The following is a 57,066-nucleotide window of genomic DNA, read 5'->3' as shown; positions in this document are numbered from 1 at the left end:
CGGATCATGACGCCAGCCAGGGTGCCGGTAAACGTTTTGCTCACGGAGCCCAGCTCAAACAGCGTGTTTTCCGTGACCCGGCGGCGTGATTCGAGATCGGCCACGCCGAAGTTCACAAACTGCGCCCGGCCTTTGTAAAGCACCGCCACCGACATGCCGGGGATCTCCTGCTGCTCCATCAGCGGTTCGATCGCGGCTTTAACCAGAGAAGTAACCTGCTGTGAAGAGAGATCGGCGGCGACACAGCTGGCAGAAAGAGAGAATAACGCGAGATAAAACAAAGACTTTTTCATTGGCAACTAAGGGATTCTTCACTGAATTAAATTATTTACACTGGTCGGCACAGGCCTGCACGCACATCTGAGCCTGAGAACTGCAGCCACCGTTGTCCCGGGTGTTGCAGTGCGATTGTTCTGTGTAGCAGTTGGTCTGACAGGCGGAGACATCGCAGCGGGCAGCGACGGGCGTCAGCTGTGCCAGGGGCGCGCGGGCCGGAAAAAGCGGTGCGGGCTGAGCGAAGGCGCTGCTGCCCAGTAATCCGGACAGCAGCAGGCTGATGATCATTTTCATAAGAGTTCTCCAGAGGGACGCTGCACTAAGTATGGCCAGTCTGGCGCGCCCCGTCAGAGAAATCTAATCAAATTGAGACTACAGGGGGATGTTGAGTGACATTAATCACGCCACGGCTGTAGATATCGTTGAGCCGGGCAATGTAACGCTGGGTGTCATGCTGATCTTTGATGCGCAGAATCGCCGCCTCACCTTTCTCCTGCAGCATCTCAGGACGGTCGATAATGGCGAGCAGTATCGATTTCAGCCCCTCCACCAGCGACTGGCGTAGCTGCGTTTTCTGCTCTGGCGAGGTAATACTGTATTCACGGTCAGCGTTAAGCGGACTCGCAATCACCCAGCCTGCGCTGGCAGGATTAATCTCTGGCAACGCGCGCACGTTGCTGGTGATCACCGGGCAGCCGTTAGCCTGCATCTCCAGTACCGAGAAACCGTACGTCTCCTGCCAGGTTGGTAGCAGTCCGGCATCGCTCTGGCGGAACAGCTGCATCAGGGCGCCGTTATCCATCTGTGAATGATGCGTGAAGCAGCGATAGCGTTTGATGCGATTCTCAATGCCACTATAGAAGGTCTCATCATCCTGGAACTGGCGGTGCGCCACGTTACGACGCTTGGCGAGATCGCCAATCAGCTGCACATCCAGCTGGGACTCTTCCAGTTTGCGCTCTTCAATCAGCTCACTGATCGCCAGCACGACTTCAGCCCCGCCTTTGCGGTAGAACTCGTTACCGGCAAAGGTCAGTTTCAGAATACCGGGCTGACGCGGCGCTTTCTGCTGGACAAACAGCTTCTGCGGCGGATGCAGCACCAGGGTTTTACGGCGGATTTGCTGGGCAATATCCGGCCTGAACAGTTTCATCTGAATGTTCAGGGTGGCATCTGAGATGGCAATCAACCCCAGGCAGTTATCTTTTAACAGATAAGGAATGAGGCGTTTCAGCTCGGGGTTGTCCTGCTTGGCGACGCCCGCCACCGGCAGCACACGCGGCAGCTCCGTTTCAAACGACGCGACCCACTTCTGATGGGTTATCGCCACTTCATTGAACAGATGCAGGATGTCAGCCCGCGATGCCCCTGAAAAAGGCACAGGCTGAAAGACAAAGGTTTTATTTTTTTTGAGCAATCGGGTTCGTAACGGATTAATAAAGTAGAACAGATTGCTCTTTTTCAGATTGATATATTCGTTATCCGGATTAACTAAGATATTACGCTGCTCCGGATACTGGTTATTCGTGATTCCAATTTTCATGTTCGCCTTCCAGAGTCCTTGTGTCCGGAGTGATCTATATCACGTGATCGTGACTGGCGGGTCTGAGCAATATCCTAAAAGCCCGTAATGACGCGGCCTGAACGCTTTTGCTAATGATTGCACACGGTGCTAAAACAGACACAATTGTGTCTGGTTATGAATTTGCATTTTTTATTAACAGGTGTGTTTAACTGTGTCAGGCTAACCCCTTATTGAATATGACGATTATTTTCCGGGAAATATTCGCGCCAGTTGTTATGTAAATGTTTAATTAATTGTCAGGAATATTAGCGAAGCGGATGAGGATTTTAGTTAATAACTTTTAAAGTAATAAGAATGACCATGCTGAAAAGTGCCCGGCGCGTTCCACTGGCTGATGATTAACACAGACACAGACGGGCGATAATGAAATAAATGATGCAGTACGGTTATAGCCGCACCCTTTTTGCACGCCCGTTTGCCACAATTCAGTGCAACTGATTAAGAGGAAGGCGGGAGTCAGGTGCCCCCCATTATACATTAAGCCTATGATTTACATTGTTATTTATATGAAACTCTCTACCACCATCTCTCTGGTACAAAAGTTGCAGGAAGTGACGTATGCAGACAGGAGAGCATTATGAAAGCAATCGTGATTGGTGGCGGTATAGGCGGCATGAGTAGTGCCATTGCGCTGGAGAAATCCGGAATTGACGTTGAGGTCTTTGAAGCCGTAAAGGAGATGAAGCCCGTCGGCGCGGCGATTTCCATCTGGCCAAACGGTGTTAAATGCCTGAATGCGCTGGGCATGAAAACCGCGCTGCGTGAGCTGGGCGGGAACATGGCCTATATGGCCTATCACGATGGCACCACCGGCGCACCCCTGACCCGCTTCAGTATGGCGCCGCTGGTGCAGCAGGTTGGCGAATATCCCTGTCCGGTGGCGCGGGCAGAACTGCAGGCGATGCTGATTGATACCTTCGGGCGTGAACGGGTGCAGTTTGGTAAGCGGGTGATCCAGGTCGAGCAGACCGGCAGTGGCGTGATTGCCACCTTTTCCGACAACACTCAGGCCACCGGCGATTTCCTGATTGCCGCCGATGGCACCCATTCGGTGATCCGAGAGTATGTGCTGGAGCAGAAGCTGGAACGACGTTACGCCGGTTACGTTAACTGGAATGGCCTGGTCACCATTGATGAGAAGATTGCGCCCGCCGATCAGTGGACCACCTTTGTCGGTGACGGCAAGCGGGTGTCGCTGATGCCGGTCAGCGGCAATCGATTCTACTTCTTCTTTGATGTGCCGCTGCCGAAGGGACTGCCGCAGGATCGCAGCACGGTGAAAGCGGACTTAACCGGCTATTTTCAGGGCTGGGCGGAGCCGGTACAGCAGCTGATCGCGGCAATCAATCCTGACACCACCAATCGGGTTGAGATCCACGACATTGAACCTTTCAGCCGCTTTGTTAAAGGACGTGTGGCCCTGCTGGGCGATGCCGCCCACAGCACCACGCCCGATATCGGCCAGGGCGGCTGCGCGGCGATGGAAGATGCCGTGGTACTGGCCTCGACGCTGGCTTCTCATTCACTGGGTATTGAAGATGCACTGCTGCGCTATCAGGCGCGACGGGTTGAACGGGTAAAAGATCTGGTGCTGAAAGCGCGCAAACGCTGTGACGTCACGCATGCGCGCGATCCGGCGATCACGGCAGAATGGTATGACTCTCTGAAAAGCGAAACCGGTGAACGGGTGCTGGCCGGAATGTGCGAAACCATTGAAGGTGGCCCGCTGGGTTAACACGAATAAAACCGGGCTGTCAGCGCGACCAGCGCGTGACAGCCCGTTCTGCTATGACTCCGCCAGACCACGATTTTTCAGCATGGGCTCCAGCTGCGGAGGCCCGCCCCGCCAGCTTTCATACAGTGTTTTGAGATCGCTGCTGTTCCCCCGGGACAGAATTTTCTGTCGGAAGAGGTCGCCGTTCTCGCGCGTCAGTCCGCCATGTTCCGCAAACCACTGATAGCCATCGTCGGCGAGCATCTGCGTCCAGATATAGGCATAATAACCTGCTGCATAGCCACCGCCCCAGATGTGCTGGAAATAGCTGGAGCGATAGCGCGGCGGCACCGCCGTCAGCGCCAGATTATCGCTCTGTAACGCCTGCTGCTCAAATCCCTCCACGCTTTGCGGCGCGGAATCACGGTTAAGGCTGTGCCAGTGCAGATCCAGCAGCGCGGCAGCCAGCAGCTCGCTCATCTCGTAGCCTTTGTTGAACGTGGCGGCCCGGACGATCTTTTCATGCAGCTCAGCGGGCATCAGCGCCTGAGTCTGATAGTGGCGAGCGTAGTTGCGGAACACCGCTGGCTCACTGGCCCAGTGCTCGTTGATCTGCGAAGGAAACTCGACGAAATCGCGCGGGGTTTCCGTCCCCGACAGGCTCGGATAGCGCTGGCTGGCAAACAGACCGTGCAGCGTGTGACCGAACTCGTGAAACATCGTGATGACGTCGTCCCAGCTCAGCAGCGCCGGTTCACCGGCTGGCGGTTTGGTGTAGTTACAGACGTTGTAGATCACCGGTTTGCTGTCGAGCAGCGTGGACTGGTTGACGAAGTTGCTCATCCAGGCGCCGCCGCCTTTGCTGTCGCGCTTAAAGAAGTCGGTGTAAAACAGCGCCAGCGGGGTCTCATCGGCGTCAAAAATCTCATAGACCTGGACGTCGGGATGGTAAACCGGCAGATCCTGTCGCGGCGTGAAACGGATGCCATAGAGCTGCGTCGCCGCCCAGAACACGCCATTCTGCAGCACCGAATTCAGTTCGAAGTAGGGCTTAATCTGGCTCTCATCCAGATCGTAACGGGCACGCCGCACCTGTTCGGCATAAAAACGCCAGTCCCAGGCCTGCAGGGTAAAATCGCCCTGCTGCTGATCGATGGTCTGCTGGATAGCCGCCGCTTCACGCTCCGCACGACCGCGCGCGGCAGGCACGATGTTATGCATAAACGCCAGCGCCGCCTTAGGCGTTTTGGCCATCTGATCCTGTAACTTCCACTCGGCATAGCTGGCAAATCCCAGCAGCCGCGCCTGCTCCGCCCTGACCTGCGCCAGACGTAATACCAGCTCGCGGGTGTCGTTCTCATCGCCTTTTTCAGTGCGCGTGACGCCCGCCTTAAACAGCGCTTCACGGGTTGCGCGATCGGCCAGGCTCTGTAGTGCGGGTTGCTGGGTGGTGTTTTGCAGCACCAGCAGCCAGCGCTTTTCCAGTCCGCGTGCCTGCGCTTCCGCCTGCGCCACCGCCAGATCGGCCGGTGAGAGTCCCGCCAGCTTCTGCAGATCATCGACGACCAGCCCGCCCGCTTTAGTGGCGGCCAGCAATTTGTTGGTGAAGCGGGTACCGAGGCGGGCCGCTTCCTGATTCAGTGTCTTGAGCTGCTGTTTCTGCGCTTCCGGCAGATTAGCCCCCGCCAGTTGAAAGCGCTGCCAGATCACCTCAACCAGCCGTTTTGATTCAGCATCCAGTTTAGCGCGCTGCAGATAGACCGCATCGAGCCGCGAAAACAGCGGGCGGTTAAGCATGATGTCATCGTTGAGCGCGGTGAGCTGAGGCGCAATATCCTCATCCACCTGCTGCAGATACGGGCTGGTATGCGCCGAGGTCATGGCACTGAACACCAGATTCACCCGGTTGAGCAGCTGTCCGCTCCTCTCCAGCGCCTCATAAGTGTTGAAAAAGCTGGGCGCGTCGCTGTTCAGTGCGATCGCCTCGATCTCCTGACGCTTCTCCTCAATGCCCGCCTGCAGCGCGGGCAGGAAATCCTGCTCCTCAATCTGGTCAAAAGGAGGAGTCTGGTAAGGCAGTGTGCTGACGCTAAAGAAGGGATTCTGACGGGCGTTCATGGTTCGCTCCTGGTGGGCATCGCAAAGTCTTATCCTGACAGGTTGCCGCGAAAGCGACAACTCAGGCGACGTGCTGCTGATAAACGCTGATGATTTCACCGGCAATCGCCACCGCAATCTCGGCGGGCAGCTTGCCTTTGACGTCCGGCAGGCCAATCGGACAGCGCAGGCGCGCCAGCGGTTCGTTCGCCACACCCTTGCCCGCCAGCCTGTAGCGGAAACGCTGGTTTTTCGTTTCAGAACCGATCACCCCGGCATAGCGGAAATCGCCGCGCTTCAGCACCGCCTCGCACAGTTCAAAGTCGAGGGGATGATGATGGGTCATGATGATGAAGTAGCTGCCTGCGGGTGCCTCTGCTACGCAGTCGAGCGGATCGTCCGGCTGAAGCGTCACCACGCCAGCCGGAACGTGGCTGAACTGCGCCGGGCGACTGTCGATCCAGTTTATGTGACAGGGTAACGTTGACAGCAGGTTGACCAGGGCCTGTCCCACATGGCCTGCGCCAAAAAGGTAGATCTCCGGCTGCGCCTGCAGCAGCGGCTCAAACAGCAGCGTAGTTTTGCCGCCACAGCACTGTCCGAGCCGCGCGCCAAGGCTGAAATCCTCGGTGTGTGGCGCAGTCGCCCCACTCTGCAACATCGCCCTGGCCTGGGCGATGCACTCAAACTCCAGATGACCGCCACCGATGGTGAGATAACTCTCCTGCTGCGTCACCACCATTTTGCTGCCACTGTCGCGCGGCACCGAACCGTGCTCACTGAGCACGGTGATTAATACGCAGCTCTGACGTTTTTCACGCAACTGATGCAGCACGCCAATCCAGTCATGATAAATCATCAACCCCTCCCGCCAGGCGCTGCACGCCCCAGAAGATGCGCTCCGGTGTGGCGGGCGCGTCCAGCAGTGGGTGCTGCCGGTAATCGGAGACGCTGGCGACCGCATCCTGCAGGGCACACCAGGCGGCGATGCCCAGCATAAACGGCGGTTCACCTACGGCCTTGGAGTGGAACACCGTGTCTTTAGGGTTTTTGCGGTTCTCCAGCAGCGTGACCCGCAGGTCCGCCGGAACGTCGCTGATGGCAGGAATTTTGTAGCTCGCCGGGCCATCGGTCAGCAGCTGGCCTTTATCACTCCACACCAGCTCTTCGCAGGTGAGCCAGCCGACGCCCTGAACAAAGCCACCTTCAACCTGGCCGATGTCGATGGCCGGATTCAGCGACGCCCCGACGTCATGCAGAATGTCGGTGCGCAGCAGGCGGGATTCGCCGGTCAGAGTATCAATCACCACTTCACAGCAGGCTGCACCGTAAGCGTAGTAGTAGAACGGCGTCCCGCGACCCGCGACCCGGTCGTAATGAATCCCCGGCACGCGGTAGTAGCCGGTGGCGGAGAGCGGCACCTGATTCAGCCACGCCAGCTTCGCCACCTCGGCGAAGGTGTAATGTTTATCTCCGGCGCGCACTACCCCGTTGCGGAAGCTCACCGCCGACGCGTCGCACTGGTGTAGCTCGCAGAGCATGGCGGTCATGCGGTCGCGCAGGATCTCTGCACCATTCTGCGCCGCTTTGCCATTGAGGTCAGCTCCGCTGGAGGCCGCGGTTGGCGAGGTGTTGGGCACTTTGCCGGTGTCGGTGGCGGTGATCTGAATTTTATCGATCTCAATCTGCAGCACTTCGGCGACAATCTGTATCACCTTGGTGTTCAGGCCCTGGCCCATCTCGGTGCCGCCGTGGTTAAGCTGCACCGTGCCGTCGGTGTAGATCAGAATCAGCGCCCCCGCCTGATTGAGAAAGCTGGAGGTAAAGGAGATGCCGAATTTCACCGGCGTCAGCGCCAGACCGCGTTTCAGCAGCGGACTGCGGGCATTAAACGCCTTAATCTCCGCGCGGCGAGCCTGATAGTCGCTGCTCTGCTCCAGCTGTTCGGTAATCTCATCCAGCAGATTATCCTCTACCTGCTGGTGGTAATGGGTGATGTTGCGATCCTGCTTGCCATAGTAGTTACGCTTGCGCAGCGCCAGCGGATCCAGCCCGCGCTCACGGGCGATATGATCCATGATCTGTTCAATCGCCACCATACCCTGCGGCCCGCCAAAACCCCGATAGGCGGTGTTCGAGGCGGTGTTCGTGCGGCAGCGATAGCCGGTTACCCGTGCATCCCCGAGGTAATAGGCGTTATCGGCGTGGAACATGGCACGATCGACAATCGATCCGCTAAGATCCAGCGAATAACCACAGTTTCCGGCCAGATCGATTTTGATGCCGCACAGACGCCCATCCTCTTCAACGCCCGCTTCGTAGCGCACAAAGAACGGATGGCGTTTACCGGTGACACGCATATCGTCGCGGCGTGAAAGCCGCATCTTCGCCGCCCGGCCGGTCTGGCGCGCCACGATGGCGCAGAGACAGGCGACACCGGCCGCCTGCGTCTCTTTACCCCCAAATCCACCGCCCATCCGGCGCATATCTATCGTCACCTGATTCAGGCTGATGCCCATCACTTCCGCCACCAGTTTCTGCACTTCGGTAGGGTTCTGGGTTGAGGAGAAGACCTGCAACTGCTGATCTTCACCGGGAATAACCATTGCCGTCTGGGTTTCCAGATAGAAATGCTCCTGGCCGCCAATGTGAAACGCCCCACTGACCCGATGCGGCGCACGCGCCAGGGCCGCTTCCACATCACCGCGCTGGTGAATGTGAGGTTCCTGCACAAAGCTGCCCTGAGCCAGCGCCTGTTCCACATCCAGCAGCGGTTCCAGCACCTCATATTCAATTACCGCAGCGGCCGCGCCAAGGCGGGCAGCCTCGGGGGAATCCGCCGCCACCGCGATCACGATCTGTCCCAGATACTCCACTTTGTCATGGGCCAGCAGCGGGTCGCCCGGCTCCAGCGGCCCGACATCATTGATGCCCGGCACATCCTGCCAGGTCAGGACGCTGACGACGCCGGGAATGGCATAACAGGGCTGCACATCAATATGCAGGATGCGCGCATGAGCATACTCACTCAGGCGCGGACAGAGATGCAGCAGACCCGGCAGCTCTGGCTTGTCATCGATAAAACGCGCCTCGCCAGAGACATGTTTTTCCGCGCTTTCATGGCGGTTACTGCGACCAACGCCGCTCTGTAAATCAGCGGCATACTGCGCCTTAATGACCTCTTCGTTGAGTTCAGGACGGTTATGAGACATAGCGGGCCACCTCGATACAGGTTATTTCGCCGTTGTGGCGATGCCAGTAGCGGCGCAGCAGGTTGCGTGCGACCTGCAGACGATAGTCACTGCTGGCGCGGAAATCGGAGAGCGGCTGGAAATCCTCTGCCAGCGCCGCGGCTGCGCGTGACACTGTCACGGCATTCAGCGGCTGACCGATGAATGCCTGTTCACAGTGACGGGCACGCTGCGGTGTTGCCGCCATGCCGCCAAAGGCGATGCTGGCACTGCTGACTACGCCCTGTTCAATCTGCAGATTAAAAGCGGCGAACACGGCGGAGATATCATCGTCCAGCCGTTTGGACACTTTCCAGGCCACAAAATCAGGTGACACCGTCACTTTATCGATGCGAATGGCGCGAATAAACTCCCCTGTTTCGAGCCGGGTCTGGCGATAGCCGGTAAAGAACTGATCCAGCGGCAGACTGCGCTGCTGCTCACCGCGCTGTAACAACAGGCTGGCGTTTAAGGCCAGCAGCGCCGGCGAGGCGTCGCCAATGGGGGAAGCGTTACCGATGTTGCCGCCTAATGTGCCCTGCAGACGAATTTGCAGCGAGGCAAAGCGTTGCAGCATCTCGCTGACGCCGGGAATGCGGCTGGCAAGAAATTCGCTGACCTGCTGCAGCGAAGCCCCTGCGCCCAGCAGGTAGTGATCATCAAATTCGCTGCAGACTTTGAGCGCGGCAACCTGCTCCAGCGCAATCAGCAACGGTATTCTTTTATGCTGCTGGGTAATCTGCAGGCTGAGATCGGTGCCACCGGCAATCAGCCTCGCCTCGGGATGTGCCAGATAGATCGCCGCCAGCTGAGCCGGGGTTTTGGGCAGGAAGCAACGGCGGCCCTCCCCCCCTAATTCCTGCATCTCCGGGGTTGCCAGCGCCTCAAGCCGCTGCACGGTTGCGGCGGCACCTTGATCGAACTGGTCTGTCACCGGCTGCGAGCAGAGCTGTTCGGCGGCGGCCATAATCGGCCGGTAACCGGTACAGCGGCAGAGGTTGCCCGCCAGCGCAGTTTCCGCCTGATGGCGATCCCAGCCCGAAGCGGTTTTTTGCAGGCTGAACAGCGACATCACAAAGCCCGGCGTGCAGAATCCGCATTGCGAACCGTGGCAGTCGACCATCGCCTGCTGCGCCGGATGCAGTGCGCGGCCGTGACGCAGATCCTCAACCGTAATCAGCTGCTTGCCCTGTAACGCGGAGACCAGCGTCAGGCAGCTGTTGACCGTTTCATACTGCATTGTTCCCCCGACGGCTTTGCCCAGAGTCACGCTGCAGGCGCCACAGTCGCCAGATGCACAGCCCTCTTTGGTGCCAGGGCGTTGCTGACGGGTGCGCAGGTAGTTGAGTACCGTGAGGTTGGGGTCGAGCGCGTCCTCGCTGACCAGCTGGTTATTTAACAGAAACTGGATCATGCGGCTTGCTCCTGTGCGTCGCGCTGCCAGACCGGACGACCGGCTACCCAGGTCTGGGCAATATTGCGGTCGTCTCCGAGCGTCATTAATACAAACAGTTTTTCCCAGATATCTTTGCTGTTGCCGATGCGCAGTTGCTGCAGGGCAGAAACCGCCGGGTCCAGCACCACAAAGTCCGCTTCTTTACCGATGTTGAAATTTCCGATGACGTGGTCGAGATCCAGCGCGCGCGCCCCGCCCAGCGTGGCGTGATAAAAGGCTTCGGCCGCGCTGAGCCGGTAGTGCTGCAGCTGGCCCACCTTGTAGGCTTCGCCCAGGGTCTGCAGCATATTAAAGGTGGTGCCCGCCCCGACATCGGTGCCGATCCCCACTTTCACCCCCTGCTGCCAGCTGCGTTTCAGGTTGAACAGGCCGCTGCCGAGAAACAGGTTTGAGGTGGGACAGAAAGCAATGGATGAATCGGTATCGTGCAGACACTGCCATTCGTTCTCTTCCAGATGCAGACAGTGAGCAAAGACGCTGCGGCGGCCGGTCAGCTGGTGATGATGATAAACATCCAGATAGCCTTCACGCTCCGGGAACAGTTCTTTGACCCAGGCAACCTCCTGCGGGTTTTCGCTGAGATGGGTATGCAGCCAGGTATCCGGGAACTCCTGACGCAACTGCTGCACTTTTTCCAGCAGCTGTGGGGATGAGGTCGGCGCAAAGCGCGGCGTCAGGGCATAGCTCAGGCGTCCACGCTGGTGCCAGCGCTCAATCAGCGCCCGGGTCTGCTGGTAGCTCTGTTCAGGGGTTTCGGTCAGGTTGTCGGGCGCATTGCGATCCATCATCACTTTCCCGGCAATCAGCCGCATGTTCAGCGCTTCGGCGGCGCTGAACAGCGCCTCCACCGATTGCGGATGAACGGTACCAAACACCAGCGCGCTGGTGGTGCCGTTGGAAAGCAGCTGATGCAGGAAGAAGGCGGACATCCGCGCAGCATGATCGGGACAGTGATACTGCGCTTCAACCGGGAAGGTGTAGTGATTCAGCCACTCCAGCAGCTGTTCGCCAAATGCGCCAATCATCTCTGTCTGCGGATAGTGAATGTGGGTATCGACAAAGCCCGGCACGATCAGTCTGCCGCGCAGGTCGATGACCGGATGCCCCGCCAGCATCGCCTCGCTATTCTCCCAGCTATCCAGCCCCACTACGCATCCATCACGCAGCAGCAGCACCGCATCCTCAAGATAGCGGGCCTGGCCAGCCAGGTCGTCGGGACGATCCACCACGCCGGTAAAGTCAAAGAAGCTGGCGCGTATCGCCGTGTCGGTTGCTGAAAGCATGGGTAGTCCTTTCTGAAAGCGCGATGTTATATCTGCAGATGATTATCTGAATAATCCTGTGCAACCTGCGTGCCAGAATTGAAATAGAATAAATTCTTTAAATATCAGTTAAATAAGCTAAAAAAGTGAATTTGCGCAACAAATAAGGACTGATATTTCGTAGCAACCGTTTGCGGAACGGATGCAAACGGTTGCTACGCAATATTGCGCGCCCTGAACATTTTGAATATGGCGGGTTACCCGCAAACCTGCCCTTTAACGGTGCAATCTGCCCTGAAAAGGCGCAGCTGGCTACCCGTTAAAATCCGTTTACAGGTCAGGCAGTTTTTCCACGCGCAGAAGCGGAAATGAAATGCTATGGTGAAGCCATCGACTCTGAAAATGGCATAAGGAACAGTGAGATGATTATTTTTGTCACCGGTGCGACCGCCGGTTTTGGTCAAAGCATCACCCGTCGCTTTATTGAGAATGGTCATAAAGTGATTGCCACTGGACGACGGGCTGAACGTTTAAAAGCGCTGAAGGAAGAACTGGGCGAGAATATTTATACGGTACAGCTCGATGTGCGTAACCGTGCCGCCATCGAAGAGGCGGTGGCGCAGTTACCGGCGGAATGGCGCAATATCGACGTGCTGGTCAACAACGCCGGTCTGGCGCTGGGCGTCGAACCGGCGCACAAAGCCAACGTCGAAGACTGGGAAAACATGATCGACACCAACACCAAAGGCCTGGTCTATATGACCCGCGCCCTGCTGCCACAGATGGTGGAGCGTGATGTCGGTCATATCATTAATATCGGATCGATTGCCGGCAGCTGGCCCTATGCCGGCGGCAACGTCTACGGCGCCACCAAAGCCTTTGTGCGCCAGTTCAGCCTGAATCTGCGAACCGATTTACACGGCACCGCGCTGCGCGTGACCGACATTGAACCGGGTCTGGTCGGCGGCACAGAGTTTTCCAACGTGCGCTTTAAGGGCGATGATGACAAGGCGGGTCAGGTCTACGAAGGGGCTACCGCCTTAACGCCGGAAGATGTGACAGAAGCCGTATACTGGGTGGCCACACTGCCTAAACATGTCAACATCAATAGCCTTGAGATGATGCCGGTCAGCCAGACGCTGGCGGGGCTGAAAGTGCATAAACCTTAACTCCCTGCAGCGCCAGCCCTCACGGCTGGCGTTACCCGCGTCCCCAGCCCATCACGATAATCAGCATGCCGCTGAATGCGATCAGAGCCCCGCTCCAGTCCCACACACTTAGCTTCACGCCATCCACCACCCGCAACCAGAGCAGCGCGGTAAGCACATAGACGCCACCGTAGGCGGCATAAACCCGTCCGCTGGCCGCGGGATGCAGCGTCAGCAGCCAGACAAACAGCGCCAGACTTGCTGCCGCAGGGAGTAGCAACCAGGCTGACCCGCCTTTTTTCAGCCATAACCACGGCAGAAAGCAGCCGGTAATCTCCGCCAGCGCGGTAATAAAAAACAGCAAGGCGGTTTTAATCAGCATCCTTACCTCTCCTTAACGTAAACAAACGACTCACTGCTGGTGAGCAAAGAAACGGCGATGATATACTAAGAGCCAGGCCCATCAGGCTGTTTTATTTGTCCGTCTGAACCTGGGCAGTGCTCATCCTCCTCACGTACACCCTGTACGCGCCGGTTGTCATGCGCTGCCTGTGTCCAGACTGTCTGCCTCAATGACCCCTGATGAGCCAGGCTCTAAGCATGCCCGCTGCAACCGCTGTCGTGTATGGCGATGTTTGCGTTAACTAAAGGATAGTGTGATGAAAAAAATGATCCCTGCCGTGCTGATGGTTCTCCTCTCCACTGCGGCATTCACTGCCACTGCGAATACTAATCGTCTGATTATCGAAGATGGCAGTTCCGCGCTGAGCAATGAAGCGGCGCGCCAGGATAAAGAGCAATGGAATGACACGCGCATGCTGCGCAACAAAGTGAACACCCGCGTCGAAAAAGAGTTTGATAAAACCGATCGTGCGTTTGATACCCGCGACAAGTGCGAGCAGAGCCTCAATCTCAACGCCTACTGGGAGCCCAACACCCTGCGTTGTCTGGATCGCCGTTCCGGTCGCCCGGTAGCGCCGTAAATTTGAGCTATAGTAATGACGACGACTAACATAAGGAAGACGTGATGAAGCTACAGAGGGTTTTGTTAAGCGCGGCGTTATTTGCTCTGCCGCTAATGGCGCAGGCATCCTGTGAATCGGTAAAAACCGAAATCAGCCAGAAAATTATTCAGAACGGTGTGCCTGAGTCGGGTTTTAGTCTCGACATCGTCGCCAACGATCAGGTTGATCAGGCGGGTGGCCAGGTCGTCGGACATTGTGAGAACGACACACAAAAAATTGTTTATAAGCGCTCAGGCAGTGACAACGAAGCCAGCGTACCTGCCAGTGCCGGCAGTTCGCAGGACTCATCTGCCCAGTAGTTCTGTTCAAATCAGGGCGACATCCTGTCGCCCTGCCTGTTAGTCCGCCTGTTCCGGCCGCTGACGCGGCATCATCCATGCCACACCCACCGCAAACAACGCAATCACCAGTGCCACCACGAACACCCAGTGCAGTGAGACGGCAATCGACCCTACCATCTGCTGCAGGGTTTCCGGCTGTAACTGCTGACGACTGGGTTCGGACATAATCTTCTGCACCGGATCCTCGACCTGCGGCAAACGCCACTGCAGATTGAGATTCAGCACCGCGCCCATTATCGCCGTCCCTACCGCCGACCCGATCATCCGGCTGAACATAATTGAAGCGGTACAGATGCCGCGAATCTGGTAATCCGCCTGGTTTTGTACTGAAACCAGGAACGTGGTGCTGGTCATCCCCATGCCGGTACCGATCAGAAACGCCGTAAAGCCCGCCTGATAGAGTGAGCTTGCGGGCTGTAAAAACAGCAGCAAGGCACTGCCGGTCACCAGCAACAGCGCCCCAAGCTGGGCGGTGAAGCGGTAGGAGGTGTGCAGCATCAGTCTGCCGCTGAGGGTGCTGGCCAGCGGCCAGCCAATCGACATCATCGCCAGCACACTGCCCGCCTGTAACGGTGAACCGCCGCTGATCCCCTGAATCCAGGTGGGCAGAAAAGCGCTGATGCCCATCATGGCCGCCCCGATGATGAGGTTGCCCGCATTACCCGCCACGATAAGCCGGCTGCGCCAGATTATCAGCGGAAACAGCGGTGCCGCTGAATGCAGCTCGTGGCGTCTGAGCTGCCAGCCAGCGAACAGTGAGAAGAGCAGAAACGGCACCAGCCAGATGCCCAGCTGTTCCGCCTGCAACAGCGCAATCAGCAATGCCGTCACGCAGAGCATCAGCCAGCCGCTGCCCGCCAGGTTCAGCGGCTGCGACTTCTCCTCCTTCTGGTGCGACGGTAGCCAGCGCCACAGCATCAGCATGCTGATCAGGCCGATGGGCAGATTGACCCAGAAAATCACCGACCAGCTAAAGTGCTGTACCAGCCACGCGCCGGTCAGCGGCCCCACTATCGCCGCTACACCCCAGACGCTGGAGAGCCAGCCCTGCACGCTGGCGCGTTCGCGCGGCGAATAGATATCCGCCACGATGGTGGAGCTGAGCGGCATGATCGCCCCCGCTCCCAGGCCCTGAAACGCCCGGAACAGGATCAGCCAGGTCATGGTATGGGCAAAGCCACACAGCACCGACCCCACCAGGAAAATCGACGTGCCGACAAAAAACATCGTTTTGCGACCCACCATATCCGCCAGCCGCCCATAGAGCGGCACGCTGACCGCCTGGGTCAGCAGATAGATCGAGAAGACCCAGCCAAACTGCGAAAAACCGCCGAGATCAGCAATGATGGTGGGCATCGCGGTGGCCACAATAGTGACTTCAATGGCCGCCATAAACATCGCCAGCATGCAGGCGATCAAGATCCAGTGGCGATGTCCGGTCCGGATTTGTGCGCTTTCAGTCATAGGGTTCCTTTTTTAATCTGCAAGGCTAGCTGAAAAACAGACAATGCAGTTTCCCGCGCGTGCGCATTTTCTGCGCCCTCTGTGACAGTGTCACCAGAAGTCGATGAAAATTTTTTATTGTCGCATTAGCCCAGCGGCTACGCGGCTTTAACACCATTTTAACCTGTTTCTATCTCTCTGATTTGTGGCTTAAAAGCTGGCTTGTGCAATAAAGGGCTGCTATAGCATTACACCATCTTATTCAGTATTCACTGAAAAAGAGTGGGTAAACAGTCATTTTATCTACATTTTATCGCAGTTTCGGTATTGGGCGCGGCGGCATTTTTTGCCGTACCTGTCGGGCTGTTTATGGTTGTTATAACAATTGAGATCGTAATCAGGGAGATTCTCCTATGCAAAATGCTTCACTGGCCCGACGCGCCGGTCTGGCACTGCTTGCAGTGGTCGCGGTGATCGCGGTGCTGATCTGGGGCCTTGGCTGGGATCAGCTGGTCGCACGTAAAGTCGATCTGCTTTATCTCGGGCAACAACACCTCTTCTTGGTCTTCTGGTCAATGCTGTTCGCTTTGCTGGTCGGTATCCCCAGCGGCATCCTGCTAAGTCGCCCGTTTGCACGTCGCTGGGCAGAGTACGTGATGCAGATTTTCAATGTCGGTAACACCCTGCCACCACTGGCGGTACTGGCTCTGGCGATGGTTATTATCGGGATTGGCGACCGTCCGGCGCTGATTGCGCTGTTTCTGGCTTCGCTGCTGCCTATCGTCCGCAACACCTTCTCTGGTCTGAGCGCAGTTCCCCCGTCGCTGATTGAGGCGGCCAACGGCATCGGCATGACCAAATGGCAGCGTCTGCGTCAGGTAGAGCTGCCGAATGCCTTGCCGGTCATCCTCTCTGGCGTGCGCATCGCCACCGCCATCAATGTCGGCACCGCCCCACTGGCGTTCCTGATTGGCGCCAGCAGCTTTGGCGAGCTGATCTTCCCGGGCATCTATCTGAATGACTTTCCGACGCTGATACTCGGCGCCGTCGCCACTGCACTGGTGGCACTGGTACTGGATATGATGCTGGCCGCGCTGGGCCGCTTTCTGAGTCCGCACGCTGCGGCCTGACCACAAGGAGCTTTGCAATGCTAACGCGTTGGATTAAGAAAAGCGTTGTCGCGCTGACCGCGACACTGCTGTTAAGCCAGACGGCACAGGCTGCTGCACCGCTGGTGATGGCGACCAAAAGTTTTACCGAGCAGCATATCCTGTCAGCAATGACGGTGCTCTGGCTGCAGAAGAAAGGCTTCGAGGTGGTGCCTAAACGCAATATCGCCACCACCATTGGCCGTAATGCGCTGCTGAATAAGCAGATTGATATGGTCTGGGAATATACCGGCACCTCGCTGATCATCTTTAACCATATCAACCAGCCGATGTCTTCACAGCAGGCGTATGAGACGGTGAAAAAGCTGGATGCGAGACTGGGGCTGGTCTGGCTTAACCCGGCACCAATGAACAACACCTATGCCTTTGCCATGACCCGTGAACGGGCCGAAAAAGAGGGCATCAGCACCATGTCGCAGCTGGTTGCGAAGATTGAACAGGTGCGTAAAACCGACCCGGAGCATAACTGGCGACTGGGTCTGGACCTGGAGTTCTCGGGTCGTTCAGACGGCATGAAGCCGCTGCAGAAAACCTACAACCTGACGCTGGATCGCCCGCAGATCCGCCAGATGGACCCGGGCCTCGTCTATAACGCGATACGCGACGGATTCGTGGATGCCGGTCTGATCTATACCACCGATGGCCGGGTTAAGGGCTTCAACATGAAAGTACTGGAGGATGATAAGCACTTCTTCCCAAGCTACAACGTGACGCCGGTTGTGCGTCAGGATGTGCTGGCGAGTCATCCGGGGCTGGATACCGCGCTTAATCAGCTTTCTGCGCAGATCACCGATGAGGCGATAACGGAGCTGAACAAGCGGGTCGATATCGATCATCAGTCACCGGAAACCGTGGCGCGTGATTTCCTTAAATCCAAAAACATGCTGTAAGGAGGCACTGTGGATACCCTTCACTACATCATGGATAACTGGAGCACCCTGCTCACCCTGAGCTGGCAGCACAGCTGGCTGGTGCTGGTCGCGGTCGGACTGGCAATTGTGATTGGCGTGCCGCTTGGCATTCTGATCGTGCGTGTAAGATGGCTGGCAACGCCGATTCTCGGTATCGCCACCGTAGTGCTGACTATTCCCACCATTGCGCTGTTTGGTCTGATGATCCCGCTGTTTTCACTCATCGGTCAGGGCATTGGCGCGCTGCCGGCGATTACCGCCGTGTTCCTCTACTCGCTGCTGCCGATTGTGCGCAACACCCACACCGCGCTGGAGAATCTGCCGGACGGTCTGCGTGAAGCGGGCCGTGGTATCGGCATGACTTTCTGGCAGCGCCTGCGCTGGGTTGAAATCCCGATGGCGCTGCCGGTGATATTCGGTGGCATCCGTACCGCCGTGGTAATGAACGTTGGCGTCATGGCGATTGCCGCCGTGATTGGCGCGGGCGGTCTGGGCCAGCTGCTGCTGGATGGTATCAGCGGCAGTGATATTCGTATGTTAATTGCCGGGGCATTGATGATCTGTCTGCTGGCTATTTTTCTTGACTGGCTGCTGCACCGTTTGCAGCAGGCGCTGACTCCAAAGGGGATTCGATAATGATTACGCTGGAAAACCTGACGAAAACCTTTACCCAGAAAAACGGCACGACCAATAAAGCCGTCGATAACGTCAGCCTGCACGTGCCAGCCGGTGAGATGTGCGTGCTGCTGGGACCCTCGGGCTGCGGGAAAACCACCACGCTGAAGATGATTAACCGCCTGATTCCCGCCACCAGTGGCCGGATCCTGATTAATGGCGAAGATACCAGTACGCAGGACACCACCACCCTGCGTCGCAACATTGGCTATGTTATCCAGCAGATTGGTCTGTTCCCCAACATGACCATCGAAGAGAACATTACCGTCGTGCCACGCATGCTGGGCTGGAACAAAAAGCAGTGCCACGAGCGGGCTACCGAGCTGATGAGCATGGTTGCGCTGGATCCCACCAAATTCCTGCATCGCTATCCGCGTGAGATGTCAGGCGGTCAGCAGCAGCGTATCGGGGTGATTCGTGCCCTGGCGGCGGATCCACCGGTGCTGCTGATGGATGAGCCGTTTGGCGCCGTTGACCCGATTAACCGCGAAGTGATCCAGAACGAGTTTCTCGACATGCAGCGTCAGCTGAAAAAAACCGTGATGCTGGTGAGCCACGATATTGACGAGGCACTGAAGCTCGGCGATCGCATTGCGGTATTTGGTCAGGGTAAAATCGTGCAGTGCGCCAGCCCGGATGAACTGCTGGCAACCCCTGCCAATGAGTTTGTCGGCTCGTTTGTGGGTCAGGACCGTACGCTTAAGCGCCTGTTACTGGTGCAGGCGGGCGATGTGACTGACCAGCAGCCGACCATCACCGTCCGCCGCTCTACTCCGCTGGAAGAAGCCTTTGGCACCATGGATGAGAACGATATGCGGTCGATTACCGTGGTCGATGAGGATGGCAAACCGCTGGGCTTCGTGAAGCGTCGCGAGGCGCGTAACGTCAGTGGCCGCTGTGAAGAGCGACTGCACACCTTTAAGGTCACCGGTAAAGCGGAAGAGAACCTGCGCGTGGTGCTGTCAAAACTCTATGAGCACAACACGGTCTGGATGCCGATTGTCGATGAAGAGGGTCGCTACAGCGGTGAGATTTCGCAGGATTATATTGCGGATTACCTCAGTTCTGGTCGTACCCGCCGTCGTCTGAATCCATAATTTCGTCACCTAAATGGGTCTTACCGGCCCATTAAAACAGCAGATATAAGCAGATATACCCAAGCCTGGGTAAATCAGACAGCAACAAACAAGCTTAACGCGCAGGGAACCGGGTCAGAGGAGGAAAGCGTCCCGCGCCATGGACAAAAACGCCGGGAGCGTTTTTGAACAACGCAACGCGTTGGCCCGGTACGGGCGCACCTCAGGGATGAGGTGCGTAATTGCGCGGGCCGAGCGTGCCACGGATGGCGGCTTTTGCGACTTTCCGATCTGACCCTGTTCCCTTCGCAGACTCCATCTTAAAGCCAGTTAAGTCACGGCCTGTCCTGTCTGTCAATTCAGGTAGTAGCTCAGGGAGCATACGCCTGTAGCAAAGACGCAAAAGATGCCATCCATGGCATGCTCAGCGCGGCCCATCTCTGGTCCGCGATGCTTTGATACAGGCATATGCTCCCATCGCTTTGGATTTTTGAGCCGTATGTGAGAGATACATCGGCTCTTCTGCTTTTTAGCTCTCCGTCAGCGTTTCCGCCTCCACCTCTTCCACCACAGGCGCCTCGTCCGGCAGCACCATGTTCAGCACAATCGCCAGAATACCGCCGGTCGTCACCGCATGACCAAACAGACTGTTAATCAGCGGCGGGAACTGCTTCAGCACATCCGGCACCGCCTCCACGCCCAGACCAATACCAAAAGCGATCGCCACAATCAGCATCTCGCGGCGACCCAGCGGCGTCTGGGTCATCACACGGATGCCCGCAGCAACCACGCTGCCAAACATCACGATTGTCGCCCCGCCCAGCACCGGCGGCGGGATCTGCTGCAACAGGGAGCCAATAAAGGGAAACAGCCCCAGCAGCGCCAGCATGATTCCCAGCAGCATACCGACGTAACGGCTGGCGACGCCGGTCATCTGGATAACGCCATTGTTCTGCGCAAACGTGGTGTTGGGAAAGGCGGAGAAGACCGCTGCCAGCACACAGCTCAGGCCGTCGGCGACAATGCCACCCTGCAACCGCTGCTGAAAAGGTTTGCCGGTGATCGGCTGCTGTGAAATCAGGCAGTTAGCGGTAAGGTCACCGACGGCTTCAATCACCGCGATCACTGACACCAGCGCGATCGGCAGGAAAATGGTCCAGTCAAAGGCAAAACCAAACCGGAAGAACGCGGGCAGCACCAGCCAGTTGCTCTCCGGCGCAACATTAAGTTGCAGATGACCGGTCAAGGCCGCGGCAACGCATCCCACCGCGATTCCGGCCACCACCGCCACCAGCCGCGCCCAGCGATTTCGCGAGCGGTTCAGCGCCACGATCACCAGCAACGTCAGCGCCCCCAGCGCCAGATTTCCCGGCGATCCAAAATCTGTGGCGTTGTGCCCGCCCGCCCAGTCGGTAATGCTGACTTTTATCAGGCTGATGCCAATCAGGGTGATCACCGTGCCGGTCACCACCGGCGTCAGCACTTTGCGCAGCGAGCCAACGCAGCGGCTAATCAGAATCGGAATCAACGCCGCCACCAGGTTACAGCCAAACAGCATCGCCATAATCTCTTCCGGCGAACCACCGCGCCCTTTCACCATCAGACCACCAGAGAGGATCACCCCCAGAAACGCGAAGCTGGTGCCCTGCAGACAGATCATGCCCGCCCCGATGCCATAAAAGCGTCTGGCCTGCATAAACGTGCCTAAGCCGGAAACGAACAATGACATGCTGATCAGATAAGGAATATAGGCCTGCAACCCCAGAACGGAGCCAATAATCAGCGGCGGCGTGATGATTCCCACCACGCTGGCCAGCAGATGTTGCAGTGCGGCGAAAAACGCCGGGGCGGGGCCGATGCGGGCTTCAAGCCCATATAACAAACCTTTCTCGTGCGAGTGCGACATGATGGGGCTCCAGCTCAGTGTGATAAGCGGAGTTAATGCATTTTCTGCGCCATGACGCCACGATTTCGCGATATCCGAGCCAGGTCTTTCAATTCTAAATGGAAATAGTTAAAGACAGCCGACAACAAGCCTGAAACTTTAGGCTCATTGCCGACTCAGATGACTTAGTTTGTTTCATAATCAGGCGATCTTTGCACTCACAGCGTGCAGATTGTTCTGCTCCAGCAGAGAAATATCGATGTAAGGCGTCAAATCACGCTGTTCTGCACGCGGCAGATAAGGCAGCTCGCCCAGCAGCGGCGCACTAATTTTTTCACGCAGAATCTCAATAATATCGCTGTACTGCGCCAGTCCCGGATTGATGCGATTGGCCACCCAGCCCACCAGTGGCAGTCCATCCTGCGCTATCGCTTCTGCTGTTAACAGGGCGTGACTGATACAGCCCGACTGGATACCGACCACCAGCACCACCGGCAGCTGCTGCTCAACGACCCAGCAGGAGAGCGGACGTCCATCGTTCATCAGGCTGCGCCAGCCGCCGGTGCCCTCCACGACCACGCGATCGGCCTGCTGCGTCAGGCTGCTTAAGCCCTGTGTCAGCAATGCGTAATCAATGATCTGGCTCGGATGGGTGCAGATCTCCTCTTCCTGAAAGGCCAGCGGATTGATCGCCTGATAGGGTAAATCGATAGATGAAGCGCTTTGCAGAACCTGTGCATCTTTGTTACGCAGGCCGTCAGCGGTTTTGACCGCGCAGCGCGCGACGGGCTTGTACCCGACGGCACTGAGCCTGGCCTGGATAAAACTTTGTAACAGGGCGCGTGACACCACCGTTTTGCCCACTGCGGTGTCAGTGCCGGTAACAAATAGTCTGTTCACTCAACTTCTCCTCTCGAACCGTTGCGGTTAATCGGTGATTAACCTTGCTGCGAACCGGCATTTTAAGGAATGGAGGATGAGAACAGATTGCGTTAGCGCAAGATTAGGCCCGCTTAACCTTGCAACAGTTTCACTAACAGGTGTCCGTTATAGAGCGCGTCTTTGATCAGGGCTGCGCCGCCTAACGTTCCCGGCTCGCTAAATTCGGTAGGTGCCAGCTGGATACTCGCGCTGTAGGCCGGGAGTGATTGCTGCAGAATGGTGTTGCTCACGGCCGGAAACAGCACATCCGCGGCGGCATTCAGGGGGGAACCGATAAGAATATGTTGAGGATTGAAGATGTTGACCATCATCGCCAGAATCCGGCCAACATGATGACCCACGCTGGCGATGGTGTCGCGCGCCAGACGGTCGCCAGACTGCGCCGCCGCGCACAGCGACTCCAGCGTCAGCGGCTGATTATTGAGCAGGCTGTCGGGCTGGGCCGGCAGACGCTGCGCCGCCAGAGCCAGCAGACTGCCGGTGCTGGCTACGGTCTCCAGACAGCCATGATTACCGCAGTAGCACTGCTGACCATACGGGTCGATCTGGGTATGCCCGATCTCGACCAGCGCCCTGCCACTTTTATGCAACAGCTGACCGCCACTGATCACCCCGGCTCCCACGGTTTCATCAATCACAATCTGAATCACATCCTGCGCCCCACGTGAGGCACCAAACAGCGACTCCGCCAGCGTCCAGGCTGAAATATCGTGCTGCACAAACACCGGTAAGCCGGTTCGCGCCGCCAGCGCATCGCCCAGCGGCATATCGCGCACCTCATAACCCGGTAGCCGATGCACCACACCAGACGCGGCGTTGATCAGCCCTGGCAATGTAATGGCAATGGCCGTCAGGCGTTCCAGCTTCTTCTGATGACGAATAAAGAAGGCATCAACCTGTTCAATCAGCGCGGTAAGTAACGGCTGAGCAGACTCATCAGGCAGCGGCAGGCTCTCTTCCACCAGTTCCTTGCTGCTGAGATCGCGCAGCGTAAACGTCATGGCGCCGCGATGCAGGCGAATAGCCAGATAGTGCCAGGCGTCGGTATCCAGTATCAGGCCTATCGCCGGACGACCACGACTGCCGGGATCCTGAAACTCGGTCTCCTGCACTAAATGTGCGTCCAGCATTTCACGCACAATTTTGGTAATGCTGGCCGGAGCAAGCTGGGCACGGCGGGAAAGTTCGATACGCGAAATGGGACCATAACGGTCAATTAATCGATATACGACACCTGCATTAGTCTGCTTGATCTGGTCAATGTGGCCAGGTTGACTGTCCGGATTCACAACCCTGCTCCCGGTTATTTTCGCGCTTCTAAATAAACATGCGCCATGGTGAGCCAGATCCGGCGACAGCGTCAAATATTTGATTAGAAATGTGATTTATCGCACAGATTGATGCGGTGTTGCCCGCGCATCAGGGCCGGTTTCGCCGCAGCAACGCCATCATGTTTTCCATCTGCGCATTTATTTCGCGTCCGGCTGACCAGACCAGCCACAGCTCTGAAATGGCATCCTCTTCCGTTAAGGGCAACCAGACCAGATCGGCCAGCCGCGCCCGACGAAATGAGGCAGGCAGAATGGAAACGCCTAACCCGGTTGCCACCAGCCCCAGTATGGTCATCGCCTCACCCACTTCCTGGGTAATAAAGGGCTTGATATGGTAGCGGTGCAGCAGCGCCAGAATATCGCTGTAGAGCGCGGTTCCGCCCTGAGGGTCAAAGAATACAAAGGGTTCCGCCGCCAGGGCAGTGACAGAGATTTTATCGGCGTCAGCCAACGGATGCGCCTTATGCACCACGGCATAAAGCGGCTCACTCAGCAGCAGCTGATGACGCAGATCGGCGGGCAGCGGCGTGTTGCGCATCACGCCAAGATCGAGCCGTCCATCATGAAGCGGTGCGAGCTGCTGGCGGGTATTAATCTCCTGCATCTGAATATGTACCTGCGGCCAGCGCTGACGAAACCGGAATAGCGCGTCAGAGACCACGGCGGTAAACGGGGCCGAGGAGGTAAAGCCAATCCGCAGCTCCCCCTCTTCACCACGATGCAGCCGGGCGGCGCGATCGGCCGCCTGCTCGACCTGCAACAGAATCGCGCGGGCGTCACTCAGCAGTTGCTGTCCGGCAGCGGTAAGCTGCACGCTGCGGTTAGTGCGATTGAACAGCCTTGCGCCCGTTTCTGTTTCCAGCTGAATAATCTGCTGGCTGAGCGGCGGCTGAGAAATGTTCAGTCGCTGGGCCGCCCGCCCGAAATGTAACTCTTCCGCCACTGCAACAAAGTAACGCAGATGACGCAGTTCGATATTCATATCTTAAACGTCTCATTTGAGATTATTAATATATTAGACATCATAATGCCGCTTTCCTAAGCTGACGACAGGTTTTCTAAATTTGAGGAAGATGTGTGAGTCGCTCAACACAGGCTGTCACAGTGGATGAGAATGCGGTCTCTGCGCCGCCAGAGTCAGTTGCCGCTTCAGGTCATATCCGCCGGGATTCCCCACAGTTTATGCGCGTGACGCTGGCGCTTTTCTCCGCCGGGCTGGCGACCTTTGCCCTGCTCTACTGTGTGCAGCCGATTCTGCCGGTGCTGTCACAGCAGTTTGGTATCTCTCCGGCAACCAGCAGCCTGTCGCTCTCCATCTCGACCGGCCTGATGGCGCTGGGCCTGCTGGTCACCGGGCCGCTCTCTGATGCTATCGGTCGTAAATCGGTGATGGTCACAGCCCTGATGCTGGCCGCCATCTGCACGCTGGTCTCGGCCACCATGACCAGCTGGCACGGCATTCTGATTATGCGGGCGCTGATGGGGTTGTCGCTGAGTGGCGTGGCGGCGGTCGGCATGACCTACCTCAGCGAGGAGATGGATGCACGGGTCGTCGCCTTTTCCATGGGGTTATATATCAGCGGTAACTCGATAGGCGGGATGAGCGGTCGACTGCTGAGCGGCGTGCTGACTGACCTCTTCTCATGGCGACTCGCCGTGGCGGTGATCGGCTGTTTTTCGCTGGCCTCGGCGCTGATGTTCTGGAAAATCCTGCCTGCGTCGCGCCATTTCCGGCCCATTACGCTGCGTCCGCGTAATCTGCTGATTAACTTCCGGCTGCACTGGCGCGATCCGGGCCTGCCCTGGCTGTTTGCCGAAGGATTCCTGCTGATGGGAGCATTTGTCACCCTGTTTAACTATATTGGCTACCGTTTACTGGATGCGCCCTGGCATCTCAGCCAGGCTGTGGTCGGGCTGTTATCAGTGGTCTACCTCACCGGCTCCTGGAGTTCGCCTAAGGCGGGCGCGCTGACCAACCGGTTGGGTCGGGGACCGGTGATGCTGGGTGCTACCGCCATCATGTTGCTGGGTTTGCTGATTACCGCCTTCAACTCCCTCTGGCTGATCCTGCCAGGGATGATGCTGTTCACCGCCGGTTTTTTTGCCGCCCATGCGGTTGCCAGCGGCTGGATTGGCCCCCGGGCGCGCCGGGCACGAGGCCAGGCTTCTTCGCTCTATCTGTTCAGCTACTACGTGGGTTCCAGCGTCGCGGGTACGCTGGGTGGCGTGTTCTGGCATAACTTTGGCTGGAGCGGGATTACGCTGTTTATCAGCGTCCTGCTGATCCTGGCGTTACTGGTTGCCTGGCGTCTGCACAGTAAAAAACTCTGAGAATGTCTTCTCATGCCAGGCCTGGCTTCTCCTGCGGGCCTGGCGGTTTATCACAATAAACGCGCTATTCAGAGCCACAGCAAACAAAACGCAGGTTTCCCGCTATAATCGTTTTTATTGTAATAATTCATCTGCTTTGCCTTTTAACACGGCAACAAGGAACGCCTGTGGCTCTCTACTACTACGTCAATAAACAGTCAGGATATAACAATAATCATGTGGTTCATGCCGCAGGCTGCCCCCATCTTCCCGACATCGATAACCGTATGTTTCTGGGCAGTTTTTACCATGTGAATGCCGCCATCCTGCAGGCTAAAAAATATTATGCTGGCGCAATCGGCTGTGAAAATTGTTGTCCACTCAAAAATGTTGACCAGCAGGCCACCCAGCTCAGCGTGGCCCTGAAGCACACCCCGGCTTCGCGTTAATCTGATCCACCTGGTAAGGGGAAAAAAATTTTTCCCGCTGCGCTAATTTGTTAAGAATTACCGCTGTTTTCCGTTATGTTAATTTTTCTGATTCTCTTTAATGGAATGCACAATGCGGGATAAGTTTGCGCGCGCTCAGATAGCCCTTCACTGGCTCACCTTTTTACTGGTGGTGACGGCCTACGCCACCATTGAACTGCGCGGTTTTGCACAGCGCGGATCCTGGCAGGGTTATGCCATGATCATTACCCATTTCAGCGCCGGCGCGACCATCCTGGTATTGATGCTTGCCCGCCTCTTTTTACGCACCCGGCATCGCACACCGCCCATTACTCCCGCTCCGCCGCGCTGGCAAACCGGGCTGGCACATCTGACTCATACCCTGCTCTATGCTCTGTTTATCACTCTGCCGATCCTCGGCCTGACATCGCGTTATCTTAAAGGTCGGGAATGGTGGCTGTTTGGCATCAGCATGCCGGTCGCGCCTGAACCTGACTTTGATATGGCGGATATGCTGATTGGCTGGCATGAAACCCTGGCACCGCTGGGTTACTGGCTGATCGGACTGCATGCTGCTGCCGCACTGTTCCATCACTATCTGCTGAAAGACAATACTCTGCTGCGAATGATGCCCGCCCGGCGTCGCGGTCAATAACCTCAGGCTATCGCCCTGTGATGGGGCGATAAAAAAATTTCAGCATTAAAAGGCGTTTATAAGGTTTCTCTTCCCGCTTTATTCACTACAATGGTCAGTAATTTGTGACGCAGGTCACTTTCGCTGGATGTTTCTGCCGCATCCGATTCGCTGTACTGACTGACTTGACTCCTCATGCAACCAACTACTGTTTCACGTAAAACTGCCTGGCTACGCGTGGTATTGCTGGCCATCGCCGCCTTTGTATTTAATACCACCGAATTTGTGCCGGTTGGCCTGTTATCTGACATCGCTGCTGACTTTTCAATGCAGACGGCTGACGTCGGGATCATGCTGACCATCTATGCCTGGGTGGTCGCACTGCTCTCACTGCCGCTGATGCTGCTGACCCGCAATATTGAGCGACGACTGCTGCTGGGTGTGCTGTTCCTGATCTTTATCGTCAGCCACGTTCTTTCTACCGTTGCCTGGGATTTCCGTTCGCTGATGGTGTCACGCGTGGGTATCGCCCTGTCTCACGCGGTGTTCTGGTCGATCACCGCCTCGCTGGCGATTCGCGTCGCTCCGGCCGGTAAGAAAACTCAGGCGCTGAGTATGCTGGCAACCGGTACCGCGCTGGCGATGGTGCTGGGCGTGCCGATTGGCCGCGTGGTGGGTCAGTATCTTGGCTGGCGTACGACCTTCGGCGCGATTGGCCTTTCGGCACTGGTGCTGATGATTATGCTGGTGCGCATCCTGCCGCGTCTGCCGAGTGAACATACCGGCTCGCTGAGCAGTGTGCCGATGCTGTTTCGCCGTCCGGCGCTGGTCAGCATGTATCTGCTGGTGACGCTGGTTGTTACCGCGCATTACACCGCTTACAGCTATATCGAGCCCTTTATGCAAACCGTGGCCCATTCCAGTGGCAACTTCACCACCCTGCTACTGCTGCTGTTTGGCTCTGCGGGCATTGTGGGTAGCGTACTGTTCAGCACACTCGGTAATAAGTTTCCCTCCGGACTGCTGATTGCGGCCATCGCGCTGATCACCCTGTGCATGGGCCTGCTGATTTTTGCTGCCGTTCGCCCTGCGGCTATCTCAACGCTGTGCGTTGTCTGGGGAATGGCGATGATGATGATCGGACTGGGTATGCAGGTGCGGGTGCTGTCGCTGGCACCGGATGCCACGGATGTGGCGATGTCGCTGATGTCCGGTATCTACAATATCGGTATCGGCGCGGGTGCGCTGCTGGGTAATCAGGTCAGCCTGCATCTGAGCATGGCGGAAGTTGGCAATGTCGGCGGGATGATTGGCCTGGTGGCGTTACTCTGGTGTGTTTATATCTTCCGTCGTTATCCACAGTTACGCAGTAACGGATAATAAAAAAGGCTTCAGATAAGCGGGTTATCTGAAGCCTGTTCAGGGTTATTTACCGATCACTTTATCTATAAAGAACGGCTGTGCCATGCAGGTTGTTGCTGCCAGAGGTCGAAGTGATGCGGAAAGACTTTGCCCCTGCATCGCTGGCCTTTTCTGACAGTTGCTGCTCCAGCGAAAGCAGATTAGTACTGCCCGTTGCGCTGATGACACCGATTTTTTGCTGATCCAGCGGTGTGCTGCTGACCTGCTGGGCCGCTACGCTGGCAAATGACAGACCGCTTAGCACCGCCGCCACGACCATCATATTGATACTTTTCATAACGAACCCCTTCTCACTTATTCTGTTGAAAAACCAAAATTACTGATAAATCACAGCCGTGCCGTGCAGTTTGTTCTGGCCGCTGGTTGAGGTGATGCGGAACGATTTCGCACCCGCTTCATCCGCTTTAGCACTCAGCTGCGCTTCAACAGAAGACAGATTGGTGCCGCCCAGTACAGAGATGGTGCCAACTGGCTGCTGATTAACAGGTTCGCTGGTCACCAGGTCAGCGGCAGATGCGCCAAAAGTCAGAGTCGTCAGTGCCAGTGCTGCCAGGGTGATTTTGATGTTTTTCATAATAATCTCTCTATTCAATATTGAAATTCGGTTGGTCTGAATGGGTTGTCACTATTTAATTAATGACCGTTAAACAAATGATAGACCCCGATACGGTTTGTCGTCAACATTTATTTAATGAGCGTTATTTAATTCGCGGAGTGGCGTGATTATGGGCTTCAGCTTCTTTTCTGACTTAACCTAAGGGGCTGTAATAATGCGCTGGCGCACAAAATGGCAACCCCTGCCGGCGACATCCACGCCAGGCCTTGCACATTTTTATAATGATCGGTAATTTAATAGGGTGTTTTACTGTCAGTGAGGGTGTATGAGTCAGGTTCAGGATTGCGATGTAAAGAAATGCCGCGGCCGACCAAAAGTGTTCGATCGCGAAGCAGCGCTCGATAAAGCTCTGACCCTGTTCTGGACGCACGGTTACGAGGGAACTTCTCTGGCCGATCTGGTGGCCGCAACCGGCGCGAAAGCGCCAACCCTCTACGCCGAGTTTGTTAATAAAGAGGGACTGTTTCGCGCGGCGATGGAGCGCTACGTGGAGAAGTTCAGTGCATGGCGTGAAGCGGCATTGGGCGATGACCAGTTACCGGTGGATCGGGCTATTGAAGCCTATTTCCGCGCCACCGCGGCCTGTTTTACCGAACGCGACTCTCCCGGCGGCTGTTTCTTTATCTGCACCTCAACCGCCCTGTCGGCGGCTTCAGCAGAGATTGCCACCATGCTGCAACAGCAGCATCAGTCGCAGGAGCATGTGTTAAAAGATTTTTTGCTGGCGCGTCAGCAGCGTGGTGAACTGAGTGCGTCAGTAAACATTCCCGCGCTGTCACGTTATCTGAGTTGTATGCTGCAGGGCATGTCGGTGCGGGCGCGTGAAGGCGTTGAGCGTGACGATCTGGAGAGCATTATTGATACGCTGATGGCGATGTGGCCGACACTCACCGGCCTGTGTCAGGCTAAGCGTTAAAAATATCAGGGCGGCGATGCCGCCCTTTTCATCTTTTATTCCCGATTTTATTCCAGAAAGAAAACCGGTTTTAACGGCTCACTGATCGGGCTGTTATCTGCATTAGACGGCATCAGATCTTTCATTGATGCCCACCAGCGCTGACAGACCTCCGTTTCCGCCACCGCGTTCCAGCGCTCCTCAGATTCAATCTCAACACTGGCGAACAGCAGATGCCGCTCGGCGTCCAGCCAGATGGCATAGTTATGCGCGCCGTGCGCTTTCAGGGTTTCGGCCAGTTCAGGCCAGATCGGTGAGTGCCGACGCTCATACTCTGCATGGCAATAAGGGTTCACCTGCATCACAAAGGCTTTACGCAGCATTAGCAGGCCCTGCATCCAGCGCCGGTTGCCACGGCTTCACACCAAATCGCTCACCCAATGCAACCAGCTGTTCTGTGGTGATACTCTGACGAATACCGCCCATCGACAGCACTTTGACGATCACTTCTGACGATTTCTCCGCCGTATCAATCAGACCAAAAGTCTCATCGAGTGTCGGGCCCGTGCCAAAGACACCGTGGAATGGCCACATCACCAGGGTATGTGACTGCATCTGCCCGGCGGTCGCGGTGCCGATTTCATCGGTGCCGGGCACCATCCAGGGTAAAACACCCACACCGTCCGGGAACACCACCAGACATTCGGTACTCCCTTCCCACAGCAGGCGGGTAAAGCGGGCGGAATCCATCTCAACCACATAGCTTAAGGCCATAAAGTTGGTAGCGTGACAGTGCATGATCACCCGGTCTGCACCCTTGCTGACCGCTTTACGCACCGCATGAGACTGAAAGTGTGACGCCAGTTCAGAGGTCGGCAAACCGCCATTCGACAGGCCCCAGTGAATTTTATAAGAGAGCCCTTTGTCATCGACCTGCAGCAGTGCCAGACAATCCGCCGGATCAAGCTGGACATTACGCATGAATTTTCCTGACCCGGTCACCAGAAACCAGTCGTTCGCCAGCGCCGGCGCAGGTTGTGTCAGCTCAATACAGCGCGGTTGCAGGCAGAAATCAGCGGCAAAAGGTTTAACCTCCTCTTCCCGCAGACGCAGGCTGACGTTGCCGCCGTTACGTTCGTCCCAGCCCTTCAGCCACATATCGCTGGTTGCTTTGACCATTCCCTTAACAAACCCGGAAGAAAGAATGCTTTGCATAGTGAAATCCTTAACGTTGGCTCAAAATCTGTTGTTCATAATGACGGACGTCGCCTAACCAGCTGGCATCAGCCGGGACGTCATGGCGCAGGCACCAGGCTTCCCATACCGCCTGCCACGGCAATGATTTTTGCTCTTCCAGCAGCGTCAGCCGCGCGGTGTAATCGCCCTCGTTCTCGGCCTGGCGCAGACGATCGGTTGGCTCCAGCAGGGCACGCAGCAGCGCTTTTTTGGTGTTACGGGTGCCGATAACCCAGGCGGCAATCCGGTTGATAGAGGCGTCGAAGAAATCGAGTCCGATATGCACTTTGTCGAACAGTTGATGGCGGACGATCTCACTGGCGATCGCCTGAGTTTCATCATCCAGCAGCACCACATGGTCGCTGTCCCAGCGCACCGGGCGGCTGACGTGCAGCAGCAGACGCGGCACATAGAGCATCGCGGCGGAAATTTTATCGGAGATCACTTCGGTGGGATGGAAATGTCCTGCATCCAGGCATAGTGCCGTCTGGCGGCTGGCGGCGTAACCAAGATAAAACTCATTGGAGCCCACGGTGTAGCTCTCTGCGCCAATGCCAAACAGCTTGCTCTCAACCGCGTCGATATGGTGCTGCGGGTTCAGTTTTTCTGAGATGACCTCATCCAGTGCGCTCATCAGACGCTGACGCGGGGCCAGGCGATCCACGGTAATATCTTTCATGCCGTCCGGCACCCAGATATTCATCACTGACGGCGTGCCAAGCTGCTCACCAAACGAAGCGGAGATGCGGCGACTCGCTTTGCAGTGATCGATCCAGAACTGACGCACGGTTTTATCACTGTGCGACAGCGTAAAACCGTCGGCACTCATCGGATGCGAGAAGCAGCTGGGGTTAAAATCCAGCCCTAAGTTGTGCTCTTTCGCCCAGGCAACCCAGTTGGCGAAATGGGCAGGTTCAATGGCATCCCGATCGACTGGCTTGTCACTTTCCAGATAGATAGCGTGCAGGTTCAGACGTTTTGCGCCTGGGATCAGAGACATCGCCTTGTCGATATCGCTGCGCAATTCACTGGCATTGCGTGCCCGCCCCGGATAGTTGCCGGTCGCCTGGATGCCGCCAGTCAATGCGCCCTGTGGGTTCTCAAAGCCCCGGACATCGTCCCCCTGCCAGCAGTGCATCGAGACAGGAATGCTGTCCAGCTGGCGAATGGCCTGTTCAACATCAACTCCATTGTCAGCGTAGCGTTGTTTAGCCAGTTCAAAAGCCTGTTCAATCTGCTTAGTCATAAGCGGGTTCCTTAGCGGGTTGACTCAGCGTCGCGAAGCGTGCCTGACTGGCACTGAAGACGCTGTGAGTTTGCGGTTCGAATTTTTCCAGTGGGAAGTTGTTGATGACGCTGCAGCGGAAATCAGCCACATCGATCAGTTCGCCAAGTGCAATCAGCTGGCAACCAACGTTACCCAGCGTGGAGGCTTCAACCGGACCTGCCAGCACCGGAATCTGGCAGGCATCGGCACAGAGCTGGTTAAGAAAACGGTTCTGACTGCCGCCCCCTACCACGTGCAGCTGGCTGAAAGGTTTGCCTCGCAGCTCTGCCAGCTCCTGGATCACCTCGCGATAGAGCAGTGCCAGGCTGTCAAATATGCAGCGGGCCAGCGCGGCGGCAGATTGTGGCACCGGCATTCCCTGCTCTGCGCAGGCGTTCTGAATCTCGTTAACCATGCTGTCGGGATTGATGAAGCGCGCATCGTTGGGACTAATCAGTGAAACACAGGCGGGCTGCCGTGCCGTCTGATCAATCAGTGCGCTGAGATCGTCAATCTGAAGTTCGCCGCAGATGCGCTGCAACAGCCATAAGCCCATGATATTTTTCAGTACGCGGTAGCCTTCTGCGCCGCCCTCATTGGTGATATTGGCGCGTAACGCGCCATCGCAGGCATAAGGCTGCAAACTTTCAAAGCCCATCAGCGACCAGGTTCCGGAACTGAGATAGGCGGCATCGTCCTGCATTAGCGGCGTTGCCAGAACCGCGCTGGCGGTGTCGTGGGTGGCGACAGCAATAACCGGGACCGGGACACCTGCGCTATTGACCCAGTGGCCGACGGTGTTGCCCGGTGCCTGCGGCTGGCCGAACCATTCAGGAGCAACGCCCGCCCAGGCGAGCAGATCACGATCCCATTCGCCGCTGTGAATATTGAGCATTTGCGTAGTGGTGGCGTTGGTGTATTCCCAGTTGAGATTACCGGTCAGGCGATAATGCAGATAGTCCGGCATCATCAGCGCATGCGCCACGCGGGCCTGCCAGTCGGGCTGCTGCTGATGCAGGGCGCGCATCTGATAGAGCGTATTGAATGGCAGAAACTGAATGCCGGTTCGGGCGTAGATGGCACTGCGGCTCAGTTCGTGCTGCGCCTGCTCCATCAGGCCGTGGGTGCGCGCATCGCGGTAGCTGACCGCCTCACCCACCGGCTCGCCCTCTGCATCCAGCAGCACCATATCAACGCCCCAGGTGTCGATACCGATACTGTCTGGCACGATCTTCTCTTCATCTAACTGAGCCAGCCCGGTGCGTATCTCCTGCTCAAGCATCGTCAGATCCCAGCAGTCATAACCGGCACGACGCTGGCGCTTATTTTTAAAGCGCCGGACCTCACGAAGCGCGATCTGGCGCTGCGCAGCATCCCAGCTTGCGAGCATGACCCGCCCGCTGGATGCCCCGAGATCAATAGCAACAATGTTTCTCCTGGTCATGGCGACTTTTCCCTGTGATTGAGTGGTCACAGAGTAAAAACCTGGCCGGTTAAAGACCTTCCCCGGAGTGCCAGCGGCTGATAAGCCCTGGCAGACTTGCAAAGAACTTCGTGAGAGAGATCACAGAGGTGAAAGGCAGGAGGATGTGACCCCTGCCGCAAATCTGTTAACTGCTGAGGATTTCTTGAAAAATCAGCATGATTCCTGCTGAGTCAGGCTGAAAATTCAAGGTAAGGTTAGAGCGTGCTGATTAGACTGCGTTACGGTTTTGTTAAGCAGCGAGAGATGACCATGACCATATTGCACAGTGCGGATTTTTTCCCCGAAGGCGATTACGCCATTGCGATTGAACCCCGCGTACCTCAGGCCGCCTTCCCGGAACATCATCATGATTTCCATGAAATTGTGCTGGTTGAGCAAGGCTCTGGCATTCATGTGTTTAATGGTCAGCCACAAACGCTGTGCGCCGGTTGCGTCTGCTTTGTGCGCGATCACGATCGTCATCTTTATGAGCAGACCGACAACCTTTGTCTGACCAACGTGCTTTATCGCAGCCCCGGCGCGTTTCGCTTTCTCTCCGGGTTACAGGCTTTACTGCCCTGCGATCAGGACGGGCAATATGCTTCCCACTGGCGCATCAATCAAAAGGTGATGACGCAGGCGCTGAGTGTGGCGGCGCAGATGCAGCCGGATGATACCTGGTCGATGGAAAAACAGGCGCGTCAGGAACAGCTCTTTTTACAGTTGCTGGTGCTGTTGCGTGAGGCGTGCATTGACGGACAGAGTCAGGATCAGGAGGCGCGGCTGCATCGTCTGCTCGACTGGCTGGGTGAGCATTACAGTGATGAGATTATCTGGGATGAACTGGCGGATCGCTTCTCCCTGTCGCTGCGTACCCTGCATCGGCAAATGAAGCAGCAAACCGGCAGCACGCCGCAGCGCTACCTGAACCGTGTGCGGCTGTTGCAGGCCCGTCATCTGCTGCGTCACAGTGATATGCGAATTACCGATATCGCCTTCCAGTGTGGATTTGGGGACAGCAACCATTTCTCAACCCTGTTCAGGCGCGAATTTGGCTGCGCACCGCGAGCGGAGCGCCAGCAGATGATGTAAAGGAGCCAATCATGGCGTTGATACTCAGTCGGGATGACTATTTTCCCGCCACTACTCTACCGGTGGCGGTCGCCGAAAGGATGCCACAACCCTCTTTCCCGCCGCACCGACACGAGTTCAGTGAAATCGTGATTGTCTGGCGCGGCAATGGCCTGCACGTCCTCAACGATCGCCCCTGGCTGATTACCTGTGGCGACGTTTTTTATATCCGCGACAGTGACTGCCACAGCTACGACAGCGTTAACGATCTGGTGCTGGATAACATCCTCTACTGTCGTGACCGCTTTGGTCTTGCCCTTGACTGGAATCAGCTGCTGCCGCAACAGGGCCCGGATGCGCCTGGCGGCTGGCGGCTGACCACGCGAGGGATGGCGCTGGCCCGGGGAGTGATCAGCCAGCTGGAGCGTGAAAGCCGAAAAAGCGATCCCCTGTCAGTTCAGCTCTCAGAGGCGCTGTTTTTACAGCTGGCGCTGATTCTGCGCCGCCACGGCTACGCGGCCGACCGCCCCTGGGCGTTGCCGGAGGGCGAACAGCTCGATCTGCTGATGTCAGTGTTGCAGGGTGCGATTGCCCGCCCCTTTGATCTCGCGGAGTTTTGTCAGCAGAACCAGCTCAGCGAACGGGCGCTGAGGCAGCTTTTCCGTCAGCAGACCGGGATGACTATCGGGCATTACCTGCGTCAGCTGCAGCTCTGTCAGGCAAAATATCTGCTGCGCACCCAGGATTGTCTGATTAGTGAGGTTGCCGCCCGCTGCGGCTTTGATGACAGTAACTATTTTTCGGTGGTTTTCACCCGTGACACCGGTTTACCTCCCAGCGCCTGGCGACAGCAATTTATCGCGCCACGCCAGGCACTGAAAAGTGCCGAGTCTTAATAAAACGGGCCTGCATAGCAGGCCCGTTGAGGTAACAGAGAAAAGCTGTTCCACATTGCCGGGAAACAGTGCCTGCGAATTAAACTAATGTGTTGTTGTAAGTAAAACCCCGACGGAGTGAGCCATCAGTCTGGCAGGCCCCGCCTGCATAAAGACAGAGTCACTATTCGCGATCAGGCCGCCATGCCAAGTCCCACAATATTGGCGGCAATGATAATCACCACACAGCCGATTGATAACACGCTGACCGGGCGGCGCCCCGCAGACTTCCACTCCTTCATCAGCAGCCCCACCAGACCACCACACAGGACGTATAGACTCATGTGCAGCATCCAGCTGACATAGTCATACTGCGCCGGGATTCTGGCATGGCCCCAGGCATAGAAGAAGAACTGCAGATACCACATGGTGCCGCCGAGCACCGCAAAAGCGGTATTGGTAATCAGCAGCGACTTCCCGACCGAGAAGTCTTTACGCACCGACAGCTCTGGCCGGGTGGCCAGCCGCCAGAAACAGAAGGCCAGATTAACCAGAGCCCCGCCGCCCATAATGATCACGTAGCTGGGCAGAGCTACATACAGCGGATCGATGCCAAGATTAGCGGCGGCCTGATGCATGGGCTTAGCCGCATCCATGGCAAAGGACATACCCGCCGAGAAGATGCCGCACATCACCGCCAGCACCAGTCCTTTTCTGAGATTAAACTCTTCTGCGTTAATCCCCAGCGCCCGCTCTTTTAACAGCCCGGCACGCGACACAATCCCGACGCCAATCAGTGCCACCAGTACGCCCAGCAGGGTTAACCGGCCACCCGCCGACGCGAAGAGCTCACCAAAGCGCCCCTGCAGAAGCGGTGTCATCAGCGTGCCGACCACCAGGGTAATGCCAATCGCGATACCGATCCCCATCGACATGCCGAGATAACGCATGGTCAGGCCGTAGTTGATATTGCCTATGCCCCACATCGCGCCAAACAGAAATACCGGTGTCAGCTGGGACAGCGAGAAGCTGCTGTAATAGGCCATAAAATCTGGCAGTAAAATGGCACTTACCGCCCACGGCAGGATCAGCCACGACATCAGGCCACCGATCGACCACATGGTTTCCCATGACCATCTTTTCACCTGTTTAAAAGGCGCGTAGAAACACGCGGCGCTGGCAGCTCCGACAAAATGCCAGAAGATACCCGCAATAATGGCACTGTTCATTGTTATTCCCCGGTTAGGTTGAGGCCTGTCGGAAACCTGTCTGCTTCCGCTCAGCAGGCAGTCTACGTTCAGCAGGAATTCCTCAGCCTTTGGATAAATGCCGGAAGCCACAGTGAAGTGGCAATATTTACCCGTTGTGCCCATCAGGGATCACAATTTCACCGTTGTCAGAAAACCGGACGATTAGTTAAGTAAGTAACTTATTATTCAATGTTTTTTTCATTTTTGCTGTGTGGCGCAGCACAATTCTGATCTGACTGCCATTCACAAGGGAAGGTTGGCAAATGTGCAAAGAAGCCTTTCATTAACGCGGGCAAGGTCGTATAAACTGGGGAAAATTGATCGGATCAGGGAATGGGATGACGACAAAGTGGTTAACGCTGTTTCTTTCGCAGTCAGTCAGCCAGGTCATGCTGGATGATCTGCGCGCGATATTACCTGCAGATGCGATAAAGGTGTTTGTGAATGGCCTGGATGAAACCCACTATGCCACCCTTGAGTGTGTGCAGGCGGATCAGCATTGCGCCCTGATCGCCTCAGCGATAGTGGTCTGGCGTCAGCTCGGACATGTTCACCATATTCTCTATAAAAAAGGTGAGGTGTTGCGGGAGGAAAATGATGCAACGCAGTTCCAGCTGTTCACTCTGCTGAAAACCCACCGCGCCGTATTGCAGATCTCATGATAAGATCGCAGCCCCTGAAATCGCTGTTTGCAGCAGGTAAATTATGAGAATTGGAATTCTGTTTCCGATCGCCATCATTGTGGCGGGCGTGGGCTTTCTGGCGTGGTTTATTGGCAGTGGCCTGGCGATGCCAGGCTCCTGAAGGTCAGCGCAACTGACTGTCTTTACTGCCCCGACGGTTATATAAACTGCTGGTCTGCTGCTGCTTGTCGATTTTTTCCTGACACGCCACACAATAGTGCACGCCTTTAAGCGCCTGACGACGCGCTTCGGGAATCGGCTCGCCGCAGAGCTCACATTCGGTGGCGCTTTCGCCCTGTCCGATCGACTGTCTTACCCGCTCAATGCCGTCATTGACGGTGCTATCGATCTGTTCCTGTACTGCGCCTTCTGACGCCCATCCATTTGCCATGATTTAACCCCTTTATTACCACTTCACTCCTTTAAATCTACAACATATTGACGTTTTTGCCGCAGAACTCACCGATATCTGTGATTGGCTGCCAGCCGCTCCCGGCAGCTGGCAATCAGCTAAAGGTAGCCCTGAGCAATCTGTTTCACCCTGCTATCACATTACTGCAACGTATCGATAGCGGAGAGCTAAGCGAATGACAACACATCATCAACATTTCATTAATGGCGAATTTGTAGCCCATCAGGGTGACCGTTGGATTGAAGTGATCAATCCGTCCACGGAGGCGTTGCTGTCCCGTATTCCCCAGGGCAGTCGTCAGGATGCCAGCCTTGCCATCAGCGCCGCAGAAGTGGCTCAGCCTGGATGGGAAGCGCTGCCTGCAGTAGAGCGCGGCGTCTGGCTGCACAAAATTGCCACCGCCATCCGCCAGCGTGAGCCTGAACTGACGGCAACCATTGTGGCTGAGGGTGGAAAAACCCAGGGGCTGGCGAAGACCGAAGTGATGTTCACCGCCGACTACCTCGACTACATGGCGGAGTGGGCGCGTCGCTATGAAGGTGAGATCATCAACAGTGACCGCCCCAACGAAAATATCTTCCTGTTCAAAAAAGCGATCGGCGTCACTACCGGAATACTGCCGTGGAATTTCCCCTTCTTCCTCATTGCCCGCAAAGCGGCACCGGCCCTGATCACCGGAAACACCATCGTGATCAAACCCAGTGAGCTGACACCGAATAATGCGGCACTTTTTGCCGACATCATACAAAAGCTAGGCCTGCCTGCTGGCGTCATTAACTTTGTTTATGGTCTGGGACCGGAAGTGGGACAGGAGCTGGCAGCAAATCCTAAGGTCGGTCTGGTGAGTCTGACCGGAAGCGTCGGTGCGGGCATTGCCACCATGGAAGCCGCGGCTAAAAATGTCACCAAAGTGTCGCTGGAACTGGGTGGCAAAGCCCCTGCCATCGTGATGGATGATGCCGACCTCGAGCTGGCTGTGCGGGCGGTCGTCAGCTCGCGGATCATTAACAGCGGACAGGTCTGCAATTGCGTGGAGCGGCTCTATGTGCAGGAAGGCATTTACGATCGTTTTATCAGCGCACTGACCGCCGCGTTTCAGCAGGTGACATTTGGCGACCCGGCCGAACGCAGCGATATCGATATGGGTCCGCTGATTAATGCCGCAGCACGGGATCGGGTGGAGCAGAAGGTGGCAGAGGCCGTCGCCGCAGGGGCGAAAGTGGTTCTGGGCGGCAAGCGCGCCGGAGACAGAGGCTTCTTTTTCCAACCCACCTTGCTGACTGAGGTGCGCCAGGAGATGGCGATTATGCAGGAGGAGATTTTTGGCCCGGTTCTGCCGGTGATGAGTTTTAAAACGCTTGACGAGGCGATTACGCTGGCCAACGACTGCGAGTATGGGCTGACCTCCTCGATTTATACGCAGAATCTGAATACCACCATGACCGCGCTGCGAAAGCTGAAGTTCGGCGAAACCTATGTTAACCGTGAAAACTTCGAAGCGATGCAGGGATTTCATGCCGGGTGGCGTAAATCGGGTGTCGGCGGTGCCGATGGAAAACATGGTCTGGAGGAGTATCTGCAGACCCATGTTGCCTATTTACAGTTCAGTTAATCACTGGCTCGATCTTACCGCCTCCCGTACCTGACGTTGTCAGTACCAGAGTGGGCCAGTAATTGGCCCACTCTTTTATGCCACCCGCTTACTGCAGCGCAGCAGCGCGATGCCACTCAGCACCGCCACAGCCATCAGGTAGTATCCAGGCGCCAGACTGCTGCCGGTGGCGGCAATCAGCATGCTGCAAATCAGCGGTGCAAACCCGCCAAATACCGTCACGGCCACGTTGTAGCTGATCGCCATGCCGCTGGCGCGCGTGGTCGCCGGGAAGAGATCGGCCATCACCGACGGCACCGTGGAGAAATAGACCGACTTGAGTAGCGCCATCCACGCCACCAGCAGGATCAGCGTGGTGGGCGTAGTGTGATCGACCATCCATTTGAAGGCGGGATAGATCGTGACCATCAACAGCAGCAGCGATCCCCACATCAGCGGCAATCGGCCTATCCGCTCCGCCCACAATCCCATTATGGGCGTCACCACCGTCAGGATAATCCCTGCGACCAGCGTGGCGGTGAAGGCCACCGATCCCGGCAGATGCAGCGTTTTGGTGGCGTAGGTCGGAATGTAATTGAGCATGTAGTTGACCGCGGTCGAGATCACCATCACCCCAATCGCCAGGGTGATCAGCGCTTTCTGCCGCCCGAACAGCGTTTTCAGCGGTGTGGCTTCCTTCTCCTGCGTCGCAAAGCTGGCGGGCTCCTGCACGTGACGGCGAATGTAGATCCCCAGCGGTCCAATCAGTAAGCCGAAAGCAAACGGGATACGCCAGCCCCACGCCTGAATCTCGCTTTCGCTCAGCCAGTGTGTCAGCCCGAGGCCGAACGCCGATGCCATCAGAGTACTGGCGCCCTGTGTGGCGAACTGCCAGCTGGCGATAAAGGCTTTGCGCTCGGGAAAGTGCTCTACCAGGAAAGCGGTGGAACTGCCAAACTCGCCCCCGGCAGAGAAGCCCTGAATCAGGCGCGCCAGGATAATCAGCAGCGGCGCCGCCAGACCAATAGTGGCGTAACCCGGCATAAAGGTAATGATCGCCCCGCCCAGCATCATCAGATTGATTGAGAGCAGCAGCGCTTTTTTACGGCCATGACGGTCGGCATAGTTGCCCAGCACGATGGCACCCAGTGGACGGATCAGGAATGAGATGCCGAAGCTGCCGAAGGTCAGCAGCAGCGACACCGACGGATCGCTGACCGGAAAGAAGACGTGCGCGATGTAGCTGGCGAAGAAGCCATACACCGCGATGTCGAACCACTCCAGCGCGTTACCAATGCAGGTAGCGAACAGCGTTTTGTGCAGGCTCGGTTTCACCTGCGGAGTACTCTGCGCGATGCTGCTCATTGTTCACCTCTCCGCCACTGATGGTGGCGCGACATCAGTTGTTCGCCCTCTTCACCCAGTTGCCAGAAAAGGCGGGTCATGATCGCCAGCCCTTCACGTGCAACAGAGGTGAGCATGTGTTCGTTAACGCCGTGCTGGCCGCAGGCCGGATAGGAATGGGGCACCCACAGCGTCGGGAGGCCGAGGATATCGGCAAATACCTCATTGGGCAGTGAACCGCCGAGATTGGGCAACAGCGCCGGTTTTTTACCGCTGCTGCGGGCCAGCGTGTCCAGCGCCCAGGCCACCAGCGGATCCTGCGGATCGAGTCGCGTTGCAGGTGAACCGCGCATAAACTCTACGCTGACGTTATCGAAGCCGTGCTGATGCAGGTGACTTTCGACATGCCGGACCAGATTTTCCCAGTCGGTGCCGACCACAAATCGCAGCTGACACACCGCCGTGGCGCTGCCGGGAATGGCGTTCATCGGGCGCGCCGGGTTACCGGTTTCAAACGCCAGCACCTCCAGCGTGTTCCAGCCATAAAGACGCTCCGCAGGCGTCAGACCCGGCTCGCCCCAGCCGTCGGCCAGCGCCGGATCGCCCGGCATTCCGCCCACCTCAATATCACTGAGGATGGCGCGCACCGCATCGGTCAGGGAGTCCGGTTTCAGCGCGGCGACCTGCAAAACACCCTTTGCATTCACCAGGCAGGCGAGCGCATTCGCCAGCTGGGTGCCGGGATTACTCAGCAGTCCGCCCCAGTTGCCGGAGTGATAGGCGTTGTCGCGCGCCCTGATAGTCAGACGAAAGTTCGCCGCGCCACGCGAACCCAGGAACAGTGTCGGCCGCACCGCGTTCAGTCGCGGGCCATCAGAGGCGATAAAGAGGTCGGCCTGTAACAGCGCCCGCTGCTGCTGACAAATCTCCGCCAACCCCGGTGAACTGATCTCTTCACCCATTTCAAACAAAATTTTGCAGTTGAAGCCCAGTGCGCCACCGCGTGCCTGCCACACCTGCTCCAGCGCCGCGAGATTGATGCAGTGCTGGCCTTTGTTGTCCGCACTGCCGCGCCCGTACAGGCGGTCATCTTCAGCCGTGAGTTGCCACGGTGATAAACCGTCGCGCCAGTTCTCATCGTCGCCGAACACCACATCGCCGTGGCCATAGCAGAGCAGCGTCGGTCTGGAGGAATCTTCAATGAGCGTGGCGATCAGAAACGGCGGGCTGCCGGGCTGCGGATTCTCAAACGGGTGCAGCGTAAAGCCCATCGCCGCCAGCTGCGGGCCGATCTCCTGCTGCAGATAGTTCTCAAGCTCCACCTGCCTGCTGGCGTGCTGGCTTTCGGTCACGCAGGAAATTCGTCGTGCCAGCAGCTGCTGAAACTCGCCACTGTCGAAATAGTGCATCGCCTGGTCAACGGTCTGTTGCTCTGTCATGTTTGCCCTGTCTGTTCTTTTTATCGTGCTTTATCTTTGACAAACTTCTCTCTTTGCCACAATTATTAATTTATCGAGTGAGCCTTGCTTTTAAAGCAAGCCACGCCTGCCCTTTTATGATGCGTTTTGCCGGAGTGACCATGTTAAGCAGTGAGATCCGCTATTTCCTGGCGGTCGTACAGTGCGGATCACTCAGCGCCGCCAGCGAGCAACTCTTTGTGGCGGTGTCGGCGATTAGTCGCCAGATCCAGCGCCTGGAAACGCAGGTGGGTGTGCCGCTGTTTGAGCGGCATGCACGCGGCATGGTATTGAACGAAGCGGGTGAAATATTCGCGCATCATGTGCGCAAGAGTCAGCTCGATATGGAATATGCGCTGGCGGAGATTAAAGGGCTGAAAGCAATACGGCGCAGCCTGATCCACATTGCCTGCACCGACGGAATGGCGTTCAGTCTGCTGCCGGGTCTGCTGGCGGAGTTTCGTCAGGCCAATCCCGGCGTGCTGTTTGCGCTTAATGTGACGCACTCGCAGGGCGTGGCGGCATGCGTCAGAGCTGGGGAATGCGATGTTGCGCTGCAGTTCAGTCTGCAACCGGAGCGCAGCGTTGAGGTGCTCGGCTCGTGGCCGGCGCCGGTGTTACTGGCGATGCATCAGTCACATCCGCTGGCATCGCGTCAGGTGACGCTGGCCGATCTGCATGGCTGGCCGCTGGCGTTGCCAGGTCAGCATACTACCGTGCGGCAGTTGTTTGACCTCTCCTGTCAGATGAACGACTGCGTGGTCGAGCCGGTGCTGACCTGCGACTATTTCGCTACGCTCTACCACTTTTTGCTGCATACCCCGCAGGCAGTAACCATTTGCAGTGCGTTTACCCTGTTGTTTGAGCGCGACACGCAAAATCTGGTGTTGCGTTCGATGGGGGTGGATCAGCTGAGTCAGCGAACGTTGCAGCTTCAGACGGTGTCCGGCCGCCAGCGGAATGCGGCGCTGACGCTGTTTCTGCAGTTTTTGCAGCAGCGGCTGACGGAGATGGATCAGCAGGTGAGGATGGGATGAGAGTTACAGGGTTGTGGTTTAACCAGCTCGGTACCAGATTGCCATGTGATTCAGGTTGCTAAGGGAATATGGGTTAACGTCCTGGCTGCTTCCGTGAGAGGGTGTTGGCTAAGGAACACGGGTTACGTCTGCACCGATTCGCTGTGAGAGGGTGCCGGCGAAGGAAACACGACCCGATCGGAAAGTCGCAAAAGCCGACCTCCATGGCATGCCCGGCCCACGCGATTACGCACCTCATCCCTGAGGTGCGCCCGTAGCCGGGCCAACGCTTTGCGTTGTTCAAAAACGCTCCCGGCGTTTTTATCCGGGCGGCGGGACGCTTTCCTCCCTGCTCGTGTTCCCTTCGCGTTGAGCTTTATCGTTGCGGTCATATAAACCCTGACTTTAGTGCATAAACAGAGCCCCACTTGGAAGTGGGGCTCTGTTTTTAGCGGCAATCACTTACTGCTTAATATCAACCTGATAGAAGATGTGTTTGCCGAACGGATCGACCTGATAGCCGCTGACCGATTTGCGCACCGGCTCAAAGATGGTGGAGTGCGCAATCATCACCGCAGGCATCTGGTCATGCATCATCTGCTGTGCCTGCAGATAGAGCGCGGTGCGTTTGCCCTGATCCGGCTCGGCGCGGGCTTCGGTGATTAACTTCTCGAACGGCTGATAGCACCATTTTGAGGAGTTGGAACCGCCCTGTGCCGAGGTACAGCTGTAAAGCGGGCCAAAAAAGTTGTCCGGATCGCCGGTGGCGGTGGTCCAGCCCATCAGTGCCGCCTGATGCTCGCCGCTGCGCACGCGTTTCAGGTATTCGCCCCACTCATAGCTGACGATATTGGCTTTGATGCCGACTTTAGCCCAGTCCGACTGAATCATCTCCGCCATGCGGCGCGCATTCGGATTGTAAGGCCGCTGAACCGGCATCGCCCAGAGCGCAATTTCGGTACCCGGTTTCACACCCGCCTGTTGCAGCAGGGCTTTGGCCTTCTCTGGATCGTAGTCGTAATCTTTCAGATCTTTGTCGGCGCTCCAGACGCCCGGTGGCAGGATATTTTTCGCAACCGTGCCGGTGCCTTTAAAAATCGCCTCGATTATTGCCGATTTGTTGATCGCCATCGCCAGCGCCTGACGCACTTTAACGTTATCGGTTGGCGCTTTAGTGGTGTTAAACGCCAGGAAGCCGGTATTCAGACCCGCCTTCTGTTCCAGGGTGATATCCGGGTTAGCGCGCATCTTTTCAAGATCGGCGGGATTAGGGAAAGGCATCACCTGACACTCGTTCTTCTCCAGCTTGGCGTAGCGCACGGAGGCATCCGGCGTGATGCTGAACACCAGCCGATCGAGTTTCGCCTTGCCCTGCCAGTAGTCCGGGAACGCTTTGTAGAGAATGCGGGAATCTTTCTGATACTGCACCAGCTCAAACGGTCCGGTGCCGATCGGGTTCATATCGACCTTCTCCGGCGTCCCCGCTTTCAGCATCGCGTCTGCATATTCCGCCGAGTGGATCGAGGCGAAGTACCAGGCGAGATCGGCAAGGAACGGCGCTTCCGGATGGGACAGCGTAAAACGTACGGTGTGGTCATCGACCCGGTCGATACTTTTAATCAGCGTGGAGAGCTCCAGGCTTTCGAAGTTGGAATAGGTGCCGCCAGAGACATTGTGATAGGGATTTTTAGGGTCCATCTGGCGCATAAACGAGAAGATCACATCGTCGGCGTTGAAGTCGCGGCTGGGTTTGAAGGCTTTATTGCTCTGAAACTTCACATTCTTGCGCAGATGGAAGGTGTAAACCGTGCCATCCGGGCTGATTTCCCAGCGTTCCGCCAGGCTGGGCACCAGGTTGGTGGTGCCAGGCGTAAAGTCCACCAGCCGGTTGAAGACCGGCACCGCACTGGCGTCAACGCTGGTCCCCGAGGTATAGAGCTGCGGGTTAAAGTTCTCTGGCGATCCCTCAGAACAGAAGACCAGCGTTTTGGCGTTAACGCTGCCAGCCAGCGCTATCCCAGCCGTAACAAGCGCTAAGGTGGCTATCTTGATTTTCATTATTATCCTCGCTTTGTATTGACTTCCGGTGATCACAATATCTAAATGAATCATTCAGATGCTTCATTGATAGCACGATTCGGCACCATAACGAACCCCGCCGGTGGCTGACTAATAAGGAATAGTGATGACAGACAAACTTGAGTCGCAGCTCACAGAACGTTTTTTCCGTTACCTCGCCATCAGCAGTCAGAGCGATGCCAAATCCACCACCCTGCCCAGCACGCCGAGCCAGCACGCCATGGCGGAACTGCTGGCGGATGAGCTGCGCGCGTCAGGGCTGGATGAGGTAGTGATTGATGAGCATGCTACGGTGACGGCGGTGAAACGCGGCAACCGGCCTGACGCGCCGCGCATCGGGTTTATTACGCATATCGATACCGTTGATGTCGGTTTGTCGCCCGATATCCACCCGCAGATCCTCACCTGGCAGGGCGAAGATCTCTGTCTGAATGCAGAGCAGGATATCTGGCTGCGCCGCGATGAACATCCGGAGATCGCGCCCTACGTCGGTCAGCAGGTGATCTTCAGCGACGGCACCAGCGTGCTGGGCGCGGACAACAAAGCGGCGGTCACCGTGGTGATGACGCTGATGCAGAACCTTAACGGCGACCACGGCGACATCGTGGTGGCCTTTGTGCCGGACGAGGAGATTGGCCTGCGCGGCGCGAAAGCGCTGGATCTGGAAACGCGCTTTAATGTTGATTTCGCCTGGACCATCGACTGCTGCGAACTGGGCGAAGTGGTCTATGAAAACTTCAATGCTGCCGCTGCAGAAATTGTGTTTACCGGTGTACCCGCCCATCCGATGTCGGGCAAAGGGGTGCTGGTCAATCCGCTGCTGATGGCGCATGACTATATCAGCCGGTTTGATCGGCAGCAGACCCCGGAGCACACTGAAGGCCGTGAAGGCTATATCTGGTTCAATGAGATTCAGGCCAACGCCAGCAAGGCGACGCTTAAGGCCTCAATCCGTGATTTTGATCTGACCAGCTTTGCGGCACGTAAGCAGCAGTTGCAGCAGGCAGCAGAGGATCTGGCGGCGCGTTACCCCACCGGCAAGGTGAGCGTGGGTATCAGCGATACTTACAGCAATATCAGCAATGCCCTGGGTGAAGATCGTCGGGCGATTGACCTGATCTTCAGTGCCTTTGCCGCGCTGGAGATTGAGCCGAAGGTGATTCCGATGCGTGGCGGTACAGACGGTGCCGCGCTGTCAGCCAAAGGTCTGCTGACGCCGAACTTCTTTACTGGCGCGCACAACTTCCATTCACGCTTCGAATTTCTGCCGGTAACGTCGTTTGTGAGGTCCTATCAGGTGGCGGAAAAACTCTGTTATCTGGCGGCGGAATAAGCGGAGGAATCGGGCGCAGAACGCGCCCGATTGCGATTATGGCTTCGCGCTGACATCAATGCCTGGGAAATATTTTTCAGCCAGCTTTTTGATGGTGCCATCACCCTGCACTTTAGCAATCGCCGCATCCAGTGACTGCTTCAGCTGCGCGTCATCTTTGCGCAGGCCGTAGCCGATGCCTGAACCAAGAATCGCGTCATCTTCGACTGGCTTGCCAACAAAACCAAAGCCTTTGCCCTGCGGTTTATCGAGGAAGCCAGACTGACCGGCAGCAGACATCACCAGTGTGCCATCCAGGCGGCCCGCGACCATGTCGTTGTAAACCTGGTTTTGATCCTGATACGAGGTCACGGTCACACCCTGCGGCTCCCAGTGCTTCTTCGCATAGGTTTCCTGGATGGATCCCTGTAATACACCGATGTTCTTGCCCTTCAGACCTTCGGCAGTCGGTGCCAGATTTTCACCGGTCTTCGCCACTAACATGGTCGGAATACGGTAGATCGGCTGCGTAAACGCAATGCTTCTGGCGCGCGCTTCGGTGATGTTCATCGCCGAGTTAATGGCGTCGAACTTTTTCGCCTGTAGTGCCGGGATCAGCGCATCAAAGCTGCTCTCAACCCAGTGGCAGCTGAAGTTGCCCGCCTTACAGATGGCATTGCCCAGCTCGATATCAAAGCCTTCCAGTTCCCCTTTAGCATTGCGGCTTTCAAAAGGCGGATATTGTGACTCCACGCCGTAGCGTAAATCCTGTGCCAGTGCCTGTACCGATGTCATCATGCCCAGAGCGAGAAAAAGCGCGTTCAGTTTCTTCATTATGTCATTTACCCCGAAAAGTCCTGGTTACCTGTTCCCCGAGCTGCCTCACGCGGTGGCGTGAATCAGCGAGAAAAAGCACATAGCGCAGCCGCGCCAGCCTCAAGTGTCGCCTCGTCTTTAGCAAAAGAGAGCCGAATCAGTTTGTTATCTGTGCCATCCATATAAAACGCCGACAGCGGTATGGTCGCCACACCGTGATCGACGATAAGACGTTTTACCATTTCACTGTCCGGTTCGTCACTGAAATGTCCATAGCTGGCGAGCATAAAGAACGAACCAGCACTCGGCAGCAGCCGGAACGGGGAGTTCTGCATCAGGGCGATCAGCCGGTCGCGCTTCTGCTGATAGAAGGCGCTGAGCGACAGATAGTTCTCTGGCGTCTGCAGATAGTGTGCGAAACCGACCTGCATCGGCGTATCGGCGGCGTACATCATAAACTGATGCACTTTCACCAGCTCAGTCATCAGCTCTGCCGGTGCCAGACAGTAGCCTACCCGCCAGCCGGTGACGTGGAAGGTTTTGCCAAACGAAGAGACAATGACGCTGCGGGCTGCCAGCTCCGGATGCGTCGCCATCCCACAATGCGGGCGGCCATCAAACAGAATATGCTCGTAAACCTCATCGGAGAGCACCACGATATCGGTGTTGCGGATTAAGGCTGCCAGCTGATTCAGGTCGTCGGGGGTCAGCACCTGCGCGCTGGGGTTGTGCGGCGTATTAATAATGATCATCCGGGTGCGCGGCGTGATTGCTGCCCGCAACTGATCCCAGTCGATAGCAAACGACGGCACCTGCAACTTCAGGCCAATCGGTTTACCGCCCTGCAACCGCACCACCGGCGCGTAGCTGTCAAACGCCGGTTCAAAGAAGATCACCTCATCGCCCTGATGAACCAGCGCGGTGATCGCCATATAGAGCCCCTGGCTGGCGCTGCCGGTGATCAGCACTTCACTGGCGGCATCATATTGTTGTCCATAGAGCGCCTGCACTTTGCTGGCAAGCGCGTCGCGTAAGGCGGGCAAGCCCATCATGGCGGCATACTGATTATGTCCTTCCTGCATCGCGCGGCTGACTGAGTCGACCAGCGCCGGATCACAGGGGAAATTGGGCGCGCCCTGCGACAGGTTAATCGCCTGATGCTGCGCCGAAAGCTGGCCAATCACGCTGAAAATAGTGGTGCCGACGTCCGGCAATTTTGAGTGGATAGCGACAGGCGTTTTCAGGGACATACTCTCTCCGTCAGGGGCTTAACCGCTCAGATGCGGTAAATAGCTATTCAACGGGCTGCGACTTGAGTCGGCAAGCGAAATGTCGTCATAATAGCCATGACAAAAATGCATAGCTGAGGTTCACCGTGTCACGCTTATCGCTGCCGCTTAATGCCATTCACGCCTTTCTGGTGACCGCCCGACATCTCAATCTGACCCACGCTGCCCGCGAACTTTGCCTGACGCAGGGCGCCGTCAGTCGTAAGATTGCCGCCCTGGAGCAGTGGCTGGGCGTGACGCTGTTTGACCGCCACGCGCGCGGTCTGCGCCTGACCCCTCAGGGCGCGGCGCTGCTGCCCGACTTACAGCAGGGTTTTGAGCTGATGGTTCAGGCCAGCGAGAAGGTCCGCCGTAGTCAGGTCAGCATTCGCCTGAAAGCGCCAACCTGTGCGATGCGCTGGCTGGTGCCCCGGCTGATGGCGCTGGAGCATCATCGTCCTGAACTGCATGTGGCCCTGACCACCACGCTGGATCATGCCGCGCAGCTGGAGAACTTCGATGTGGCGATTGTCTATGGTAAGCCGCACCCTGACGGAATTTGCCTGTTCAGTGAGTCGCTGACGCCAGTGATGGCAGCCGATCAACCCCGCCCGGACTCCCCGGCGGCACTGGCCACAATGACCTTTTTGCATCCGACGGCAGATACGCGTGACTGGCAGTGCTGGCTGCATGCGCAGCAGGTGACGCTGAACATGAAGCGGAACCAGCATTTTGCCACCATGGACTTAGCGATCAGTGCAGCGATTCAGGGGTTTGGTGTGGCGATGGCCGACAGCAATCTGGTGGAGAGTGATATAGCCAGCGGCAGGCTGATTAAGCCGTTCGCTGGCGAGGTAGAAACCGGTGCCGTTTACAGTTTACTGCAACGGCCCGCGCAGGATGCGCCACCGTTCCTGGCGGAGCTGGTGGCGTGGCTGTGCAGGGATCAGAAAGTGACCCAGTCGCCGTTATCCGCCGGTTTAGCCTGAGGCGCATTCAGCACGGTTGCTTTCGGCGCGGCAGGTTTATTCGTGATGACCGGTGCGGTCTGGCGGTTGCTGGAGAGACGGAACTTCGACACAGAGGCCTGCAGCGCTTCTGTCTGCAATGCCAGTGCGCTCGCCGCGGCAGAAACCTCTTCAACCAGTGAGGCGTTCTGCTGGGTCACGCTATCCATTTCGGTTACTGCAGCACCCACCTGAGAGATGCCTTTGCTCTGCTCTTCCGAGGCGGAGGCAATCTGTTTCATGATCGCATCAACATCCTGCACCGATTTCAGAATATTGTTCATGGTGCCGCCGGTGGTGCTGACCAGCTCGGCGCCTTTACCTACACGCTGAACCGAATCTTCAATCAGCGTCGCAATCTCTTTCGCGGCATTGGCGCTGCGCTGTGCAAGGTTACGCACTTCAGAGGCAACGACCGCAAAACCCCGCCCCTGTTCGCCAGCACGTGCCGCTTCGACGGCGGCGTTCAGCGCCAGAATATTGGTCTGGAAAGCGATGCCGTTGATCACGTTAGTGATTTCAGCGATTTTCTTCGAGCTGCCTGAGATGCCATCCATAGTGCTGACGACTTCACTGACCAGCTGACCGCCACGTTGTGCCGTGGTGGTGGCGGTTTCTGCCAGCAGGCTGGCCTGGCGGGCATTATCGGCGTTGAATTTTACCGTGGCCGTCAACTGCTCCATGCTGGCCGCAGTCTGTTCGAGCGCAGCGGCCTGCTCTTCGGTACGTGAAGAGAGGTCGTTGTTACCGGCAGAAATCTCTGCGGCACCGCGCGAGATATTCTCAGTGCCGCTGCGAATGGCGCTGACCGCTTCACGCAGGCTATCCTGCATGGCGCTCAGCAGCGGCACCAGTTTACCGACGCAGTTGCGTCCGAAATCGGATACCGGCTGACTCAGGTCGCCCGTGGCAATTACCGCGAAGTGGGTACGAATACTTTCCAGCGGACGGACCAGCATCGCCACCAGATAGCGGTCGGTAAACAGCAGAATAAACAGGCCGATAATTACCGTGATGGTAATAATCGTTTTGGTCATCGCGGTGAGGTGATCCACTTCAACCCGGGTTGCATCCAGCTTTTCAGCTGCGCCCTGGCTGAATTTCTCTGCGCTGATGCCAAAGGCACGACTGAGTGGGGGCGTGACGTTATTTGCCTGCTGACGATAAGCATCAGGCGAGGCCTGACGGGCCAGCTGCAATTGTGGAGTAACGCCCGCATCCAGCAGCTTTTGCCAGCTCTGAATCACCCCATCCACGACATCCGGGTTCATCGGGCCGGGTGCCAGTTGTTTAAAGCGCGCCAGTTGCTGGGTCATGCTGTCCAGCGCCTGCTGCACCGGAGCATAAGCCTCATCGTTCAGGGTCTGACCTGCGGCTTTGCTTTCCATCACGCGGGATAAGCGCGTGATGACACGAAAATATTGATCGTTGCCTTTGCTCAGCACCGTCATTTGCTCAACCAGATGACGGTCCACATCATTCCCTTCGCTGAGCGCGCCAAGAGAGTGAATGCTATACAGCCCGACGCCGCTCCACAGTAAACAAAACAGTCCCAGAATAGAGAGCATCACTGCGCGAATGGTAAAATTTTTGAGCATTCCCATACCAAAATCCTATACACGTTGACCCGCAAGCGTCGGGCATAGGAGGTTTATCGGCATGCGATTGTGAAGATGTAACTGTTTTGTTACCTAATATTTTACAGCGTCCCTAAGGCAAATTTCACTTTATAGCCCTTTTATTCAGCAGGTTAACCTTTAAAAAGCAGATTAATTCCATTCGCGCAATTTGATGGTTAGCAGGCTAACCATGAGCCGCCGCTTAAAGCCTGACCATACGACTCATTAAGAGACGGAAAAGCCGCATACGGGCGCGCATAAAGTTCCGCTTCAGAACCAGCCCGCTCTTCCGATCATCACCGAGTGACATTGTCACGTCAGAGCCTGGGTGCCAGGCTGGCCACACGACTTCCCCCTCCAGCTGATGCTTGTATTCCGTAGCATCACGGGCAAAGGTAAACCAGTACTCGCTGACCCGTGCCGCAAACGCCCGATCGGCCTCACTGAAGGGTCGTTCTTCGTTGGGATCCGGCATCTGACTCAGCGTGTTCAGCACATAAGGCACTTCGTTGCCGTGCCAGGTGCCGTGCGGATAGAGGTCACGGGCATGTTCAGAGACATAATCAAACCAGTAGCGCCAGCCTGGCATTCCGGCATTGTGCTGCGCACGCATCACCAGCCACGGCACCAGGCTGAAGGCCATATCGCGCGCCACGGCACGTCCCAGCCGCTGATCGTCATGAATGTCATACATCCATTTAAGCGTCCGGTAAGTGAGACGATTTTTATCGCGTAACTGATGCAGCACCGCGGTGGCATCCACGCCAAAATATTCCAGCACGCTGGCTTCATCGCTGTTGCTGCCCGCCATCAGCGGCAGACGGTGCTGTTTTGCAGCCATAAAGGTTTTCAGCATCGGTTCAGGCAGGACAGCATCACCCGCAATCGGCACCGGCGGGATCGCCAGCGGCCCTTCCAGCGACCAGAAGGCATCGGCAGGCAGTGCGCGCAGGTCATCAGCGCTGGCATCGGGCGGCAGACCGAAATGGCGGGCCACCGCCATACCCTGCTGACGCGCTTTTTTCAGCGGCGTGTCAGGCAGGCTGTAGGCGCTCTGCACGATCCCTTTATGAAACAGCCCTTCGGCCAGCGGCGAACAGCAAAGTGACAGTACGCTGCGTGCGCCTGAGGATTCACCGAAAAGTGTCACATTGCGGCGGTCGCCGCCAAAGGCAGGAATGTTGCGCTGCACCCACTGCAGTGCGGCAATCTGATCCAGCAGGCCAAAATTGTTCACCGTGCTGGCAACAGGGTATTCAGCATCCAGGGCCGGATGAGAGAAGAAACCGAGATGGCCTAGCCGGTAGTTGAGCGTCACCACCACCGCGCCGCGTGAAGCCATCGGCTTGCCGTTGTAAGGTGCCAGCCCGCCAGCACCAATGGTGTAGCCACCACCGTGCAGCCATACCATTACCGGCAGGGGTTTCACGGGCGCGACATCGGGCGTCCAGACATTAAGGTAGAGGCAATCTTCGCTGAACTCACCCGGATCGCCACCGCCCACGGCCTGGCAGTAAGTGCGATTTTGCCAGCCGGAAGCCCCAAACGCGGTGGCGTCGCGCACCTGCTGCCAGGGCGTAACCGGCTGTGGCGGACGCCAGCGCAGTGCGCCAAGCGGTGCCGCCGCATAAGGTATGCCTTTGAATACGAAAAGGTCATCGTCCATGCATCCACGCAACTCCCCCTCAGCAGTCATGATCCTCAGACCTGTTTCGTTTTTCATTCCTGTTTCCCTGTTCAAACGTCCCTCCATTATTTGCAGGCCCGCCAGCAATGTCCAGGTACGGAAGGGATTTGCAGAATATGCCGAAGCGTGAGGGGCAGGCGTGAACATGCTCATCAACAGGTGCAGAGAGTCAGTTACGGTTATGATTCAACGTTGTTTATCTTTTCGCAATTGGTCAATGACGCTGCCAGCGCCGGAGTGGCGCGTCGTTGCTCTGTTATCACGTGCGGTTGTGCGGCTGTTAATCAGTCAGTCTGCTAATAGATTAAGATACTCACGCGGGTAAACCTGCGCTGAGCGGTAAAGCGTTGTTTTTCCCCAGTCCTGTCAGCATATTACCCGCGTTGCCCCACTTCAGGTCCACTGGCCTTAGCAGGGCGGGTGCAGAGAAAGCGTTGCGGGCAACGCGCCTGTTGCCCGCAGGGGCGTCAGTCTGGCCGTAAGCCGCACTGCGCCAGCGAGCGCTGCTGCCGCTCTTCGTATAACGCCATCTCATCCAGCACGACAGCGCCCAGCGCGGCTTCAAATGCCTGGCGGCTCGCCTGTCCCGCCGAACGAACCTGCGCCCGATCGCCGAGGTTGGACTGGAAAATGCCCGCCGCGCTGACGGGCAGAAAATCTTCGTAGATGATAGGGTCTGCCAGCACACGACCTTCTTCGATGAGGGTCTCCAGCGATTCACCCTGAGCCGGCGGCGTCGCGATGCCCTTTTCACTCAGGCGATAATGGAACCAGGCCAGCTCCTGCTGGCGCAGCGTGGTTTCGTCGTCGGGGAAGTCACGGAAAATCGCCGCCAGATGTTGCTGATGCTGCTGATTATCCTGACCGCTTCCCGCCTCGCTGAGTAGCCGATCGTAGAGCGCACGGCCCTGAGGCGTCAGCGCCACGCCGCGCTGCTCAATTTCACCGAAGCGTGCAGTATGGGTTCCCTGATGCCCATCCTGAAAGATGATCGGCTCTTCCAGCGCTTTGAAGCTGGTCTGACGTAACAGGATCGGCACCTGACGACGCGGTGGTCCCTCGATTAGGGTTTTCGGATCGATACCGCGCGACGGCATCAGTTGCTGTACGCGGTCAATATCGAGCGTGCGCGGCGTGAGATGGTTGATGTGGCAGCCGGGAAAGCAGACCACGTCAGCGATCAGCCGATGCTGCTGGTTCAGCGCCTGATAGGTCTGACTGTCCACGCTGCTATGGGCATGCCAGCGGAAGGTTTCCAGTGCTTCGGTAACAAACTCAGTGGCCTGCTCGTCGGTTAATCCGCCCTGCTGCTGATGCAGTTCCAGAAGCGCCCGGCAACGGGGGGTGAAAATGTCGCGCGCGGCAAGAATCTCCGCCGCTTTTTCACGCAGCGCGTGATCGTCGATCAGTTCAGGGCGTAACAGCGAGGTAAAGACCCGAAAGGGATTGCGCCGCAGCGCCGCATCGGTGACCGGCCGGAACGCCGTGGAGTGCACCGGCACACCAGCCTGAGAGAGATCGTAATAGCCAACCGGGTGCATTCCCATCACCGCGAACAGCTGCCGCAGTGTGGCTAATTCATCTGCCGTGCCCACACGGATCGCACCGTGACGTTCCAGGTTGAGTCGGTCGATCTCATCGGCTGCGGTGAGACGATCTTTCAGCGCGATATCCGCTTCCAGCGCGCGGTCGTTGACGGTCGCCACCAGCTGCATCAGCGTGCCATATTGCGGCACTTCCTGCTGATACATAGCTGACATCGCCTGAGAGAAACGGGTGCGGATGAGATCCGCACTGAAAAAGTTGTCCATCTTATCCACCTGACACCGTTAGCGTTGCTGCTAATGTAATGCAACAGGCTGGCCTCAGCGGAAAAAATCACGAATCTGTGATCGGCTTAAAGCCGTAGCGGTTTTTTAACAGCAGCATCAGGGTGGTGATCACAGCCGGTATTGCCAGCAGCAGAAAGATAACGCTGAAAGACCATCCAAGAGACATCATCTCTGCGCCAACGAAGGCGCTTAAAATCGCGCCGATGCGGCCTACTCCATGCATCCAGCTGGAACCGGTAGCGCGGGCGTGGGTAGGATAATAGCTGGCGGATAAGGCATTCATACCGGTATTGGCCCCGTTGAAACAGAAGCCACTGCAAAAGGCGATCGCACTCATCATACCCACTTCCGCGGGTGAAAAGCCCAGTGCCACAATAAACAGCCCGCCGCAGCCGTAGATCGCCGCCAGCGCCAGATTAGCGTTGAAGCGATCCATCATCCAGCCCGCAAACAGAGAGCCCAGCGTCCCGCCCGCCTGATACATCGCGGTGATGATCGCCGCTTCGGTCACTGACATGCCCAGGGTGTTGACCAGCGACGGCAGCCAGCTGCCAATCAGGTAAACCATGAACAGCCCCATAAAGTAGCCGCCCCACAGCATGGTGCTGCCAAACAGATAGCGGCGTGAAAGTACGGTGCCTATCGCGCCGCTCACCGGCATGGTGGCCTCAGGCGCGTGAAACGCACAGTCGGGCGCGGTTTTGCCCGGCATCATCCGGTCGAGGATGGCGTGAATGCGGGCAGCCGGTGCGCCACGGCTGATAAGAAATCGCACCGACTCCGGCAGGCCGCGGATTAGTAATGGCAACACCAGCAGCGGCAGAATACCGCCCAGCAGCAGCACGGAGTGCCAGTCATAGCGCGGTAGCAGCCAGGAGGCAGCAAATCCCCCGCTGGCGGCACCAAAGGTAAAGCCGCAGAACACCACCGTGATGATAAAAGCCCGCCGCCGCTCAGGTGCATATTCCGCCACCAGCGTGCCGACGTTGGGCATCGCCGCACCCAGTCCCAGTCCGGTCAGGAAACGGAACAGCATCATCTGCTCAATGTTCTGTGACAGCGCCGTTGCCAGCGTCCAGAGACCGAAAAAGAAGACGCTGAGTATAATCATCATGCGACGGCCATAGCGGTCAGCCAGCGGCCCTGCCACCATGGCACCCAGCGCCAGCCCGATTAATGCTGCGCTGATGACGACCCCGAGCTGATGATTGCTCACCCCCCACGCGGCTTTCAGTGTCGGCGCAATAAATCCCATGATCGCAATGTCCATGCCATCGAGTGCCACCACGATAAAACAGAGCGCAATGAGCCGCTTTTGCCAGTGGCTCAGCCCCTGCTGGTTGATAAGCTGGCGGACATCTACCGCCTCGACGCTGGTCAATGAACACTCCTCTGGAGTAACGAAATCTGACATCAGTTTAAGTAAAAAAAACGGCGCTAATGATAGCCGATCGTTAACCTTAAGCGGTCAGATTTTTATATGATATTGAGAATTATTCAACTTTAATCCGTTAAGTTATTGATATACCGTAGTCAGAGGATGGCGTATTTCAGCGGCATAACAGGCTGAGCGCTTTTTAATCAGAGAGTTAAAGGGTAACGCGATCATTTCGAATCGTTTGTTAAAATAAATTTGCAGCAAAGTTAACAGAATTCATTTTTAACAGTTGCCTGAAGCCGGTCATTCTCATTAAGTTTAGGATATGGAAAAAAATATCCTTTTCAATCAGCGCATTCGCTTGCGCCATCTACATACCTTTGTTGCGGTTGCGCAGCAAGGCACACTGGGCCGGGCGGCAGAGACGCTTAGCCTCAGCCAGCCTGCCCTCTCCAAGACCCTGAATGAGCTGGAGGAGCTGACTGGCGTTCGTCTGTTTGAACGTGGCC

At 56.9% G+C, this 57,066-nt stretch carries 53 protein-coding genes (2 of these 53 running past the window's edge); 22 read left to right on the top strand and 31 right to left on the bottom strand.

Going from position 1 to position 57,066, the window contains the following annotated elements; translation table 11 throughout:
- The 3 genes from ampC to ACX8ZY_RS10120 form a co-directional block, all read right to left on the bottom strand.
- Positions 1–293 carry the beginning of a class C beta-lactamase gene (gene ampC / locus ACX8ZY_RS10130; RefSeq protein WP_060680228.1) on the bottom strand. 862 nt of this gene lie to the left of the window's left edge, so only the first 293 of its 1,155 coding nucleotides appear in the window; it begins with the start codon at positions 291–293; the stop codon falls past the left edge of the window.
- A 31-nt stretch (positions 294–324) separates the two neighbouring features.
- Positions 325–570, bottom strand: coding sequence for a hypothetical protein (locus tag ACX8ZY_RS10125; protein WP_022625634.1), 246 nt, complete (start codon positions 568–570; stop codon positions 325–327).
- A 67-nt stretch (positions 571–637) separates the two neighbouring features.
- The gene (locus ACX8ZY_RS10120) at positions 638–1,819 is read right to left on the bottom strand and encodes a glycosyltransferase family 4 protein (RefSeq protein WP_158131689.1); all 1,182 of its coding nucleotides are present in this window, start codon (positions 1,817–1,819) and stop codon (positions 638–640) included.
- Positions 1,820–2,438: 619 nt separating this feature from the next.
- Here ACX8ZY_RS10120 and hpxO point away from each other — a divergent pair.
- On the top strand, positions 2,439–3,596 hold the full coding sequence (gene hpxO / locus ACX8ZY_RS10115; RefSeq protein WP_010244840.1) for an FAD-dependent urate hydroxylase HpxO: 1,158 nt from the start codon (positions 2,439–2,441) through the stop codon (positions 3,594–3,596).
- A 51-nt stretch (positions 3,597–3,647) separates the two neighbouring features.
- Here the strand turns inward: hpxO and dcp are convergent, their stop codons facing one another.
- The 5 genes from dcp to guaD all read right to left on the bottom strand — a co-directional run bounded on the left by dcp (position 3,648) and on the right by guaD (position 11,641).
- A complete protein-coding gene (dcp, locus tag ACX8ZY_RS10110) occupies positions 3,648–5,693 on the bottom strand; it encodes a peptidyl-dipeptidase Dcp (protein WP_172608526.1) in 2,046 nt (681 codons plus the stop codon).
- Positions 5,694–5,754: 61 nt separating this feature from the next.
- Entirely contained in the window at positions 5,755–6,531 is a 777-nt protein-coding gene (gene xdhC / locus ACX8ZY_RS10105; RefSeq protein ID WP_421664931.1) for a xanthine dehydrogenase accessory protein XdhC, read from the bottom strand.
- Entirely contained in the window at positions 6,518–8,884 is a 2,367-nt protein-coding gene (gene xdhB / locus ACX8ZY_RS10100) for a xanthine dehydrogenase molybdopterin binding subunit (protein ID WP_172608527.1), read from the bottom strand. The genes xdhC and xdhB overlap by 14 nt, the downstream gene beginning before the upstream one ends.
- Positions 8,874–10,316, bottom strand: coding sequence for a xanthine dehydrogenase small subunit (gene xdhA, locus ACX8ZY_RS10095; RefSeq protein WP_459259804.1), 1,443 nt, complete (start codon positions 10,314–10,316; stop codon positions 8,874–8,876). Before xdhA ends, xdhB begins: the two co-directional genes overlap by 11 nt.
- Complete coding sequence (guaD, locus tag ACX8ZY_RS10090; RefSeq protein WP_033757705.1) at positions 10,313–11,641, bottom strand: guanine deaminase; 1,329 nt, start codon at positions 11,639–11,641, stop codon at positions 10,313–10,315. Before guaD ends, xdhA begins: the two co-directional genes overlap by 4 nt.
- 401 nt (positions 11,642–12,042) lie before the next feature.
- Between guaD and ydfG the strand changes: the two genes are divergently transcribed.
- The gene (gene ydfG, locus ACX8ZY_RS10085) at positions 12,043–12,789 is read left to right on the top strand and encodes a bifunctional NADP-dependent 3-hydroxy acid dehydrogenase/3-hydroxypropionate dehydrogenase YdfG (protein ID WP_033757999.1); all 747 of its coding nucleotides are present in this window, start codon (positions 12,043–12,045) and stop codon (positions 12,787–12,789) included.
- Positions 12,790–12,820: 31 nt separating this feature from the next.
- Here the strand turns inward: ydfG and ACX8ZY_RS10080 are convergent, their stop codons facing one another.
- A complete protein-coding gene (locus ACX8ZY_RS10080) occupies positions 12,821–13,147 on the bottom strand; it encodes a YnfA family protein (RefSeq protein ID WP_031292947.1) in 327 nt (108 codons plus the stop codon).
- Between the two features lie 280 nt (positions 13,148–13,427).
- Between ACX8ZY_RS10080 and ACX8ZY_RS10075 the strand changes: the two genes are divergently transcribed.
- Positions 13,428–13,751 carry a DUF1283 family protein gene (locus ACX8ZY_RS10075; protein ID WP_010244816.1) on the top strand — a complete coding sequence of 108 codons (324 nt, stop codon included), beginning with the start codon at positions 13,428–13,430 and terminating at the stop codon, positions 13,749–13,751.
- A 44-nt stretch (positions 13,752–13,795) separates the two neighbouring features.
- A complete protein-coding gene (locus ACX8ZY_RS10070; protein WP_033771805.1) occupies positions 13,796–14,092 on the top strand; it encodes a DUF1161 domain-containing protein in 297 nt (98 codons plus the stop codon).
- A 39-nt stretch (positions 14,093–14,131) separates the two neighbouring features.
- On the opposite strand, the gene ACX8ZY_RS10065 is transcribed toward ACX8ZY_RS10070, so the two are convergent.
- Positions 14,132–15,598, bottom strand: coding sequence for an MDR family MFS transporter (locus ACX8ZY_RS10065; protein ID WP_421664930.1), 1,467 nt, complete (start codon positions 15,596–15,598; stop codon positions 14,132–14,134).
- Positions 15,599–15,990: 392 nt separating this feature from the next.
- On the opposite strand from ACX8ZY_RS10065, the gene ACX8ZY_RS10060 reads away from it, so the two are divergent.
- Genes ACX8ZY_RS10060 through osmV form a run of 4 tightly spaced genes read left to right on the top strand, consistent with a single transcriptional unit; the run spans position 15,991 to position 19,429 of the window.
- Positions 15,991–16,707, top strand: a complete 717-nt coding sequence (locus ACX8ZY_RS10060; protein WP_010244807.1) for an ABC transporter permease — start codon at positions 15,991–15,993, stop codon at positions 16,705–16,707.
- A gap of 17 nt (positions 16,708–16,724) precedes the next feature.
- Positions 16,725–17,636: a glycine betaine ABC transporter substrate-binding protein gene (locus tag ACX8ZY_RS10055; protein ID WP_191917031.1), complete on the top strand. Its 912-nt coding sequence runs from the start codon at positions 16,725–16,727 to the stop codon at positions 17,634–17,636.
- A 9-nt stretch (positions 17,637–17,645) separates the two neighbouring features.
- Positions 17,646–18,293, top strand: coding sequence for an osmoprotectant ABC transporter permease OsmW (osmW, locus tag ACX8ZY_RS10050; RefSeq protein WP_010244802.1), 648 nt, complete (start codon positions 17,646–17,648; stop codon positions 18,291–18,293).
- Entirely contained in the window at positions 18,293–19,429 is a 1,137-nt protein-coding gene (gene osmV / locus ACX8ZY_RS10045) for an osmoprotectant ABC transporter ATP-binding protein OsmV (RefSeq protein ID WP_010244799.1), read from the top strand. The genes osmW and osmV overlap by 1 nt, the downstream gene beginning before the upstream one ends.
- Positions 19,430–19,937: 508 nt before the next feature.
- Here osmV and ACX8ZY_RS10040 read toward each other — a convergent pair.
- From ACX8ZY_RS10040 to ACX8ZY_RS10025, 4 genes are all read right to left on the bottom strand, one after another.
- The gene (locus ACX8ZY_RS10040) at positions 19,938–21,314 is read right to left on the bottom strand and encodes a nucleobase:cation symporter-2 family protein (protein ID WP_010670178.1); all 1,377 of its coding nucleotides are present in this window, start codon (positions 21,312–21,314) and stop codon (positions 19,938–19,940) included.
- 180 nt (positions 21,315–21,494) lie between these two features.
- Entirely contained in the window at positions 21,495–22,193 is a 699-nt protein-coding gene (bioD, locus tag ACX8ZY_RS10035; protein WP_033767301.1) for a dethiobiotin synthase, read from the bottom strand.
- 113 nt (positions 22,194–22,306) lie between these two features.
- Positions 22,307–23,524 (bottom strand): sugar metabolism global transcriptional regulator Mlc, encoded by a 1,218-nt coding sequence (mlc, locus tag ACX8ZY_RS10030; RefSeq protein ID WP_010244790.1) that lies wholly within the window; start codon positions 23,522–23,524, stop codon positions 22,307–22,309.
- A 130-nt stretch (positions 23,525–23,654) separates the two neighbouring features.
- A complete protein-coding gene (locus ACX8ZY_RS10025) occupies positions 23,655–24,548 on the bottom strand; it encodes a LysR family transcriptional regulator (RefSeq protein WP_010670180.1) in 894 nt (297 codons plus the stop codon).
- 95 nt (positions 24,549–24,643) lie between these two features.
- Between ACX8ZY_RS10025 and ACX8ZY_RS10020 the strand changes: the two genes are divergently transcribed.
- From ACX8ZY_RS10020 to ACX8ZY_RS10005, 4 genes are all read left to right on the top strand, one after another.
- On the top strand, positions 24,644–25,897 hold the full coding sequence (locus ACX8ZY_RS10020) for an MFS transporter (protein ID WP_033767304.1): 1,254 nt from the start codon (positions 24,644–24,646) through the stop codon (positions 25,895–25,897).
- Positions 25,898–26,064: 167 nt separating this feature from the next.
- On the top strand, positions 26,065–26,325 hold the full coding sequence (locus ACX8ZY_RS10015; RefSeq protein WP_010244780.1) for a hypothetical protein: 261 nt from the start codon (positions 26,065–26,067) through the stop codon (positions 26,323–26,325).
- Between the two features lie 112 nt (positions 26,326–26,437).
- On the top strand, positions 26,438–26,980 hold the full coding sequence (gene cybB, locus ACX8ZY_RS10010) for a cytochrome b561 (RefSeq protein ID WP_010244777.1): 543 nt from the start codon (positions 26,438–26,440) through the stop codon (positions 26,978–26,980).
- A 174-nt stretch (positions 26,981–27,154) separates the two neighbouring features.
- Entirely contained in the window at positions 27,155–28,339 is a 1,185-nt protein-coding gene (locus ACX8ZY_RS10005; protein ID WP_010244774.1) for a sugar transporter, read from the top strand.
- A 61-nt stretch (positions 28,340–28,400) separates the two neighbouring features.
- On the opposite strand, the gene bhsA (ACX8ZY_RS10000) is transcribed toward ACX8ZY_RS10005, so the two are convergent.
- Complete coding sequence (gene bhsA / locus ACX8ZY_RS10000) at positions 28,401–28,658, bottom strand: multiple stress resistance protein BhsA (protein WP_010670183.1); 258 nt, start codon at positions 28,656–28,658, stop codon at positions 28,401–28,403.
- A gap of 39 nt (positions 28,659–28,697) precedes the next feature.
- Positions 28,698–28,955, bottom strand: coding sequence for a multiple stress resistance protein BhsA (gene bhsA / locus ACX8ZY_RS09995; RefSeq protein WP_010244768.1), 258 nt, complete (start codon positions 28,953–28,955; stop codon positions 28,698–28,700).
- Between the two features lie 307 nt (positions 28,956–29,262).
- On the opposite strand from bhsA (ACX8ZY_RS09995), the gene ACX8ZY_RS09990 reads away from it, so the two are divergent.
- On the top strand, positions 29,263–29,913 hold the full coding sequence (locus tag ACX8ZY_RS09990; RefSeq protein ID WP_010244765.1) for a TetR/AcrR family transcriptional regulator: 651 nt from the start codon (positions 29,263–29,265) through the stop codon (positions 29,911–29,913).
- A gap of 47 nt (positions 29,914–29,960) precedes the next feature.
- On the opposite strand, the gene rhaM is transcribed toward ACX8ZY_RS09990, so the two are convergent.
- The 4 genes from rhaM to rhaB are packed head-to-tail and all read right to left on the bottom strand — an operon-like array spanning position 29,961 to position 33,839.
- Positions 29,961–30,275, bottom strand: coding sequence for an L-rhamnose mutarotase (rhaM, locus tag ACX8ZY_RS09985; RefSeq protein ID WP_010670186.1), 315 nt, complete (start codon positions 30,273–30,275; stop codon positions 29,961–29,963).
- Positions 30,265–31,107 (bottom strand): rhamnulose-1-phosphate aldolase, encoded by an 843-nt coding sequence (gene rhaD / locus ACX8ZY_RS09980; protein WP_010670187.1) that lies wholly within the window; start codon positions 31,105–31,107, stop codon positions 30,265–30,267. The genes rhaM and rhaD overlap by 11 nt, the downstream gene beginning before the upstream one ends.
- Positions 31,108–31,117: 10 nt before the next feature.
- Entirely contained in the window at positions 31,118–32,374 is a 1,257-nt protein-coding gene (locus tag ACX8ZY_RS09975) for an L-rhamnose isomerase (RefSeq protein ID WP_010244756.1), read from the bottom strand.
- Positions 32,367–33,839 carry a rhamnulokinase gene (gene rhaB, locus ACX8ZY_RS09970; protein WP_421664928.1) on the bottom strand — a complete coding sequence of 491 codons (1,473 nt, stop codon included), beginning with the start codon at positions 33,837–33,839 and terminating at the stop codon, positions 32,367–32,369. The genes ACX8ZY_RS09975 and rhaB overlap by 8 nt, the downstream gene beginning before the upstream one ends.
- Positions 33,840–34,130: 291 nt before the next feature.
- Here rhaB and rhaS point away from each other — a divergent pair, with 291 nt between their 5' ends.
- Both rhaS and rhaR read left to right on the top strand, forming a co-directional pair.
- Positions 34,131–34,952 carry an HTH-type transcriptional activator RhaS gene (gene rhaS / locus ACX8ZY_RS09965; RefSeq protein ID WP_029519526.1) on the top strand — a complete coding sequence of 274 codons (822 nt, stop codon included), beginning with the start codon at positions 34,131–34,133 and terminating at the stop codon, positions 34,950–34,952.
- 11 nt (positions 34,953–34,963) lie between these two features.
- A complete protein-coding gene (gene rhaR, locus ACX8ZY_RS09960; RefSeq protein ID WP_050680444.1) occupies positions 34,964–35,827 on the top strand; it encodes an HTH-type transcriptional activator RhaR in 864 nt (287 codons plus the stop codon).
- 173 nt (positions 35,828–36,000) lie between these two features.
- Here rhaR and rhaT read toward each other — a convergent pair whose 3' ends face one another.
- Positions 36,001–37,035, bottom strand: a complete 1,035-nt coding sequence (gene rhaT / locus ACX8ZY_RS09955) for an L-rhamnose/proton symporter RhaT (protein WP_010670192.1) — start codon at positions 37,033–37,035, stop codon at positions 36,001–36,003.
- A 359-nt stretch (positions 37,036–37,394) separates the two neighbouring features.
- Here rhaT and ACX8ZY_RS09950 point away from each other — a divergent pair, with 359 nt between their 5' ends.
- Together ACX8ZY_RS09950 and ACX8ZY_RS09945 are read left to right on the top strand one after the other, a co-directional pair.
- Complete coding sequence (locus tag ACX8ZY_RS09950; protein ID WP_010244743.1) at positions 37,395–37,718, top strand: hypothetical protein; 324 nt, start codon at positions 37,395–37,397, stop codon at positions 37,716–37,718.
- Positions 37,719–37,761: 43 nt separating this feature from the next.
- A complete protein-coding gene (locus ACX8ZY_RS09945; RefSeq protein ID WP_008925225.1) occupies positions 37,762–37,860 on the top strand; it encodes a YoaK family small membrane protein in 99 nt (32 codons plus the stop codon).
- A 3-nt stretch (positions 37,861–37,863) separates the two neighbouring features.
- On the opposite strand, the gene ACX8ZY_RS09940 is transcribed toward ACX8ZY_RS09945, so the two are convergent.
- Positions 37,864–38,130 carry a DksA/TraR family C4-type zinc finger protein gene (locus tag ACX8ZY_RS09940; protein ID WP_010244737.1) on the bottom strand — a complete coding sequence of 89 codons (267 nt, stop codon included), beginning with the start codon at positions 38,128–38,130 and terminating at the stop codon, positions 37,864–37,866.
- Positions 38,131–38,326: 196 nt separating this feature from the next.
- On the opposite strand from ACX8ZY_RS09940, the gene aldA reads away from it, so the two are divergent.
- Entirely contained in the window at positions 38,327–39,763 is a 1,437-nt protein-coding gene (aldA, locus tag ACX8ZY_RS09935; RefSeq protein ID WP_010244734.1) for an aldehyde dehydrogenase, read from the top strand.
- A 75-nt stretch (positions 39,764–39,838) separates the two neighbouring features.
- Here aldA and ACX8ZY_RS09930 read toward each other — a convergent pair whose 3' ends face one another.
- Both ACX8ZY_RS09930 and ACX8ZY_RS09925 read right to left on the bottom strand, forming a co-directional pair.
- Positions 39,839–41,107 (bottom strand): MFS transporter, encoded by a 1,269-nt coding sequence (locus tag ACX8ZY_RS09930; protein WP_187507552.1) that lies wholly within the window; start codon positions 41,105–41,107, stop codon positions 39,839–39,841.
- Entirely contained in the window at positions 41,104–42,525 is a 1,422-nt protein-coding gene (locus ACX8ZY_RS09925) for a M20 family metallopeptidase (RefSeq protein WP_421664927.1), read from the bottom strand. The genes ACX8ZY_RS09930 and ACX8ZY_RS09925 overlap by 4 nt, the downstream gene beginning before the upstream one ends.
- Before the next feature lie 140 nt (positions 42,526–42,665).
- Here ACX8ZY_RS09925 and ACX8ZY_RS09920 point away from each other — a divergent pair, with 140 nt between their 5' ends.
- Complete coding sequence (locus tag ACX8ZY_RS09920; protein WP_346550968.1) at positions 42,666–43,580, top strand: LysR family transcriptional regulator; 915 nt, start codon at positions 42,666–42,668, stop codon at positions 43,578–43,580.
- 441 nt (positions 43,581–44,021) lie between these two features.
- On the opposite strand, the gene ACX8ZY_RS09915 is transcribed toward ACX8ZY_RS09920, so the two are convergent.
- Positions 44,022–45,617, bottom strand: coding sequence for an ABC transporter substrate-binding protein (locus tag ACX8ZY_RS09915; RefSeq protein WP_421664926.1), 1,596 nt, complete (start codon positions 45,615–45,617; stop codon positions 44,022–44,024).
- A 127-nt stretch (positions 45,618–45,744) separates the two neighbouring features.
- Here ACX8ZY_RS09915 and pepT point away from each other — a divergent pair, with 127 nt between their 5' ends.
- Positions 45,745–46,971, top strand: coding sequence for a peptidase T (pepT, locus tag ACX8ZY_RS09910; RefSeq protein WP_421664925.1), 1,227 nt, complete (start codon positions 45,745–45,747; stop codon positions 46,969–46,971).
- A gap of 36 nt (positions 46,972–47,007) precedes the next feature.
- Here the strand turns inward: pepT and ACX8ZY_RS09905 are convergent, their stop codons facing one another.
- Positions 47,008–47,784 carry a transporter substrate-binding domain-containing protein gene (locus ACX8ZY_RS09905; RefSeq protein ID WP_010670199.1) on the bottom strand — a complete coding sequence of 259 codons (777 nt, stop codon included), beginning with the start codon at positions 47,782–47,784 and terminating at the stop codon, positions 47,008–47,010.
- Positions 47,785–47,849: 65 nt separating this feature from the next.
- On the bottom strand, positions 47,850–49,016 hold the full coding sequence (locus tag ACX8ZY_RS09900) for a methionine aminotransferase (RefSeq protein ID WP_033757747.1): 1,167 nt from the start codon (positions 49,014–49,016) through the stop codon (positions 47,850–47,852).
- Between the two features lie 125 nt (positions 49,017–49,141).
- Here ACX8ZY_RS09900 and ACX8ZY_RS09895 point away from each other — a divergent pair, with 125 nt between their 5' ends.
- A complete protein-coding gene (locus ACX8ZY_RS09895) occupies positions 49,142–50,023 on the top strand; it encodes a LysR family transcriptional regulator (protein WP_167429708.1) in 882 nt (293 codons plus the stop codon).
- On the opposite strand, the gene ACX8ZY_RS09890 is transcribed toward ACX8ZY_RS09895, so the two are convergent.
- The 4 genes from ACX8ZY_RS09890 to ACX8ZY_RS09875 form a co-directional block, all read right to left on the bottom strand.
- Positions 49,981–51,645, bottom strand: a complete 1,665-nt coding sequence (locus tag ACX8ZY_RS09890; protein ID WP_010244706.1) for a methyl-accepting chemotaxis protein — start codon at positions 51,643–51,645, stop codon at positions 49,981–49,983. The genes ACX8ZY_RS09895 and ACX8ZY_RS09890 overlap by 43 nt on opposite strands.
- 217 nt (positions 51,646–51,862) lie before the next feature.
- Positions 51,863–53,383 (bottom strand): carboxylesterase/lipase family protein, encoded by a 1,521-nt coding sequence (locus ACX8ZY_RS09885; RefSeq protein ID WP_154209983.1) that lies wholly within the window; start codon positions 53,381–53,383, stop codon positions 51,863–51,865.
- Positions 53,384–53,814: 431 nt separating this feature from the next.
- Entirely contained in the window at positions 53,815–55,158 is a 1,344-nt protein-coding gene (hglS, locus tag ACX8ZY_RS09880; RefSeq protein WP_421665375.1) for a 2-oxoadipate dioxygenase/decarboxylase HglS, read from the bottom strand.
- Between the two features lie 67 nt (positions 55,159–55,225).
- Entirely contained in the window at positions 55,226–56,560 is a 1,335-nt protein-coding gene (locus ACX8ZY_RS09875; protein ID WP_045140321.1) for an MFS transporter, read from the bottom strand.
- A 322-nt stretch (positions 56,561–56,882) separates the two neighbouring features.
- Between ACX8ZY_RS09875 and ACX8ZY_RS09870 the strand changes: the two genes are divergently transcribed.
- On the top strand, positions 56,883–57,066 hold the beginning of the coding sequence (locus tag ACX8ZY_RS09870) for a LysR substrate-binding domain-containing protein (RefSeq protein WP_010670205.1). 737 nt of this gene lie beyond the right edge of the window; the window shows 184 of its 921 coding nt (coding positions 1–184); its start codon is at positions 56,883–56,885; the stop codon falls past the right edge of the window.

The organism is Pantoea sp. XAF26B01_ASV70 (assembly GCF_054512635.1).
This window is presented reverse-complemented; position numbering and strand designations above follow the sequence as displayed.

Excerpts from the sequence above, each read along its gene's own strand:
- ACX8ZY_RS10125 (WP_022625634.1), bottom strand. The coding sequence starts at position 570 with ATGAAAATGATCATCAGCCTGCTGCTGTCCGGATTACTGGGCAGCAGC.
- ACX8ZY_RS10120 (WP_158131689.1), bottom strand. The coding sequence starts at position 1,819 with ATGAAAATTGGAATCACGAATAACCAGTATCCGGAGCAGCGTAATATC.
- hpxO (WP_010244840.1), top strand. The coding sequence starts at position 2,439 with ATGAAAGCAATCGTGATTGGTGGCGGTATAGGCGGCATGAGTAGTGCC.
- dcp (WP_172608526.1), bottom strand. The coding sequence starts at position 5,693 with ATGAACGCCCGTCAGAATCCCTTCTTTAGCGTCAGCACACTGCCTTAC.
- xdhC (WP_421664931.1), bottom strand. The coding sequence starts at position 6,531 with ATGATTTATCATGACTGGATTGGCGTGCTGCATCAGTTGCGTGAAAAA.
- xdhB (WP_172608527.1), bottom strand. The coding sequence starts at position 8,884 with ATGTCTCATAACCGTCCTGAACTCAACGAAGAGGTCATTAAGGCGCAG.
- xdhA (WP_459259804.1), bottom strand. The coding sequence starts at position 10,316 with ATGATCCAGTTTCTGTTAAATAACCAGCTGGTCAGCGAGGACGCGCTC.
- guaD (WP_033757705.1), bottom strand. The coding sequence starts at position 11,641 with ATGCTTTCAGCAACCGACACGGCGATACGCGCCAGCTTCTTTGACTTT.
- ydfG (WP_033757999.1), top strand. The coding sequence starts at position 12,043 with ATGATTATTTTTGTCACCGGTGCGACCGCCGGTTTTGGTCAAAGCATC.
- ACX8ZY_RS10075 (WP_010244816.1), top strand. The coding sequence starts at position 13,428 with ATGAAAAAAATGATCCCTGCCGTGCTGATGGTTCTCCTCTCCACTGCG.
- ACX8ZY_RS10070 (WP_033771805.1), top strand. The coding sequence starts at position 13,796 with ATGAAGCTACAGAGGGTTTTGTTAAGCGCGGCGTTATTTGCTCTGCCG.
- ACX8ZY_RS10065 (WP_421664930.1), bottom strand. The coding sequence starts at position 15,598 with ATGACTGAAAGCGCACAAATCCGGACCGGACATCGCCACTGGATCTTG.
- ACX8ZY_RS10060 (WP_010244807.1), top strand. The coding sequence starts at position 15,991 with ATGCAAAATGCTTCACTGGCCCGACGCGCCGGTCTGGCACTGCTTGCA.
- ACX8ZY_RS10055 (WP_191917031.1), top strand. The coding sequence starts at position 16,725 with ATGCTAACGCGTTGGATTAAGAAAAGCGTTGTCGCGCTGACCGCGACA.
- osmV (WP_010244799.1), top strand. The coding sequence starts at position 18,293 with ATGATTACGCTGGAAAACCTGACGAAAACCTTTACCCAGAAAAACGGC.
- ACX8ZY_RS10040 (WP_010670178.1), bottom strand. The coding sequence starts at position 21,314 with ATGTCGCACTCGCACGAGAAAGGTTTGTTATATGGGCTTGAAGCCCGC.
- ACX8ZY_RS10025 (WP_010670180.1), bottom strand. The coding sequence starts at position 24,548 with ATGAATATCGAACTGCGTCATCTGCGTTACTTTGTTGCAGTGGCGGAA.
- cybB (WP_010244777.1), top strand. The coding sequence starts at position 26,438 with ATGCGGGATAAGTTTGCGCGCGCTCAGATAGCCCTTCACTGGCTCACC.
- ACX8ZY_RS10005 (WP_010244774.1), top strand. The coding sequence starts at position 27,155 with ATGCAACCAACTACTGTTTCACGTAAAACTGCCTGGCTACGCGTGGTA.
- bhsA (WP_010670183.1), bottom strand. The coding sequence starts at position 28,658 with ATGAAAAGTATCAATATGATGGTCGTGGCGGCGGTGCTAAGCGGTCTG.
- bhsA (WP_010244768.1), bottom strand. The coding sequence starts at position 28,955 with ATGAAAAACATCAAAATCACCCTGGCAGCACTGGCACTGACGACTCTG.
- ACX8ZY_RS09990 (WP_010244765.1), top strand. The coding sequence starts at position 29,263 with ATGAGTCAGGTTCAGGATTGCGATGTAAAGAAATGCCGCGGCCGACCA.
- rhaM (WP_010670186.1), bottom strand. The coding sequence starts at position 30,275 with ATGCTGCGTAAAGCCTTTGTGATGCAGGTGAACCCTTATTGCCATGCA.
- rhaD (WP_010670187.1), bottom strand. The coding sequence starts at position 31,107 with ATGCAAAGCATTCTTTCTTCCGGGTTTGTTAAGGGAATGGTCAAAGCA.
- ACX8ZY_RS09975 (WP_010244756.1), bottom strand. The coding sequence starts at position 32,374 with ATGACTAAGCAGATTGAACAGGCTTTTGAACTGGCTAAACAACGCTAC.
- rhaB (WP_421664928.1), bottom strand. The coding sequence starts at position 33,839 with ATGACCAGGAGAAACATTGTTGCTATTGATCTCGGGGCATCCAGCGGG.
- rhaS (WP_029519526.1), top strand. The coding sequence starts at position 34,131 with ATGACCATATTGCACAGTGCGGATTTTTTCCCCGAAGGCGATTACGCC.
- rhaR (WP_050680444.1), top strand. The coding sequence starts at position 34,964 with ATGGCGTTGATACTCAGTCGGGATGACTATTTTCCCGCCACTACTCTA.
- rhaT (WP_010670192.1), bottom strand. The coding sequence starts at position 37,035 with ATGAACAGTGCCATTATTGCGGGTATCTTCTGGCATTTTGTCGGAGCT.
- ACX8ZY_RS09950 (WP_010244743.1), top strand. The coding sequence starts at position 37,395 with ATGACGACAAAGTGGTTAACGCTGTTTCTTTCGCAGTCAGTCAGCCAG.
- ACX8ZY_RS09945 (WP_008925225.1), top strand. The coding sequence starts at position 37,762 with ATGAGAATTGGAATTCTGTTTCCGATCGCCATCATTGTGGCGGGCGTG.
- ACX8ZY_RS09940 (WP_010244737.1), bottom strand. The coding sequence starts at position 38,130 with ATGGCAAATGGATGGGCGTCAGAAGGCGCAGTACAGGAACAGATCGAT.
- aldA (WP_010244734.1), top strand. The coding sequence starts at position 38,327 with ATGACAACACATCATCAACATTTCATTAATGGCGAATTTGTAGCCCAT.
- ACX8ZY_RS09930 (WP_187507552.1), bottom strand. The coding sequence starts at position 41,107 with ATGAGCAGCATCGCGCAGAGTACTCCGCAGGTGAAACCGAGCCTGCAC.
- ACX8ZY_RS09925 (WP_421664927.1), bottom strand. The coding sequence starts at position 42,525 with ATGACAGAGCAACAGACCGTTGACCAGGCGATGCACTATTTCGACAGT.
- ACX8ZY_RS09920 (WP_346550968.1), top strand. The coding sequence starts at position 42,666 with ATGTTAAGCAGTGAGATCCGCTATTTCCTGGCGGTCGTACAGTGCGGA.
- ACX8ZY_RS09915 (WP_421664926.1), bottom strand. The coding sequence starts at position 45,617 with ATGAAAATCAAGATAGCCACCTTAGCGCTTGTTACGGCTGGGATAGCG.
- pepT (WP_421664925.1), top strand. The coding sequence starts at position 45,745 with ATGACAGACAAACTTGAGTCGCAGCTCACAGAACGTTTTTTCCGTTAC.
- ACX8ZY_RS09905 (WP_010670199.1), bottom strand. The coding sequence starts at position 47,784 with ATGAAGAAACTGAACGCGCTTTTTCTCGCTCTGGGCATGATGACATCG.
- ACX8ZY_RS09900 (WP_033757747.1), bottom strand. The coding sequence starts at position 49,016 with ATGTCCCTGAAAACGCCTGTCGCTATCCACTCAAAATTGCCGGACGTC.
- ACX8ZY_RS09890 (WP_010244706.1), bottom strand. The coding sequence starts at position 51,645 with ATGGGAATGCTCAAAAATTTTACCATTCGCGCAGTGATGCTCTCTATT.
- ACX8ZY_RS09885 (WP_154209983.1), bottom strand. The coding sequence starts at position 53,383 with ATGAAAAACGAAACAGGTCTGAGGATCATGACTGCTGAGGGGGAGTTG.
- hglS (WP_421665375.1), bottom strand. The coding sequence starts at position 55,158 with ATGGACAACTTTTTCAGTGCGGATCTCATCCGCACCCGTTTCTCTCAG.